The organism is Parafrankia sp. Ea1.12, assembly GCF_900465275.1.
GTDB classification, from domain to species: Bacteria; Actinomycetota; Actinomycetes; order Frankiales; family Frankiaceae; genus Parafrankia; species Parafrankia soli.
In genome coordinates this window covers 1-44075 of the sequence record NZ_UBIZ01000478.1, presented here as the reverse complement: position 1 = coordinate 44075, position 44075 = coordinate 1, and the positions used below count along the sequence as shown (strand labels likewise).

Here is a 44075-nt window from a genome sequence, read left to right as displayed (position 1 = left end):
GAGGAGGCGCCGGTGACCAGAGCTACCTTCTTGGTCATGTCAGTTCCTTTCGCCGTGTCGTGGTGTTGCACTCCGGCCAGGCCGGGGGCGCTGTCCGAGCAGGTACTGGCCGACACCCAATCGGGTCGGGAAGCATCTATCAGACCATCGGTCTCTACTGTAAGAGACCGATGGTCTCCAGTCAAGAGACCGCCGGTCTGTATCGCGTCGTACAGTTCGAGGTCGGCGCCGCAGGCGGTTCCTGTCGGCCGTCGTCAGTGGCGGGACGTGGGTCCCGACTTCGGGCGCGCACCCTCGAGCCGGCTCAACCGTCGCGAGTGAACAGTGGAGCGCGCGCCCCGCGAGTGCGTTGAACGCGCGACCCGACAGGGCGCGACGCAGGGCGAGGAGGGTTCGGCGCCGTAGCCGACGGCATAGCTGCGACGATCTTCGTGCCGCACGCAGGGAGGGGTCCGTGCGATCGGTTGCCGTTGCCCGCCAACGGGAGGTGCGCCTCCGACCGGCAGCCCTCGACCCTCGATCGGACCACCGACCCCCGAAGAGTAAGAGACCGACGGTCTATAGCCAAGAGACCGGCGGTCTCCTAGAATGGGTGGTGTGACAGCTTTCCAACGCGCCAGGAGCGAGGAGCAGCGCACCGTGCGGCGGCAGAGCATCCTCCAGACTGCCGCCACGATGCTCGATGAGATGCCCGTCGCAGCGCTGAGCCTGAACGAGCTGAGCCGCCGCGTCGGACTGGCGAAGTCCAACGTGCTGCGCTACTTCGAGTCGCGTGAGGCCGTGCTCCTCGACCTCCTCGACCACGCCGCCGCCGAACTCCTGGCAGAGATCGACGAGGCACTGCAGTCGAACGTCGACCCATCCGCCCCGCCGCACAGCAGGGCCCAATCCGTGGCCAGCGCACTCGCCACCTCGTTTGCAACTCACCCGATGCTCTGCGAACTGCTCAGCGCACAGGCCGGAGTGCTGGAGCACAACGTCTCCATCGAGGTCGCAACCCGGTACAAGCAGGGTGCACGCGACAGCCTGGTCGGACTTGCCACGCTCCTCCAACGCCTACTCCCCGAGCTCAAGGAAGAACGTTCCGCCCGAGCAGCCAGCATGATCATAATCCTCGTGGGAGCCCTGTGGACCCACAGTCATCCCGCCCCCGCCGTCCTCGCCGCCTACGACGCCGATCCGAGCCTGGCATTCATGCACGTTCCTTTCGCCGAGGCACTTGAACAAACAGTCGCGACCTTCCTGGTCGGCATGCTGATTGAGGGCGCCCACACTCCATAACCGCTGATTCCGAAGGCAGTGTTGCGTTCGGAGGGTCGGTAGCCCGGCGGATGTCTCACCCGAGACCGACAGGGAGGGCCCGTCCCGCGGCGCCCCATGCCCTCGGCGCCACCCCAACGCGGTCCGGGCGTCCGTGTGTGGAGCGGGCTCCACCATCGCAACCGGGCGGCCGACAGGGAGAAGAGCGTGGAGTCGTTGAATGCCGGGGAGGAAGTCATTGTTGCAGGGCTTCCACTTCCACCGATGCTTGCCGCAGTCAGGTGTGAAACGGGGAACTGCGCAGGAGCGCATCAGCGGCGGGACGTGCACCGGTGGCGGCGCGGCGGTGAACGCCTCGTAGGCGGCGCTTTCGCGGGCGAACCGTTCCCGCCACGGCTGTGCCTGGTCGGTGAGTACCTTCAGGACGGCCGGTTGATCCCGATAGGTGCCGGCGAGCAGAATCGCCTTCTCGGTGGCCCTTGACAGCCAGCGTCTGCCGGGGGTGGAAGTCCGGGTAGCAGTGAGCCCGGCTGTTCCCTCCCAGCAATCCGGATCAGCAGATCGCGCAACGTGTTCGGGTGGAGCACGCTGGCGTCGTAGACCACCACCGTGAAGGCCATCGGTCAGTGAGCCTTTCCGCGTGACTTTCGGTCACCACGTGTGATCGTCGCGGGGTGTAGTTGGCGCGGGTGAGGCTGAGGGCCGCGGTAAGGAAACGCGGGACCTCTGTTAGGAAGTCTGGTCCGACCAAAGATCAGCTTCTGAGAGGCCCCGCGTCCACGTGAGTGTCACATATACCGCCGAGTTGCCCCTCGGTGACCACACCGTCGACCGGCTGGAGGCCCTGCTGGCCGCGGAGCGGGCCCGCCGCGGCACCCGGGCGGGCAGGCGGGCGCTGGACTGCCGGGCGCAGGCCGTGCTCGTGCTGCGCTGGTTCGTCGACGGCACCCGGCTGGCCCAGCTCGTCCGCGACAACCAGATCGGCCGGTCGACGGGCTACGACTACCTCCACGAGGGCATCGCGGTGCTGGCCGCGCAGGCCCCCGACCTGCGCAACGTACTGCTGGCGGCGAAGGCCGCCGGCTACGGCCACGTCATCGTGGACGGCACGGTGATCGAGACGGACCGGGTCCGTGCTCCCGGCCCGACCGACGGCGTGGATCTCTGGTGGTCCGCCAAGGTCCACAACCATGGTGGGAACATCCAGGTTGTCTCCGCCCCGGACGACGGCTGGCCGCTGTGGACCTCGAACGTCCGCCCCGGCCGCGAGCACGACACCACCGCGTTGCGCGCCTCCGGCGCCCTGCCCGTCCTCGGGCGGTGGGCCGCAGGCGGTGGCGAGGTCCTCGCCGACCTCGGTTACGAAGGGCTACAGGACCAGGTCGCCGTCCCGTTCAAGAAGCCGAAAGGCGAGGCGCTCCCCGACGACCAGAAGAAGCACAACCGGGTTCACCGCGCCCTGCGCGCCGTCGGTGAACGCGCGAACGCGCTACTCAAGAGCACCTTCCGCACCCTGGGCAACATCAGCCTCGACCCCTGGAAGATCGGCAGGATCGTCGCCGCCGCTCTCGTGATCCTCCACATCGAACACGACCGCACCACCTGACAGCCACCACGGACCGCACGACCTTGTGAATCACACACCGTAACGGACGGTTACACGGAAAGGCTCAGTGCATCCCCAGCTCCTGGGTCAGCCCGGTCAGGTCGTCGGCCGCACCCCCGCGCTCCAGGTCGTCGCGGCTCCGGTACTCGTGGAGGTCACGGAACCTGACCCGCCGATGGGTACCGACCAGACAGAACAGGATCTCGCCGGACTCCAACAGCCTGATCGAATAGGGCCGGGACACGGTCAGGAAGTCAGCCGCCTGCTGTGTGGTCACCTCAGCGGAGTCGGGCATGACGTTGATGCGCTTCCCCTCCGTCAGGTACGACGTCGCGCAGCACGACCTGGAGGCAGTATGACCACCACCCCGGCCCGCATCCGGCTGTCCCGCGTCCCGGGGTGGCGCATGCCGGCGGGCGCCGAGAAGGTCGACCGGACCACCCCGTGGGGTAACCCGTTCGATCACCGTGAGTGTGGCCGGGCCGACGCCATCCGGCGGTACGCCGCATGGCTCGCCGGTGAGGGACCGGACGAGCTGCCCGGGGGCCGGCGCGTGGGGATGGTCTCCCGCTCCTGGGTGCTCGACCACCTGCCCGACCTCGCCGGCCATCAGCTGGCGTGCTGGTGCCCGCTGGACGAGCCGTGTCACGCCGACGTACTCGCTCGCCTCGCCACCGAGAGTGCCGGGGCCTGACAGTCCCCGGTGCGGCTGGGTGTCGGCCGCACCCCTGACCACGCTGGCCGCGAAGATGGAACCCGGTCACAGCCGGCTACCCCACAGCGGGACGCAGATCGGACAGCACCCCGACCTCGATTTCGAGCATCCGGAGCCTGTCCTCGGGAAGCAGCGCGAGGATCGCCTCCACCTGCACCCGCAGGCCGGGATCGGACGTCCACCTCACCGCCGGAGGCTGGCCGGCCGTCGCTGTCGCCCGGCCTCCACGGCTTGCCTGCCGGGCCGCATACCTCGCCGTCCCTCGGTCCCGCACGAACCGCTCAGCCCGATCGTCATCGGACCTTGGAGGATCTTCGACATGAACTGATCATCCGTCAGGCCACCGCGCGCCTCGCGCCCCACCAGGTCCCAGGGGGTCACTTCTCAGGAAACTGCGACACAGGCCCCCGGCGTCATCCACGGTGGCTTCGTGGCCCGCCCGCACACACCACGCACCGTGGGGTTTCCTGCACGACGTGTACGGGGCGCTCGCGGCCGCGCTCGAACCGTCGATCTCCAGGGAGAGCGTGTGATCAAGATCGTGTCCCTCATGAGCCGCAGGCCAGGCCTCACGATGGACGAGTTCATCGCCTACTACGAGGAGAAACACGTTCCCCTGGTGAGCAGGCTGCTGCCCTTCTATTCCGACTACCGGCGCAACTTCGCGGTGGAGGGCACCGAACACCGGACCGGTCACATGGCCCCGGGTCGCGCCACGGAGCGGCTGTTCGACGTCATGACCGAGCTGACCTACGAGAGCGAGGAAATGTACCGGAAGACGGTCGACGCCCTCGCCGGCGAGGAGATCGGGCGGATCATCGCCGAGGACGAGGCCCGTTTCCTCGACCGCTCGTCCATACGCACCTACATCGTCAACGAACGCCGATAGCGACGTTTGGAGCACCCACCACATCCCCGCCGGATCGAGGTTCTTGGTCGTGGTGGGACTCCCCCAGCCAACGACGTCCCCCACAACCGAGAAATACCAGGTAACAGCATTTGCCACTTCTCATGATCCTCGAGACGGGCAGAGGTGCTCTGGTACACCGCCGAGAAAACGCAGGTTAATGCTATGGACGGGAGATCGCGAGTGTGGCTACAACGCCCGCGTGATCGGAAGGCCACAACCCAGAGAGGGTCCGGTCGCGCAGTTTGTTGCCGATTACGGTCGCCCGAACCACCTGAATGTGTCCGGAATCTGAATCTTCGGGACGCATAGAATTGTACAGCACGTAGTCGATGCGCTCGTAAAGAGTTGACGGCACCGTATCAAGGTCTATCTGAGTGGCGGTGAAGCCGCCATCGGGGCCATGGATCGCCGTCCACGCGTCCGTATACCCGTCCTGAGCGAAAAGAGCGTACGGGCCAGTGGGGTCACTGGGCGGTGCGTTCAGATCACCGAGCAGGACCACCGGGTGTGCCGCGGTGGCGAGCTTGGTACGCAGCTCTTCCGCCTGGGCGTTACGGATCTGCGGGCTGTCGGGGTCAAGATGGGTATTGGCGACTCGTACCGTCCGGCCCCGAGCCGTCACGTCGACCGCTGACCAGCCGCGTGGAATCGCGATCGGTCCCGCCGCGGTCGGGATGGTCAACCGAGCCATGTAATCATGCGACTCGGAGTGGCTGACTCGCCACCGGCCGGTGGTGCCGGTTCGCACAAGAATCGCATCGTGATCGGTCAAGCTCACCTGTCGGGTAGGACCGATCGGCGACTGGGCGGTGAAGTTGGTGTTCTTCGCGGCAACCTCGTAGTTCAGGCCCTGTTCCCTGAGCGCCTTGAGCAGGATCGGCAGGTAGTCGACAGTGGTGCGCAGCGGACCGCCGATCGGGCCCTCTTTCCACAGCGCGACCTCCTGCAGGCCGAGCACGTCGGGCCGTTGCCGGGCGAGCAGCCTGGCAATCGCCCGCGCCCGCGCAGGGAAGTCAGCCCACAGCACGTGCCGGTAGGCGATTCTGGTCTGGCGGATCATCTCCGCTAGATTTGGGGCGGCGATGATTGGGGAGAGGTCGGCGCCAAGATACAGGTTGTAGGTGTTGACCTTGAGGTGTTTCGCGGCTGGCCCATCGGCTGGACGGCCGTCGAAGCCGGCCATGGCCGTCCGGATGGGAGTCGTTTCAGCCAGCGCCGGCACAATGAAGGAAAAATTAGCCAGCAGCACCACTACCAGTAGCATGAGGTGCCGCCGCACACGGAGTTCCATATATCCATTCCTTAATTCCGGAAAATGACGCACGGAACAGGATGCGAGCGCAGGGCATCCGCCAGGCGCGGACGGTACCGAAGTCGCGTGAACCACTGAAGCGACGCGCCGTGACGCGAAGAAGAACCGAAAGCAGCTGGATCTGATTGTTCCGCATGAGATTCCGGTAGAAATTTCACAACCCGCCGGAGAAGGCGGTCGTGCTCTGCGCCGACGAGAAAAGCAAGATCCAGTCCCTCGACCGCTCCCTGCCGATGATGCCCGGCATGCCCGAACAGCGCACCCACGACTACCTGCGCCACGGCATCACCAGCCTGTTCGCCGCCTTCGACATCGCCGACGGCACCGTCGTCGGCGAGCTCCACCGTCGCCACCGCGCCATCGAGTTCCGCCGCTTCCTGACCCTCATCGACAAAACCGTGCCGGCCGACCTCTATGTCCACCTGGTCTGCGACAACTACTCCACCCACAACACCGCCGAGATCAGGACCTGGCTGGGCCGTCACCCCCGCTTCCACGTCCACTTCACCCCGACCGGCTCCTCCTGGCTCAACCAGGTCGAACGCTGGTTCGGACTGCTCACCGACAAACGATGTCGAGATCACCGGTGATGTTGGGAGAACCCTGCAGACGGGTACCGACCCCACCGACGATCACATAGCTCGCCTGATGGTCGGCGAGGCGTCGCAGCAGACCGCGAAGACGGAACCCGGTCACGGCCGGCTACCCCACAGCGGGACGCAGATCGGACAGCACCCCGACCTCGGATTCGAGCATCCGGAGCCTGTCCTCGCCCTACCCGTGCCAGCCGCCTCCGACAGAACGCGACACCCACCGGGCGAGAACGAACGCCCCCTACCCGTCCATCGATGGCAGGCGCGGCGACCCAGGACCGCCCCAACGCGGACTCGGCCGACGTGCATCAGCTCTCAGGCGCCGGAGCGGCCGGTGGCCTCCCAGCGCCGGAGCATGTCGGTGAGTTCCCGGCGCATGAAGTCGAAGAAGGCCAGGGACTCCGCCAGCCGTCGGCCGGCGACGCTGTCCGGCCCGGCGACCTCGATGCCCGCCCGGATCTGCTCCTCCCAGCGGGCCAGCGCCACGTCCCGGCTGCGCATGATGTTCAGCCACACGTCGGCGTCGACGCGAAACCGATCCTGCCGTTCACCGGCCGGCCGCTCGCGCACGATGATGCCTGCTCCGGTCAGCATCCGCACCGCGCCGGAGATCGACGCGAGGCTGACGCCGAGGCGTTCGGCGAGCTCCGCGGCGCTCAGGCTCTCCGCCTCGGACGCGTACAAGCAGACGAACACCAGGGCCGGCATCCGCGGCAGACCAGCCTCGCGCAGCACGCCGGCGAACCGCTCGGTGTAGCGGAGCACCGCCTTACCGTCGGGCTCGGCAGGCGTCTTCCTGGTCGGCACAGCAGGACTCCGTCCGCGCTAAGTTTTCAGAAATTTTCAAAAAATTTGATACAACCAGCAGGCAGTGGCCTCGGAACCGGTCACACCCGCCGTCACTCCGCCCGGCACTCCGCCCGTCGCTCTCCGGCCGTCCGATGGAGGATCATCGCAGGTGAGTCGCTACCGACGAGACCTCGCAGCCGCACGCCGTCGGCTCGCCGCCCCACCCGCGCCGCTGCGCACCGTCTCGACACCGCAGGGCGCCGTGGAGTACCTCGATCTCGGCGAGGGAACACCGGTGCTGGTCGTGCACGGCAACAACGGCGGCTGGGACCAGGCGGCGGACTGGTCACGCCGGCGCCTCGGCCCCGGTCACCGCACGATCGCGGTGTCCCGGTACGGCTACCTGGGCTCCGAGCTGCCCCCGGGCGCCACCACCACCGGCCAGGCCGACGCGCTGGCCGCGCTGCTCGACGCCCTGAGCCTCGACCGGGCCCACGTCGTCTCGCTGTCCGCCGGTTCGATGGCCGCGGCGCGGCTGGCCCTCAGCCACCGGGATCGGGTCGAACGACTCGTGCTGGAGTCCCCGGTGCTGCCCGCGGCCAGGCCGCTACGGCTGCCCCCGACGTTCGTCCTGCGGGCGATGCTGCGCTCGGAGCGGCCGACCTGGCTGACCACCGTCCGCCCGTCACTGGTCGCCCGCGCCAGCGGCGTCGGCTGGACGAACCTGGACGCCGACGGCCAGGCCGAACTGGCCGAGATCATGACCACCCTGCTGCCGGTGCACCCCCGCCGCGCCGGCATGATCTTCGACAACGTCGTGACCGCACCCGAGATGCTCGCCGACCAGCTGCCCTGGGAGGAGATCAGCGTCCCGACGCTGGTCGTCACCGCCGAGGACTCCCCGCTCCCCCGGCCCGCCGCCGCGCGGGCTGTCGTCGACCGCCTGCCGCGCGGGAACCTGCTCGTCCTGCCGCGTGGCGGGCATCTCCTGCTGGGGAACATCGGGCCGCTGCGCGCGGCGCTCGCCGCCTTCCTGACGGACATCACGCCCAGGTGAGGAGGGATCACCCGGCGGATTCGGTCACGTCCGCGGCGGTGAGACGTCCGGCGATCTCGTCGGGCTGCCAGACGCCGTGGGCGCCGGGCAGCCCGGCCAGGTAGGCGGCGATCCGCGCCGGCGGCCAGCCGTTGCCCTCCCGCAACCCGGCCGCCAGCATGTCCAGGTAGGCCCCGGAAGGAGCGGTGAGAGCGACGTCGGCCAGCCCCCACGGGGCGGTGAACGTCAGCAACGGCACCGGACCCCAGTGGCCGACGAGCAGCACCGTCTCGTACCGGCCGGGCCCGAGAACAGCCCGGCCGGCGCCGAGCAGAGCGGTCAGGTCGAGGTCGAGGTCGCCGCCGGGTTCCCGGTGCATCTCCTGCGCCGCGATGTCGACGAACTGCTGGCGGCTGAGCAGGTACGCGCGGGCCGCGGCCAGACCGGGCACCGCCGGGTCGTAGAACGCCATCCCACCACCCCAGACCTTCGACTCCAGGGCGAAGTACACCGATCCCGGCAACAGGAGCGGCGCGGTGGCACGCGGCGGACGACGGTCACGGCAACCCGGGTAGACGTGGGTCGTACCCGGCATCGTCCCGCCCGCCAGGTAGTAGGCCAGCCGCGACGACCGCAGGTTCGACCCGTAACTGACGTACCAGACCAGTGGCGTGCCCGCCCGATCCACCGCCACCTCGGCCTCCTCGACCACCGCTCGCCGCCCGGCTGACGTCCACGCCCGTCCCATCCTGGACCGTCGACAGTTCTCACCCCCGTCTCACCCCCGGATCAACGCCCCTGCGGAGACGACGGCAGCCCAGGCTGGCGTTCCTCAGGTGGTGGTAACCCAGGCGGGTGACCAGCTGTACCGGGCTGGCCGGGTAGCGGACCTGGGTGTCGGCGCGGCACACGACGGTCCGGCTCCGACCACCGAGTCCCTGTCCGCCGCGCTCAGCACCGCTCTGAACCCCCGAGACCCGCGCACGCGCGACAGCCCTGGGCTGCACGATTCGCAGCGACGGGGTGACCGTGGCCGCAGCGCTGCTGCTCGACGCGGTCAGCCGAGAAAGGCCTTCCGTGTCCGTGTGAACCCCCCGAAGCAGCCGGCAGGTCTCGCCGCGCGCCCGCCGGGCGTCGTGGACTACCGAGACCGCCACCGCGATACCCTGACGGGCATCAGCTCAGCCCACGCCGTGCGCTCGTGGAGGTCCCTCCTGACCGAGATGATGGCGCCCACGTGGATGCGTGCGGTCGCCGGCTCTCGGCCGCGCACACCGATCAGCGGCCGCGCTCGTCACACGCGCACGAACAAGGCACCTCGCCGGAGTCCGAGCTCGCCGGGGCCGGCGCTTGACCCGGCGACCTGGATCGCCGAGGTTGCCGAGGCACGCGGGCGCGCTGGCAGGGGTCCTGAGGGCCGGCAGGCGGAGTTGACCTACTCTCTCGTGACGCCACGCCGCACCGCATGAGCGTCGTCGACCAGTGCCCGTGCGGCTCCCACCGGGAGTACGCGGAGTGCTGCGAGCCTTTCCATCTCGGGAACCCGGCGCCGACCGCCGAGGCGCTCATGCGATCCCGCTACAGCGCCTTCGCCCGCGGCCTCGCGCCGTACCTGCTGCGCACCTGGCATCCCTCGACGCGCCCCAAGCGCCTGGACCTGGACGCCGGTATGACCTGGCGCGCCCTGCAGATCGTCGACACCGTGAACGGCGGCCCGGGCGACGACACCGGTGTCGTGGAATTCCGCGCGATCGCGCGCTCGGCGGACGGCGAGCGTCGCGTGCAGCACGAGCGCAGCACGTTCACGCGGATCGACGGCCGCTGGCTCTATGTGGATGCCGGGACGGGACCGCTGGTCCGCGACCGGTGATCATGCGGCCGCCTCCAGCCCGGCTTTACAGCCTCGCCAGTGCTGCCCTCGAGCGACACTGGCAGAACAAGGGTGCCGGTCCTTCGGTGCTGCGGCTACGCGATCCTCGCACCCTCCCAGCAGGTCCGAACGGGGGACCGAGGAGAAATGGCGGCGGCGCCGGTCTGATGACGGTCCGCCAGATGCCCGCGACCGCAGCAGGGAGAGCCACCCATGAGACCGCTCCGATACTCGATCAACATCACCCTCGACGGCTGCTGCGACCACCGGGTAGGGATGATCCCGGACGAAGAGTCGCATCGCTACTGGGCCACCAATCTGGGAACGAGCCGATGCCCTTCTCTTCGGCCGGGTGACCTACAAGATGATGGAGGCGGCGTGGCGGCAGCCGGCGACGGGAACGTGGCCTGACTGGATGGCTGACTGGATGGTCCCCTTCGCCCGGACGATCGACGGGGCGAAGAAGTACGTCGTGTCGGGCACCCTGGACCAGGTCGACTGGAACGCGGAGCTCGTGCAGGGTGACCTGGGGAAAGCTGTTCAGCAGCTCAAGCGGGAGCCTGGAAGAGGCCTGTTCGTGGGAGGCGTGACGCTCCCGCTGGCCTTGGCGGATCTGGGATTGATCGATGAGTACGAGTTTGTCGTGCAGCCCATCCTGGCGGGCCACGGGCCGACGTTGTTCGTCGGTCTGAGCGAGCGACTCGAGCTGAAGCTCGTGGGGCGCCAGGAGTTCCGGTCGGGGGCGGTCGCTCTGCGGTACCAGCCCGGTCGAGTCTCGGCTTGAAGGTCGGCTGCCTCTGGGCACGCGGGCCTGGCAACTCCGCCACAACGCCGAGGTCGACACAGGCGTGCCCTCGAACGCCGGGTCCGTGACCACCGTCGTCATGGAGTGTGCAGGTCAGAGACCTGAACGATCTTCTCTGTAAGCGCCGATGACCACGGTGAACTGGCCGTTCATTGCACGTTCTCCGCCGTGCTGAGCAGCGAGGACACCGATCGGACGTGAACGGAAGTGCGCCAGTTCACCGTGGTGTCGTCGATCTTCCATCAGCGTCATCCTCCGAGCCGGAGGGTGGAAGATCGACCCTGAGCGCGGCCGCTCCGAGCTCGTAGTCGTCGCCCTGTTCGACGAGACGCGCCGCCGCCCTCCAGAGGCCGGGTAGCGCAAGCCAGCCCTTGCCGCGACCCGCGGCCCGCGCGGTTCCGCCACGGCCACGCCCGCTTCTCGACCGTGGACGACATCGCGGCATGCCTCAACCAACATCGTCCGTCCACGTGCACCAGGCCAGCCCTCACCTGAGAGGAGACTAGAATTCTGGTCTATGCAGACGCTACCGCTGTCCGACGTGAAGGCCCGGCTGTCCGAGATCGCCGACGAGGTCGATCGGACGCACGAGCGCGTGCACATCACCCGTAACGGCCGCGACTTCGTCGTGTTGATGGCCGCCGAGGATCTGGAGCGCCTGGAGGAGACAATCGCGATCTTGAGCGACCCGCTGACGATGCGTCAGCTCGCCGAGTCGGACGCCGAGCTTGCTCGCGGCGAAGTCGTGACGGCAGAGGAGATCGCCGAGGACATGCGGCGCAAGTTCGGCGCCGCATGACCGACCCCGTCAGCCGCTACGTCCTCCAAATGTCTCCAGCGGCCCGCCGCGCACTCAACGAGAGTCTCCCCCACACCGTGGCCGCAGCGGTCTACGAACTGATCACCGGGCCGCTCCTGGACGCTCCCTACCGGGTCGGGAAACGGCTCATGCCACCGCTCGATGACCGGTTCAGCGCGCGGCGGGGGACCTACCGGGTTATATACCGCATCGACGACAAGGCCATGACCGTCACGGTCGTCGCCATCGACCACCGCCGCGACGTCTACCACCGCTGACCGCCCGAAGAGCACTGGTCAGACGCCGGACCGATCGGCCCGGTAAGCGCCGATGACCACGGTGAACTGGCCGTTCAATACACGTTCTCCGCTGTGCCGAGCTGCGAAGTCACCAATCAGAGGCGAACGGAAGTGCGCCAGTTCACCGTGGTGTTATCGATCTTCCATCCAGGTCGCCATCCGGGCCGAAGGGTGGGCGGTCGACGCGGAACCAGGCTTGCCCCCGACAAGGTGAGCAGCTTGTCGTGCGTGCTCGGCGGCGCACGCCACGTCCTAGACGTCCGCGCCTGGTGGGCGGACCGCGCGGGCGTTCCTGCTCCTCGTGCCGTGCTTCGGCGCGTTCCTGACCGCGATGGCACCTCGCGGTGGAGTCCACGGACGTGAGGGGGACGGCCAGCAGTCAGGCCACCGGTCCCCACGCCGAACGCTCTCCCCTCCGAGGCAAAGGGGAGAGCGTTCGGCGTCTTCGCGTGAGCGCGGCTCGTTATCCGCTCGAGCAACGTTACCGGCGGCTCTACCAGCTGAACCAGTAGAACCAGACGGACAGCGGTGCGACGTTTGCACCTGTCGACGGGAATTTGTTGTGCCAGACCGTGGCCGGACCGAAGGAGTAGTAGTTGCTGACGCCGGCTACCCCGTACTGCGACTGAGCGACCCACGCGACGAGGTCGGGATACGTCGGCAGCCAGCTGATGACGTCGTCGCGGCCGTCACCGTTGAAGTCGCCGGCGCGCGTCCCCGCCCCGGAGACACTCGCCGCGTCGGCAGTGCCGACGAAGCCCGAGCTCACGGCCGCGGCCACGAGGACAGCAGGCCGATCCGTCGGATCCAGCCCCGATTCATGACGCCATCCTTGCTGTCGTAGATCCGCTCACGGTGGAGTCAGCAGCCGGTGGAAGTGGTGGTGGCGGCGGTGCGGGCGTTCGCCGCACGGCCAGTGCGCCGAAACCGATGACAGCGGCGATGCTGTCCGCGATACCGAGCGCAGGGACGTCGCCGATGTTCGCGACCGGGAACGCCAGCGCAGCCAGCCCGATCAGGGACACCGTCCATCGCGGCGCGACACCTCGCAGTGCGATCGCGCACAGGAGGAGCATCAGCGGGAAGCCCAGGCCGAGCGGTTTGATCAGGGTGGCCGCGCCGTCCCGATCGACGAGGGAGACGTCACCGAGAGCGACGTGGATCGTGTCGAAGCCGTAGGCGACGTTGCCGGCGATCCCGATCGAACCGACGGCCAGCAGCACAGCCGTCAACGTGCCGGATGTCCAGGTCGCGACCCGGACCAGGACGAGGGTGTAGGCGGTGGCACCGAGCACGTGGAAGACCCCGCCCGCGGAGTCGGACTCCCAGCCGCGCAGGGCGTAAAGAATGTTGGCTACCAGGTAGAGGACGGGCGCGACGACGAGTGACGCCGTCAGCAGCCGGTCGGCGGATGAGCCGGGAACGGCGTTCACGGGACGCTCCTCGGGGACTGACCGAATCGGACCCGATCACGGTCGCGGTTCGGCCGCGGCGACACATCCAAGCCGACCCGGCGGGATGGCAAGGGTTGTCCCTGTTCCGCACGGCGAGTGCCCGGTGCACCATGTCGCAATGCTTCGGATCCCGCCACGCGTGTCGGGATCGGCGGCCGCCGCCGCTGTGACCACGCTGGTGGCGGGTGGGTTCGCCCTCGGGTTCCGGCTGGACGACCTGCACAACGGCCTGCTCGCCGTCGTCTTCACCGCCGTCGGGCTCTACGTGGTGCGGCAGCGGCCGGTCAACCGCGAGGCCTGGCTGTTCGTCGCCACCGGGGTCGCGCAGGCGGCGATGTTCGCCGCCCGCCAGTACGGCCTGCACTCTCCCGCGTTGCCCGCCGCCTCCTGGATCGGCTGGCTCGGGGTGTGGCCGCTTTCGCTGGTGTTCGTGCTGACCGCGGTGACTCTCATGAGCTTCCCGACCGGGCGGCTGCCCTCGCCGGCCTGGCGGGCGGCCGTCTGCGCGCTGGCCTTGCTGGGCGTGGTACTCGCGGCGATGTCGGCACTGTGGCCGGTCGAGTACGGACGGGTGCCGCTGGCCGCGCCGCATCCGCTGCACGTCCCGGGCGCCGCGACCGCGGCCGCCGTCCACCCCGTCGCGATAGCGATCGGCTACCCGGCGTTCCAGCTCGTCTGGGTGGTGTGCGCGATCGGGCGGCTGGTACGCGCCGACGGCGACGAGTCCCGGCAGCTGCGCTGGTTCGTCCTCGCCGTGGCGGCGACGGGGATGGTGATGGCCGCGGGGCTGATCGGGTGGGGAACACCCGTACCCGGGCTGCTGGCAGTACCGCTGGTGCCGCTGGCTGCGGGGGCGGCGATCCTCAAGTACCGCCTTTACGACGTCGACCCGGTGATCAACGCGACGCTCGTCTGGGGCGCGATGGCGGCGGTGGTGACCCTCGGGTACGCCGTCGTCGTCGTCGCTGTCGGCAGCCTGATCGGCGGTTCCGGCACTCTGCTCGCGCTGCTGGCCACCGCGTTGGTAGCCGTGGCGTTCGAGCCGTTGCGCCACCGCGCCCAGCGGGTGGCGGACCGGGTCGTCTACGGCCGCCGAGCCACCCCGTACGAGGCCCTGTCCCGGCTTTCCGCCCAGCTGACGGGCCCGGCGAGTGGGCTGCTCGACGGGCTGTGCGCCACAGTCGCCGAAGGCACGGGCGCACGGCGGGTGGTGCTGTGGACGGGACCAGCCGACGGGCTGCGCGCCGTGTCGGCGTGGCCGGCGGGATACCCGGACGAGGTCCGGACCCTCGACGAGCTGACCCTCGGCGGGCATGCGGTACCGGTGGCGCACGGGGGCCGAACCGTCGGCACGCTCGCCGTGACCATGGGGGCGCGTGGTGCGCTGACCTCCCAGGAGCGCGGCCTGCTCGCCGACCTGGCAGCCCAGGCGGGTCTTGTCCTCGAGTTGCGCGCGAGCGCCCAGCGGCTGGTCGTCGCGGGCGACGAGGCCCGGCGCCGGTTGGAACGCGACCTGCACGACGGGGCCCAGCAGCGGCTGGTCACCGTCGCGCTGGAACTGGGCGCGCTCGCCAAGGCCGCCGACGGCGCCACCGCGTTCGCCGAGCGGGCCGAGTCCGCCCGCCAACAGCTGCTGGCGGCCACCGCCGAGCTGCGCGAGACCGCGCGCGGGCTGCACCCGGCCGTGCTCACCCAGGACGGACTGGAAGCCGCGCTCGACTTCCTCGCCGACCGGTCGGCCGTTCCGGTACGGCTGCACGTCGCCGTGGACCGCCGGCTGCCACCCGCCGTGGAGGCGACGGCGTACTTCGTCGTCAGCGAGGGCCTCACGAACGCCGCCAAACACGCCCAGGCCCGGATCACGACCGTCACCGCGCGGCTGACCGGGCGCGGGCTGCTGCTCGAGGTCGGCGACGACGGCGTCGGCGGAGCACAGGCCCGCCCGGGATCCGGCCTGGAGGGACTCACCGACCGCCTCGCCGCCCTGGACGCCCGGCTGATCGTCGACAGCGGACCCACCGGAACGCGGCTGCGGACGGTGATCCCGTGCGGGTGATGCTGGCCGACGACGCCATCCTGTTCCGCGAAGGACTGGCCCGCATCCTGACCGAGATGGGCTTCGACGTTACCGGCCGGTGCGGCGACGGGGACACCCTGGTCCGTATGGTGCACGGCGACCCACCCGACGTGGCCGTGCTGGACCTGCGGATGCCACCGGGTTTCGCCGACGAGGGCATCGAGGCGGCGAGAGCCGTCCGAGCCGCAGCACCCTCGGTCGGGCTGATGGTGCTGTCACAGTACGTGGAGGTCCACCACGCTCTGCGGCTGATGACCGACTTCGACGGCGGGGTCGGCTACCTGCTCAAAGACCGTGTCTCCGACCTGCACGTCTTCGGCGCCGAGCTCCGCAAGGTCGCTGCCGGAGGCACCGTGATCGATCCTGACCTGGTGGTCCGCCTCGTCGCACGGCGCCGCGAGGACGACCCGCTGGGCAGGCTCACCGAACGGGAACGGGCGGTACTCGCCCTCATGGCACGCGGACACTCCAACACCGCCATCGCCACCGACCTCTACCTCGCCGTGAAGACGGTCGAGGCGCACGTGACCTCTATCTTCGCCAAACTGGACCTGGCACCGGGCGAGCGCGAACACCGGCGCGTACTCGCGGTCCTGCGCTTCCTACGCGCATGGGCCCCGCGCCAACGGCCAGGGCCATGGGTGCGGGCCTGCTATGTCCACCACTCACGCCAGATCGGGGCGTGCTGGACGGATCGGGACCTGCTCGCCGCGCTCAGGTATTTCGCTTCGGCCACCGGTCTGGAATCGCTGCACGGCCTCGACCGGTGACCCACCGCAGACCACAGCGGCTGGATAGCCTCTCCAGATCGTCGTCCCCGCGGAGAGGCATTCCCGTGTTCGGACCGCCCACCATCGTCATGACCTTCGCCGACGATCCGAGGAGTCCGCACGCCGGTGGGCCGGCGTCCTCAACGCCCCGGTGCACCTCGACGTCGACGGCGACTCCGTCTACGCCTGGCTGAACGTGTCCGGCATCGAGCTCGGATTCCACCAGGCCGACGACGACCGCAACCCACGCGGCGGATCCCCCGTCATCTACTGGTCCGTCACCGACCTCGACGCCGTCCGCGGGCAGCTCCTCGACGCCGGCTGCCGGCACCACCGCGGACCGCTCACCGTCACCGAAGGACGACAAATCTGCCAACTCGTCGACCCCTTCGGAACCATCATCGGCCTCGAAGGACCGTGATAGCGAGCCAGCGGGGAAAGGGCGGGTGCTGGTAGGCCAACCACCCTGCCCCCCTTTGGCCCTGCCTGCTGTCCGATGACCGGCGGATGGGGACCGCGAAGGGTGGCTGGCGTACCGGTGCGGTCGCCGTACATCGACCGCATCCACGTAGTGCAGCCTCAAGACTAGCGCCACGCACGCGCCGCGGGACTGGATCCCGCCGACGGACATATGGTCGACGCGATCCGATCGCGGTCGAACGCAGCGCTATCCACTGGCGCCTTCTTCTGGGTGGACGGGCCGGAGATGGCTGCCGCGAGCCGGGCGAGGTTGTCAGGAGTCGGTTCCGGAACGATGTCGAGATCACCGGTGATGTTGGGGGAACCCTGCAGACGGGCACCGACCCCACCAACGATCACGTAGTTCACCCGATGGTCGGCGAGGCACTGCAGCAGACCGCGAAGATGGAACCCGGTCACAGCCGGCTACCCCACAGCGGGACGCAGGTCGGACAGCACCCCGGCCTCGGCTTCGAGCATCCGGAGCCTGTCCTCAGGAGGCAACGCGAGGATCGCCTCGACCTGCACCCGCAGGCCAGGATCGGACGTCCATGGCCGCCCGACATAGCGGCGTGCACGCGCCATCGCCTCAGCGGCCCGTGCACGGTAGTAGGCGGCACGTTCGCCGTTTGCTCGCTCGCTGCCCGCCGTGGCCGACGTGGCTGGTGAACGGGAAGCGAGGGCATCCGCCGGGATCTCCACCCGGTAAGGATGCCAGCTGCCACCGACAGAACGCAGCGACCGCCAGGCAGGGGTGCCCGCCTCTCCATCAGAGGCGGGTGGCGACAGCACGGGTGACCTCGACGGCGAGGGGACGGAGACGGTCCAGGCGCGCGGCGAGGGCCGGGTGCCGGTCGGCCTCGTCACGGTGGATGCGGATCTCCCGGGCGAGCAGGACCGCCGCGTTGAGCCAGAAGGCGTCCCCGTCGAGGCCGGAGGCGGTCCGGGACTGCAGGTCCGGGTCGTCCACGGCGAGGACCCACAGCAGGGCGTGGTCGTAGCCGGGCAGGTAGAGCCCGGCGTACTCCCAGTCGAGTACCGCTGAGACGGCGTCGTCGTCGAGCAGCATGTTGGCAGGCAGGAGATCCCCGTGGGCGAACTGCCACCGGGCCCGAGCGGTGACGCGCCGGTACAGAGCGAGCAGTGCCATGACGCTGTCAGCGCCGAGCACGCCATGTCCACCGGGGCCGTAACGGAGAATGCGCTGCGGATAGTCGACCACAGGAGTGAAGACCACCGGTGCCGTCCAGTCCGCGAGCGTGTCGGCGGCGTGCAGGAGCGCGTCGGCAGCGGCCGCGGGCAGGGTCGCGTCCAGGTAGCGATGGCGGGCCACCGGTAGGCCGCATATCCGCTCGACGAGCAGCAGCCCAGGGGAGGGTGGCGCCAGCAACACCGGGACACGCACCGGTGGAGGTGCGACGGTGAACACCTCGTAGGCGGCGCGCTCACGGGCGAACCGCCCCCGCCACGGCCGCGTCTGATCGGTGAGTACTTTCAGGACGGCCGGTTGATCCCCGTAGGTGCCGGCCAGCAGAACCGCCTTGCCGGTGTTCGCCACCGTCCGCCGGGGACGAAAGTCCGGATAGCACCGTCGCGCATGCCGCAGCTGATCGGCGTTCAGACCGCTTCTCCCCCACCCTGCCCGCACCTCGGTGTCCGCCATGGGATCCTCCGCGACTCCAGCCCGTCACCCACCCTTGTTCCAGCAGGCACCCCAGCAGTAATCCCCACCGATCCCACCCACAGCCCGAAGATCAGAACTCGGCGTGGTAGCCGACAGCCATCCACCACGCCGACCGCAGTTCACTCCCGCGGCGAGCGCAGTGCCACGAGACCCGGAAGTCCCGAACCAGGAAAACACTGGTCAGGCACCCGACCTGTCGGCCCGGTAGGCGTCGATGACCACGGTGAACTGGCCGTTCACGGTTACGTCGGCGAGGCCGCCCGCGACGGCGCCCACCCCGGGCAGGTCGACGTGCGCGCGGACGCACACGACGAAGCGGGCGCCTGGTTCGAGAGTGGCGGCGCCGTCACCCGGGTTGCCCGCGCCGCAGTCGGCTCCCTGCGGGGCGAACCTGACCTCGGGCGCGCCGTCGATGCCCTGGTCGGTGAAGGCGAGCTGGGCGGCGAGCCGGGCGCGTTCGAGACCCGCGGTCTCGCTCTGCGAGGTCGCGAAGGCGCGCCCGGCCTCCCGGGCAGCCTGCGTCACGCCGAAGGCCGAGCGCTGGACGGCGAACACGGCCAGAAAGAGGTAGACGAACGGGATGAGGAGCACGATCGAGAGCCCGACAAACTCGATCATCGCCGAACCCTGATCGCGGTCGGCACGCCCCGCGACGTTCGTCAGGTCCGCGGCGTGCGCCGGGCCCGCGGCGTGCGTACCGGCGGCGGTCGGTTCGGGCGTCACGGGGTCTCCTTGACCGCGTGGCCGGTCACCGTCACGGTGACGCCGTCGCCGAGTGGGACAAGGCTGAGCGGCACCACGACCGTGCAGGTCACCTGGACCAGGGGGATGTCACCAGGGCCGACCTCGTCCTGCCCCGTGCAGACGGTGTCCGCGCGGCCGGGGAGCGTCTCGGCGATGAGCCGCTGGGCGTAGGTTCCGCCCTCGCTCGCCGGTACCTCCAGGTTGGCGGCGTGGCGCGCGCCCTCGGCGGCGTCCGCGGCCAGGGTGTTGCGCACGTGCAGGACCAGCCCGACCTGGATGACGCCCAGGATGAGCATCAGCAGCAGCGTCCCGACCAGGACGAACTCGACGATCGCGGACCCACTGTCACCGTCACCGGTCACCCGATCCGCGGGGACGTTCGGGACGGCCGGCCCGCCCCAGCGCCACGGGAACCGTGGCGGCCACCTGCGCACAGCCGCGATCGTTCAGTCGCCGGCGATGCCGGTCACCTGTTCGATGGCCGAGGTGAACAGCGTCTGCAGGGCCGGCGTCGCCAGGGTGGCGATCGCGACCACCAGCGCGGCCGTCATGACGGTCACCATCACCCAGCCGGGCACGTCCCCGCGGTCGGCCCCGCGCAGGGCCAGCCGCTCCCGCCGCGCCGCCCAGCGCGACACCGCTCGTGCCGCGACCCAGCCGCCGTCCCGGGCCCTCGCTCCGAACTTTCTCATGGTCCCCTCCCTCATTTCGATCTGATGCCGCTCGATCTGATGCCACAGGTCACTGCGCGATCACCGTGAAGCTGACGAGCGCCGGGTAGAAGGCGAAGATCACCGTCGTCGGCAGGATGAGGAAGACCACCGGGATCATCATCGCGATCTCCTTGCGCCCGCCCGCCTCCAGCAGCTGACGCTTGCCCGCCTCGCGGACGTCCACCGCCTGCGCTCGCAGGACGTCCGCCAGAGGCGTGCCGCGCTCGATCGCGACGGCCATGCCGTCGACGAACCTGGCCAGCGGCGGCAGTGACGTGCGGGTGGCGATGCCCTCCAGGGCCTGCACGAGCGAGGCGCCCGCGTGCGCGTCGGCGAGCGCGAGCCGCAGCTCGGTTCCCAGCTCGCCGTGGGTCAGGCGGCTGACCCGCTCCAGCGCGCCGATCGCGGACTCCCCCGCGGTGACGGCGAGCGCCAGCAGCTCGGCGACGGTGGGGAACTCCATGAGCATGCGGTCCTCGCGCTCGCGGATCGCCCGGGTGAGCCACCAGTCCCGCGCCAGGATCCCGCCGGCGGCGCCGGCGACCACCAGCGCGATCCCGACAAGGGCGGGCGGCCCGACCCCGAACAGCGTGCGCATCGCCAGGACGAGGGCGCCGAGCAGGGCACCGGCGACCGCGCAGATCACCTGCTGCACCCGGAACTCCTCGACGGGGGTGCGCCCACCAGCCTGGACGAGCCGCCGGTTGAGGGCCACCCGGCCGCCGAGGAAACCGTCGAGGCGGCGGGCTGCGTCCTCGACGAACGGTCGGACCAGCGCCTCCACCGCTCCGAGCCCGAACCGCCCCGCCGTGCCTCCCGCCATGATGGGACGTCCGCCCGCCGGGCCGGAGGAATCCGACTCGGAGTGCCCGCCGCGCCGGGCGCCGTCCGCCAGCAGGCGCGACGGGACCGGCGTGTCGCGCAGGTACGGGTCGAGTCGATCGGCCAGCCGCACCTTCCGCGCGGGTGGCGACCGGTAGATCACGATGACGAGACCGACGCCCAGGACGAGCCCGAGCAGCGCGCCCGCGGCCACCGTGCTCACCGAGCCGCCCCCGGCTCCCAGCCCACCCGTCCGTCCGAAGATCCACTCATGGCCGCAGCACCCGCCCCTCCTCGGGCAGGCGCCCGATCCGCTTCATGAGCACGTACGCCAGGACGGAGACCCCGGCGCCACCGAGGAGCACCAGCACCCCGGTGGGGCTGTCGTAGGCCTGGATGTTCTCGCCGCGACTGGCGAGCAGCAGCAGGACGATCCACGGCGCCGCCATCGCGAGGCGGGCGGCGTTGACCGTCCAGGCCTGGCGGGTCTCCAGCTCCGCGCGGGTGCGGGCGTCCTCGCGCAGGAAGGTCGACAGGGTGCGCAGCAGGCGACCGAGGTCGGTGCCGCCGACCTCTCGGGCCATCCGCAGCGACTCGATGATGCGGTCCGCGACGGGATCGGCGAGATCGTCGGCGAGCCGGTCGAGGCAGGTCGAGAACGAGCCGGTCGCGCGGTAGTCCTCGCCGAACCGGGTGAACGCCGGGCGCAGCGGCGCCGGCCCGCGGACGCCGACCGCGGCCAGCCCCTCGGGCAGCGACATGCCGGCGCGCACGGCGCTGGCGAGGTTGTCGACGACGTCCGGCCACAGCTCGCGCAGGTCGTGGATGCGGGCCCGGCGCCGGCGCAGCACGAGCTGGCGCGGCAGCACCGAGGCGAAGGCGGCGAAGGCCACGGCCAGCGAGAACGTGCCGGAGAAGACCAGGATGACCAGGCCGGCCACCAGTCCCAGGGCGGCGCTGATGAGGACGAACTGGTGCGCGGTGACGCCGCGGATCCCGGCCTGGGCCAGTGTCTCGCGCAGGTTGCGGGCCCAGGAGGCCTCGGCGCGCGCGCCACCGGCCCGCGGACGCCCGCTCGCCACGATCAGGAAGAGGCCGAGACCGAACAGCAGGCCGAGGAAGATGCCCATCAGCGCTCGACCGCGATCTGCGCGTACGCCCGCTCGTGCTCGCTGGGAGCGAGCAGCGCCGGCAGGTCGAAGCCGGCGCGCAGGTACCGCTCGGGATGGGGCGGGAACCCGTCGGCGCGTACGAGCATGTTGCCGCGGGTCCGGAAGATCTGGGCGACCTCCACCGTGTCGCCCTCGGTGCGGCCCGGCAGCGCGGCGATCTCGGTGACCCGCCGCCGGCCGTCCGCCTCCTTCGACAGGTGAACGACCAGGTCCACGCTGGAGGCGACGGTGGGGACCACGAAGGAGTGGGTGACGTTCTCGCCGGCCAGCAGCGGCAGGGTGCACAGCTTGGTCACCGCCTCGCGGGCGGAGTTGGCGTGCAGACTACACATTCCGGGCAGGCCGGAGTTGAGGGCGATGAGCAGGTCGAGCGCCTCCTCCTGGCGCACCTCGCCGACCAGGATCCGGTCCGGGCGCATCCGCAGCGCCTCCTTGATGAGCCGGCGCAGCCGGATCTCCCCGGTGCCCTCCAGGTTCGCCTGCCGGGTCTGCATGGCCACCCAGTCGGGCGCGCGCAGCCGGAGCTCGAAGACCTCCTCGACGCTGATCACCCGTTCCCGGGCGGGGATGGCGGAGCCGAGGCAGTTGAGCATGGTCGTCTTCCCGGCCTGGGTGCCGCCGGCGACGATGACGTTGAGGCCGGAGATGACCGACGCCTCCAGGAACATCGCGGCGTTCGGTGTGATCGTCCCCAGGGCGACGAGCTCGTCGAGGCTGCCGGCGGACAGAACGAACTTCCGGATGTTCACCGACCAGTGCACCCGGGTGACGTCCGGGATGACGACGTGCAGGCGGGAGCCATCGGGAAGCATGGCGTCGACGAACGGGGTGGAGAGGTCGACCCGGCGCCCGGACGACTTCAACATGCGTTCCACCAGGTCCTGCACCTGGTCCTGGGTGAGAATCGTGGTGGTCAGCTCGCTGCGCCCGTGCCGCGCGACGAACACCCGGCCCGGCTCGTTGATCCAGATCTCCTCCACGGCCGGATCGTCGAGATGGCGTTGAAGCGGCCCGAAACCGGCGACGGCGTCGTAAACCGAACGAGCGGTCGCATCCCGGTCGACGACGGGTGGGAGATCACTGGTGAGCGCACGTTCCTCGTAGTCGACGAGAACCGCGTCCACAAGTTGACGAATGAGGACGGGTTCCCGCTCCGGGTCGAGGGAACGCCGCCGGATCAGTTCACGGACCTCTCCTTCCACGTGAGAGGTCGCGTCCGGCCAGTTCCCGCGTGCTGCCGCCACGGAGAATCGCCGCTCCTCTTCCATATTCACGCGGCCAGCCCCCCACGCTTCGGACATCAGCTACGAAGCGTAGGAAGCGGGTCACTCGACATCAACCCTTCCAAGCAGGTACGCAAGCAACAACGTTCGCACAACCTCGGACGGCCGTCGGCGCCGGGTCGGACCACTACCAGCCACGCAGCGCGCGAGATCCCACCACCCATCGAGGGGGCAACTACCCTCTGTAACCGATCTTCGGTGTCACTCTCGGCGCTGGTGTCCGCTCCGCGGTGGCCCACCATCCCCTCCCGGCGGGTACCCGCGACCGCCGCGGCCCTGTCCCGATGAATGGATACGGAAATCAGATCGGCGCCGAAACGCCGACCGCGTGCGCCACCATCGATGCGCCGAAGCGGTAACCTGCCGGCGGTCAGAAACCCGTACGTCGCACCACCACACAGGAAACCGACAACGCGCGGTCCGCGCCGACCGGTGGAACTCCCCCACACCACCTTCCAGGTCGCCGACCGCCGCCGACGCCTGCCTCGGGGGTCATTCACGTGCCCGGTCAGCCAACGTCCCGCCCCACCGAACGCCCACCGGGCACAGCTGTTCCATCGTCACCACCCATACCGGCCGCGATGCCGGCCCCCCGACCGACGCCTTCCCGGGACCTGCGATGAACGCCGACCACGACGCGAACCCCGCCGATATGTTCGCAACCGCATGGGACGTCTTCCGGCGAATTGTCGACAACTGCCCGGTCGGGATATTCACCGCAGATGTCTCAGGCCGGCACGTCTTTGTGAACCGGCAGTGGTCCGTGCTGACCGGAGTTTCCCGGGACAAGGCGGTCGGGCGAGGCTGGGAACGAGCCGTGCATCCGGAGGACGTCCGGGCCGTCACCAGCCAGTGGCGCCAGCTGGTCACTGAGGGTGACGAGTTGACGGTTCAGATCCGGCTGCTCCGTCCGGACGGATCCGCCCGGACGGCGATACTGCGCGCTGCGGCCGTCGTCGGTGAGAACGGCCACCGCCGCTTCGCCGGAACCCTCACAGCCGTGCCGGACGACAGCGCCTCCGCTCCCACGGGTATCCCCGCCGACGGTCTGGACGCGGTGGCGTTCGAACGGGGATCCGGGTCGGCGCTCGGCGAGCAGGGCTCCGCGGCGCCGGAGACCGCCGGGATCGACTCGCCGATCGGTGACGACCTCGACGACCTCGGCAGTCTGTGCTCGGAAACCATCGAGCTGCTACGTGACGAACTCGAGCGCTTCGACGTGGTCACCGACGATCTCTGGTACCCATCCGACGGCGTCAGCGACCACGACAGACCGGGCTGGGCGGTGCCCGCACCCCGCCGCCCGCTGTCCGCCGAGTTCGATCCGCCGTTCGTGGACCCGCCGTTCGATCGGCCCTTCCCGGAGCCACCGTTCAAGGACCCGTTCAAAGAGCCGCCGTTCGCGGAGCCGCCGTTCACCGGGCAGCTGCCCGGCCCGGCGCGGGCCCGGTCGACCGGGCCGGGCTCCACCGGTCCGGTGGTGAACGGCGGACGGGACGGCGCCGACCCCGCAGGTGCCGACCCCTCTCGTGCTGACTCGGCCGGCGCTGACGGACAGGGCTTTCCCTCGTACGTTCCCCGTTCGGGGTCGGCCCGGGGCGGCGCCCTGCCGCCCGGAGCCGAATGGCGGGCGGCGGTCAGCCCGCACGGAGCACTGCCGGGGCCACCACCTCCGGTGCCGGGCCGCGCGCCGGAGGCTGGCGGCCGGCCGCCGGGGGCCTTCTGGCGCCCGGTACCCCCGCAGCGGTCGGAGCCCCTGATCACGGGGCCACCCGGAGCCCACCATGCCAGCGGCGACGGTGCGTGCGGGTGCGTGCTCTCCGAGGTCCGGCGGCTCTCCGACGCCTGTCATGAGCGCGAGCGCTGGCTGACCACACTGCTGGCCGAGCTGCCCTCGGCAGTCCTCGTCGCGGACGCGGACGCCCAGGTGGTGGCCGTGAACCAGGCGTACTGCGACCTGTTCGAACTGGCCGAGTCGCCGGTGGACCTGGTCGGCACGGACTGCCGGACGCAGATGCGCCCGATACCGGGCCTGGTGGAGGACCCCGCAGGCTTCGCCAGCCGGCTGGACACCCTCCTGCGTCGGCGCCGTACGACCCGCCGCGAGGCCGTCATGTTCGCCGACGGCAGGGTGTTCGAACGCAGCCACATCCCGCTCGCGGGACCGAACGGCTACCACGGCCACCTGTGGCTGTACGTCGACGTGACCGATCGGCGCATCGTCGAGGCCGAGATCGAGGGTCTCATCTCGGGGCTCTGACCAGCCGCCAACTGACGGGACGAGTGGGCTCGGGCGTCGGGGCCCACTCGTCCGGTGCGTCGGTGCGAACGGCGCCTCAGGCCAGGCCGCTGTGGTGCCGGGCCTGAAGGTCACGCGCCTGACCGACCCAGTCGTCGGTGACGATCCGATCGCCGAACCCGTCCAGCTTCTTCGCCAGCCGGTCGACGTCGGTGTCGCCCATCGTGGCCAGCTGGCGGAACGTCGTGATGCCCAGGACCCGCAGCCGCGACTCGGTCACCGGCCCGACCCCGACGATCTCCTTGAGGTTGTCGGTGGACAGCACGGGCTCGGCCGGGCCTCCCCACGACGCCCCGGAGAGGTGGAACCGGCCCGCCGACTCGGGACCCGCGTTCCATCCGCCGGCGAGCGTGCCCACCGCCGGGCGCCCGGTGACGCCCGCGGAGGCCGCGGCGCCGACCAGCGCCGCGCCGATCAGTTCGAGGTCGTCGTCACGGGACCCCGGGATGACATGGACGAACGGGCCGGCCTCGAAGGCTCCGGGCCCCGTGGAGGTCAGGTGCTCCGCCTCGATCGACTCCCTGGCCCAGGTGAGCTCGACCGAGGATGATGCCGGCTCCTCCTCGGTCGGCTCCACCTCAACCGGCTCGACCTCGACCGGCTCCTGCTCGGTCAGTTCCTGCTCGGTCAGTTCCTGCTCGGCCGGCGCCTCGTGCACCGCGTAGACCTCCTTCGGCTCGTCCGCGACCTGGTCCGTCTCGCTCTCGGCCTGAACGGGCTCGACCGTTGCGATGGCCTCGGGCTCATCAACGGATACCGGGGGGAGCGATGCCGCCGGCCGAGTCTCCTCGGCCTCGGCGATCCGGGCGAGGAGCTTGATCCGCTCTGCCGCCCACTCGGCCTGGTGCCGGTCGAGGCGGGTGCTCATCGTCGCGACCTGCCGCTGCGCCGCCTCCGCGTCGGTGCGGACCATGGCGAGCCGGGAGGAGAACCGGGCCGCGCGCGACTCCGCCTCCTCCAGTTGCTCACGCAGCCTGACCGTCTCCCGGGCAAGGTCGGCGACAGTTGTGACATCACCGTGGTCGGCGAGTGCGGCTGCGTCCGGGGTGACGGGGGCGTCCTCCGGCTGGGCGACGCCGGCGGTGCCCGCGTCGACGGCCGGTGCCGCGTGCAGCGCCGCTTCGATCTCACCGATCCGCGCCTGCGCGATCGCGACCTGGTACTCGGCCGCCGCGACTCGCTGCTCGGACTCGATGGCCTGCTGTTCCGCGGCGGCGAGCCGGGCCGTCAGGCTCGCCTTCTCCGCGGCCCACCGCTCCTCCTGGTCACCCAGGCGCGCCATCAGGTCGGCGAGATCCGCTTGTTCGACCCTGGGCGCCAGCGGCGGCCAGGTGTCGTCGTCGAGAGGCTGCCCGAACCCGGCATTCGTCTCGGTCACAGGGTCGGCTGCAACGAGGTCGGGGTGGCGCGCGCCCCGGTCGCTGTCGACGCCGGGATCACGCGCGGGCGCGCCGCCGGATCGACCGGGGGTGGAGGCCGAGGTGGCGCCCCCTCCTGCCGACTCGCCCCGAGCGGCCCGCGCCCGGGCCGCCCTGGCCGCACGGGCCTGCGCGGCCTGCTGGCGCCGAACCGGCGCGGCGAGGAAGACCCAGGCGAGCGCCGCACCGACGATCATCGCCAGCAGCACGAATACCAGAATCTGCCCAGCGAGATAGAGCACGGTTCACCAGCCTCCTACGTCACGCCACAGATGCACCGAGATCAAGGAACGCACGACGGAACGCCCACGTCGACCCCGGGGAAGCCGCGGAACACGCGACGGACCAGCCGAAACCGGACCATGCACACGCTCCGCAAGACGAGCTATTGGGTGAGCAACCAGCTCAGCAACAACACTATTCGGTGCGTTGATCGATGCCCGCCGCGGGGAGTCATGGGCAACGTGAGGACGACAAGTCACCTCAGACCCGCCGCCTCGTCACCCACTTACGACAACGCCCGACCAACAGATCTCGTCAACTCATCTTCTCTACATCAATCCAACGACAAACATCGCCTCTTGGTTGTTGCCCGATTGTCATCACGCCGACTCCGGCTCGTCCCGCAACGACGTCCTGCGTGGGTGTTAGGCGTGGGTGTTGGGTGTACGCGGGCCCGCGGGCCCGGTCAGAGCAGGTCCGGCAGCTCCTGCGTCGCGAACCAGAGGAGCTCGAACCCCTCCGCGCCGTCGACGACGAAGGCCGCGTCGTCGCTGCCGAGGTCGGCCTCCAGCACGGCCGCGACGGCGGCCCGCACCGCGGCCTGGGCCTCGGCGTCCGACGGGTCGTCGGAGTGAACGGCCCGGACGGCGGCCAGCGGCACCGACTCGAGGACCTCGACCGCGCCTCGATCCAGGTCGTCGCGAACGCGCACCAGCCGCTCGTCGACGTCCGCGGCGAAGACGAAACGCCGCGGCGGCGACTCGGGGTCGGCGTCGAGCAGCCGCAGGCTCGCCCGGGCCGCGTCCTGCAGCGCCGCGAACTCCATCTCCTCGACGTCGGACTGGCTGTACCACTCCCGCACGGCGGGAGTGACCGCGAACGCCATGCCGGGTGGCACCTTCCGCTCGTGCAGCACCGCGCGGGCGGCCGTCAGCGTTGAGGGAAGGTAGACACGCATGTGCCCAGTGTGGCAACCCGCTGTCAGCCGACCAGACCGAGGTCCGCCTTCTGGTCCGCGGCGGTGGTCGCCGCCGCGCGGCCAAGTGCCTCCCGGCCACCGGCGCGACGTCCCGGACCGCTCGCGGTGGCACCGGAGTCACCCGGGCCAGCCGTTGTTCCCGCCGTCGCTGTTCCCGCCGCCCGCGTGGCGCGGATGGGACGGGTGGGGCGCGTGTCGGCGCCGAGCGCGGTTCGCAGGGCGGCGGCCGAGGTTCGCAGCGAGGTCTCGAACACCTCCGCGCGGCGTGTCAGGTCCATGACGTTCCCGCCGATCACTTCTAGATCCTCCGGACCCGGGCACAGCGCTGTCACCCGGGTGCCGGCAGCCTCCAGCAGCTCGATCTCGCGGGCCAGCCGTCGCGTCGCGGCCCGGCGCACCTGCCGCTCCACCCGGGCGATGGCGCCACGCGGGCGGTCACTGTCGAAGGAGCAGGCCGGCGCGAGCACGAGCACCTCGTCCAGTTCCTCCTCGACCAGCAGGTCCAGGGACGCCGGTGATCTGGTGCCGCCGTCCACGAAGCGCCGGCCGGCGATCTTGACCGGCGCGTACCAGCCGGGGATGGCGCACGAGGCCATCACCGAGTCGGGCAGGGCCGCCCGCGGCGCGTCCGGGGAACCGAAGAGCACCCTGCCGCCCGAGTCGAAGTCCATCGCGACGACGCGCAGCCGGGGGGACCGCGGCCAGCCGTTCGCCGCCAACGAGACGGGCTGACGTCCCCGGCCCGCGCCGGGGGGCACCGCGGCCGAGCGCTTGGCGGCCAGCGCGTCCAGCGGATGCTCGATCCGGGCGGCCGTCTCGGTCACGAGATCACCGATCGCGGCGATCTGGCCACGGCCCTGCGGGAGCAGCGCCGCCAGCGCGACCATCGGCGTCGCTTGGCGGGGATGCAGAGCGGTCGTGGTCAGCAGCCGCGGCGAGCCCATCCGCATCCGCGGCCTGGGCGGCAGGGACGCTCCGAGATCGCGGTAGTCCAGCACGGGGTAGCCCGGCTCGAAGATCCCACGCTCGGAATTGACCATCACGTCCGCGCCGACCCCCAGGCCGAGCAGCGCCGCGATGACCGATCCGGCGGATGTCCCGAGTACCAGGTCGTGATCCCGGACGTCGATGGCCTGTTCGGACTCGACGGCCCACAGTGCGCCGATCATCCAGGCTGAGCCGAGCACTCCGCCGGCGCCAAGCACCAGCCCCCTGCGCGAAGCCCGCTTCCTCGGCATTGCGTCACCTCCCGACGCGGTGCACCCGGCCACGCACACGGGTCGTGGTGCGCGTACGACACCGATGTCGCCGCTCCCGCGCGCGGGCCGTCCGCGCCCCATCAGGTACAACCGGGCCGGCCCGGCAGTTGTGCCGGCCCGCAGCCCGCCCCGGCCCGCGTCGACGCGGGGTGCCGTGGCCGGCGCCGCGATGCCTACTCCGGCGGCTCGCTCTCCTCGGGGAAGCTGGTCTCGAGCACTCCCCAGGCCCGCAGCCGCTCGGCGAACTCCTGTGGCGTCGTGTCGTGCAGCAGGGCCAGGGCCCGGACGTCGCCGTCTCGGATCGACAGCACATGCCCGGCGTAGTCGTCGCGCTGGCGCTGAATCTGCGCGACCCATCTGCGTACCAGTGCGGACGAATCGGGCGGCGCCTCGGCGAGCTTCTCCAGATTCAGCACGGTACGGGGCCTGCGTTCCCGCGGCGGCAGCTGATCCTCATTTGGTAGGAGCGCTGACACCGGAACACCGTAGAAACCGGCGAGCTCCGACAACTGATGAACGCTGATCATTCTGTCGCCGCGCTCGTAGGAGCCGACCGCGGCGGTCTTCCACCGACCGCGCGACTTCTGTTCGACGCCCTGCAGCGACAACCCCTGCTGGATCCGGATTGCCCGCAGGCGACCACCCACGGCCTTCGCGTACTCCCGGCTCACCCGACACACCCCCAGCCGTCTCGAACGAGCATCGACGTGCCCCCGTCACCACGCTGAGCTGGGTGGCGACGTTACACGCACACACTAACTTAACGTCCCCGAAAGCAACGGTTCACCATCCGACAGGTCATTGATGCGGATCGCGGCGAGTCCGCCACTCAGGCTGGATACGATTTGCACGATTTGCAGCAGGTCGCTCACCGCTGGACGTGGTTCCCAACCCCCTTATCACCCAATGCCAGGGCTTCGCCACTACTCGCGGGGAACCGTTCGACAATTCGATGCCCCCGAATCGCTCCCCGTAACCGCAGCGGGCGCAGACCGCCGCCGCCGAGGGCCACCGAATGTCACAGCAGCCATAGCTGGACGGACGAAATCCCCCGGACTGGGCCAAATGTCACCTGAGAGATTCGTGATGCCAGTTAGGCACACTCCGGAGGAACGACTTCCGGAGACCGCCCACGGCCGGCGCGTCGGGGCGTGTCGGGACGACACGCGAGGAGCCGGGCGGGGCCGAGTGGGCCGGACCTGAGGCGCGCCGGGCTGGGGCACGCCGGCTTGGGGCACGCCAGGCTGGAGCGGTCAGCGCTGAGCGCGGCGCAGCGCGGAGCGCCGGCGCCGCCCCGAACCGGACACCCCCGCCAGGAGCGCGGCCAGATCCCGCACCGCAAGCCGGGCCGGCGATGCCGGGGCGATGTCGCGCAGGAGCTGACCGGACGCGGCTGCCGCGTCCAGGCCCGCCAGATCGTAGGGGACGAGCGCCACCGGCTCGCGGCCGGTGTGCCGGGCCATCGCCCGCGACACCTCACGACGCGGGTCACCGCCCACCACCGAGCCCCGCAGCTTGTTGACCACGATCAGCGGATCGACGTGCGGAACCACCTCCCGCAGCTCCGACAGCCCACGGACGAAGCGAACCAGCCCGACCGGCTCCGCGGACGCGACGGCGAGCACCGAGTCGGCCGCGCCGAGCACGGCCAGTGTGGCGCCGTTGCGCCGCGGCGCGGCCGTGTCGAACGACAGCTCCTCGTCCGTCTCCAGGCAGAAGCCGCAGTCGACGATCACGAACGACGCGAGCCGGCGCGACAGCGCCAGCACCGTCTCGATGGAGGCGGGACGCAGCTCCGGCCAGCGGGACGGCCGCGAGATACCCGGCAGCACCCGCAGACCGCCGCCGAGATCCCGACACAGCACCGCCAGGCGAGGGACGTCCAGCAGGCCCTGGTTCGCCGAGCGCGCGGCTGCCGCGAGGCCCGGCGCCTCCTCGAGCAGCCCGACGTGCTGGCCGACCGAACCGCCGTACGAATCCGCGTCGATGAGCAGGGTCGGGGTGCCGAGAGCGGCGAGCTCGGCGGCCAGGCCCAGCGCGATCGTCGTGCGCCCCGGCGAGCCCACCGGCCCCCAGACCGCGAGCACCCGGCCCTCACCGGGCTCGCCGGCCTCGGTCTGGTCGGCCGCCGGCACCGCCGGGGCGAGTGGGTCGAAACCCATCAGCGGCTCGCTGAACGCCGCAGGCAGCGCGGGCGGACCGGCGAGGTCGGCCAGCGCGCGCGACGCCTCCACGACCGCACCCGCCACCGCCTCCGCGGTCGCGTCCGCCGGGATCACCGCGACGACGCCGAGCTGGCGCAGCCGGCGGTCGGCGTCCTCGTCCCCCGGCGCGATCAGGCCCACGACGGCCACACCGGACGCCGCCAGCCGCACCAGGGCGTCCCTGTCGAGGCGGCGCAGATCGGCCGACAGCAGGGCGGCCCGGGCGGCCCCGGTCGTCGCGGCGGCAAGCAGATCGGGCAGGTCGACACACCGGCGGACGACCGTCACACCGAGATCACGACGGTCGAACGCCGAGACGAGGCCGGCCTCGACCACCGAGTCGGTGACGGCGGTCAGGATCGGCAGGCTCACCGACCGTACCCCGGAGCGGAGGACGGGCCGCCCGATCCGACCTCGCCGCGGGCGTCCCGCTCCAGCTTCACGACGTCGACCCGCTCGCTCTGCGACGCCGCCACCGCCCGGATGGCGTCATCCACCGGAACCCGCAGGGACAGCGACCGGTCGCCGCTGTTGAGCCTGTCCTGCGCGACGAACTCGACGTCGTGCAGCACCTGGATCTCGACGCCCGCGCCGGCCACGGCCTGCCCCTCCTGCGCGGGCTGCGCCGGGTCGCCGCCTGTCTCGGGCGGCGCGGCGGCTCCCGGCTGGTACACGAAGACGTCCACGTGATCGCCGGGGGACAGGTCGGGGACCCGCCCGGCCTTGACGATCACCGGGACGAGCCTGGTCGCGGCGGCGCCCTCGCCGGCGAAGTCGGCGCCGCTCAGGAGCTCGCCCGAGCTGACCGGACGGGCCAGGGTGGCGCCCAGGAGTTCGCTGCGACGGTCACCGGGGTAGTAGCGGTCCGACGTCGCGCCGTCCAGGTGGGCGGTGGCCGTGGTCAGGTCGCCGTCGACGACGATGTGGCCGGCCGGCAGGTCGGCGGCGGCGACCACCCACTGCCTGGTCCGGTCCGCGGTCGCGAACAGGCGCGCGCCGGCGACGACGGACACCAGCACCAGCAGGACGCCGATCAGCAGCCGCGAGTCGCGCCAGCGGCGGCGCCCGAGCCTGCGCGCCGGGGGTGACGGCGGCACCGGGGGGGTCGGCTCCGGTCGCGCCGGCGCGACGGTCAGCTCGGTCACCGGGCCCTCCTCACTCCTCGCCCGCGGCGATCTTCACCAACGGTCGTCCTCACCGGCGGCGGCATGTGCCGTGCCGGCGACGTCCTATGACGGCCACCGAAGAACACACCCCGGTCGCAGAGCGTACGTGGCCGACGATCCCGAACCCAGTCGAAACGGTGATACAGCATCAAGCCGTCACCGTCGCCGCGTTACGGCCTTTCCCCACATAGGACGCCTGGCTGGGCCCCGGCGATGCGCGGCGGCGGCGACGGGCATAAGGAGGTCGCCCGCCGGCCGCGCGCGTCTGGGCCTGGCGGCCGGTACCGGTTGCCGGTCCCACCGATCGGTATCGCGAGCAGTTATCCACAAGCCGAGGCATTCGAACGCGATGCGAGGCGGGAAGTCTGATACACAGGTAAGACGCGCCGACCGTCACCGGAGAGGAGGCGTTGATGAACGACCGCTTCCTTCAGCTCAGCGACGTGGCAGAGATCCTCAACATCTCTGCCAGCCAGACGTACGCTCTCGTTCGCTCCGGTGAGCTGCCCGCCATCAAGATCGGCGGGCGGGGCCAGTGGCGGGTCGAGCGCAGCGAGCTCGAGGCCTACATCCAACGCGCGTACGAGCAGACCCGCGCCTTCGTGGCCGCCAACCCGATGAGCCGCAACGAGACCCTGCCCGAGGACTGACCACCCCGAACACCCGCACCCGGGCCGGGCGTCTGGACGTCCGGCCGTCGGTCGCCGGGGTTTCAGCCGCGCCGGTCGCCGTGGGCTCAGCCGCGCCGGATGAACGCGAGGCCCTCGAGGGGCACCGTCCAGCCGGAGCGCACCTCGCCGCGGCGGGCGAACTCGCCCAGCGGATGTTCGGCGAGCTCGACGAAGTCCGCGCCAACGCGCAGCAGCGTCCCGGTCAGCTGCCCGCCTCCGAGCAGGGCGACCGCGCAGGCCGCCCGGTCGCGCACCAGGCCGCGCAGCACGTGGCGCAGGTCGAGCCGGGCCGCGAGACGGCCCTCGTGCCCAGGCTGCGCCGACACCGTCGGCAGGCCGCGCACCGCGAGCAGCGACGATCTCGGCACCAGCACCTCCGCCGGGCCGGACTCGGACAGCAGGAGCCAGTCGACCCCGAGCGCGGTGAGCCGCCCGGTGACGGCTGCGGGGCCGGCCGTCGGCCCGCCCCGCAGCAGGCATCTCACCTCGGCGCCCACCGCCGGTCGCAACCGGTCGAGCAGCCGGAGGTAACCGGCCTCCCGCCGCGTCCGGTCAGCGATCTCCGCTTCGAGCTCGGCCGCCTCGACGGCCTCCCACTGCAGCTCAAGATCGGCGAACAGGTCCTCCCAGCGCATCGCGGCGCCAACCTCCATTTCTACAGGTCAACCGTCACGACCCCGATCAGACGAAGCAGGACGGATTGACATACGCCTTTCGGCGGGTTACACAAGCAAACGTAACCAAACGGCCTCTGCCGTAGTTCGGCTCCCTGACCCCGAGCCAATCCGGAGGCCGACATGGCTACCGATAGCAGCCATGCCGCCCATGAGCGATGTACCCCGACACAGCCGGTACATCGCCCATGGCCGGCACCGCTCCCATACCCGGACGGACGGTCACCAAAGATGATCTCAGGGGCGCGGCGGGACGCGGCCGCCAGGGTGGGCAGCGCCGTGCTCGCCCTCGGTGTCGCGGCGGTGCTGATCCTGCTGGGCCCGCGGCTGACGGACCTGCCGTCGAGCCCCGGCGACATCCCCACGTGGTTCGCCGACGAGCCGGAGCTGGCGTTCGCCAACTGCCTCGGCATCATCGCCTGGATCTGCCTGCTGTGGCTGTGCGCCGGAGTGGTGCTCGGCGTCCTGGCCGCGCTGCCGGGCGCGGCCGGCCGGGTGTTCGCCGCGCTCGCCCGCCGGGTCCTGCCCAGCGCGGTGCGCCGGATCGTCGAAATCGGCCTCGGGGTGACCCTCGTGGCCGCGAGCGTCAGCCCCGTTCTCGGCGCCAGCCCGGCTTCGGCCGCCACCGGCCCGCCCGCCGCCACGGCGTCGGCGAGCGTGTCAGCGGACGCTTCGGCGGGCGCCCCGGCTATCGGGCCGACGGGCGGGCCGGCCGCGTCCCAGCGCGGCTGGCCCTACCTGGGCCACCCCGACGCGGCGTCCGGCGCCGGGCGTGGCCTGCCGGACGACGTCCAGGTCGTGCCGATGACCCCGGTCAGCGCGGCCGATCCACCCACCCGTGCGCAGCAGCCGCCGGATCCCGCCACGGCCGCCCCTGACCCCGGCGCCGCGCCCACGGACCGATCGGCCACGGCGACCGCGCGCGGATGGCCCTTCCTCGGCCATCCCGACCGGGCCGAGCACACCGATCAGCCGGGCCAGGCCGGCCAGCCGTCCAGCGCCAGCACGCCACGGCCCACAAACCCGACCCCAGGTGCACCGGCCCCCAGTGCGCCGAGCACCACCGCTCCGACGCCCGCCGCCGCAGCGCCCAGTGCTTCCGCGCCTTCCGGCAACGGCGGGGGTGATCCCCTCGTGCCCTCCGCGCCGCTCGGCACGGGCACGCCGGGCACGGCGCCCGGCGCATCCCCGGGCACTCCCCCGACGAATCCGGGCGCGGCCGCGGAGGTCGTCGTGCTGCGCGGAGACAGCCTGTGGACGATCGTCGCCCGTCACCTCGGGCCTACCGCCACGACCGATCAGATCGCGGCCGAGTGGCCGCGCTGGTGGTCGGCGAACGCCGACGTGATCGGGCCCGACCCGGATCTTCTTCTTCCCGGCCAGCGGCTCCTGCCGCCGCCCAGTCCCTGACCCCGGCTACAGCCACCTGCCCGGCCCAGGTCCCTCGGTGCCTGGGCGATGACGCCCCACCATCCCCCGAAAGGTCCGCCGTGACCGCGACGACCGCCCTGACCCTGCCCCGTCGCCTGCGTCCCCATGTCGCCACAACGCCCCGGTTGATGCCCGTGCGTCCCATCGACCCGCCCTACGACGACGAAACCGTCTCACCCGAGCAGACCGCGCCGGCCGGGCGAGCCCCGGGAACCGACCGGTCCGCGGGTGCCCGGTATTCACGAGTAGCGGCGCCGACCACCACGCCAAACGCCCCGTCGACCGCCATGGGCGCGCCGGTCAGGACGGTGTCCCGCGCCGAACGCGGCGCCGCCCGCCACCTTCTGCCGGACCAACGGACCCTCCCGTGGCCGCGGCCCGCCCGAACGACCCGCACGCCGGCGCGCCAGTCGGCGGACGGTGCCACCGCGGCGGACGGCGCCACCGCCGCCGCGGTGGCACCGCGGCTCGCGGCACGGGCACCGACGGGCCCGGGGACGTCACCGGACCCGCGCCGGACCGCGGCCGTCGTCGTACGAGTGATCGTCGAGGTGTTGTCCGGAGCCCGCCCGGCCGCGCATCTGGCCCCCTGGAGCACGGCCGCCCTGCAGAGCGACTTCCAGCGGACGGCCTCGTCCCTGGCCACCCGCCAGCCTTCTCAGGTGCGCAGCGTGCGGGTCAGCGAGCCGCTGCCCGGGGTCGCGGAGGTCAGCGCCGTGGTCAGCAGGGGTCCCAGGGTGCGGGCGCTCGCGCTGCGGATGGAGCACGCGGCCGGCCGCTGGCAGGTGACGACCCTCCAGCTCGGCTGATTCTCCAGCTCAGCCAACCGGCCAGCTCAGCCAACCGGCCAGAGGCGGGGCGGAGAGCTCCGGCGACGCACCCGCCCCACCTCTGGCTTTCCGGTGGTTCCGTCAGTCGTTGCGGCGGGCCGGATCGCCGTGGCAGCGCTTGTACTTCCGCCCCGAGCCGCAGGGGCAGGGCGCGTTGCGTGCCGGGCGGGCCGTTCCGCCCTCGCCAGCGCCGCGGGACACGCCGCCGCCGGCCGAGCGCGGCCCACCACCGCCGGCACGGGACAGCTCGGACCCGTTGTCGACGGTCGTCACCGTGGACGAGCCGCCGTCGACGGACGGCGCCGTGTAACGCAGTCCGCCGGTCGGGCGGTGCGGTTCGAGGCCCTTGACGAAGACGGGCGGCGGGGACGCCGGCACCGGGGCCGGCGGAGGCTCGGGAGCGGTCCGCGCGGGCTGCGCCGGTGCGGGCGCGGCCGGGGTGACCGGCGGCACCGCGCCGACGGACACGGAGCCGCGCTCGGCCGGGGCGGCCGGCGTGGGCGTCGTGCCGGCCGGGGCCGCGGGCGCTCCTTCGGGCGCGGTGCCGCTCTGGTCGGTGTCCCGCCCCGCTACCTGCACCTCGACGTTGAACAGGAGGCGGACCGACTCCTCCTTGATGCCCTCCATCATCGTCTGGAACATGTCGAAGCCCTCGCGCTGGTACTCCACGACCGGGTCTCGCTGCCCCATCGCCCGCAGGCCGATGCCCTCCTGCAGGTAGTCCATCTCGTAGAGGTGCTCACGCCACTTGCGGTCGAGTACCGCGAGCACCACCCGGCGCTCCAGCTCACGCATGACGGCCTCGCCGTCCGGCTTGTCGCCGAGGTCGGCCTCACGCCGGTCGTAGGCGTCCTGCGCGTCCGCCTGAAGATCCTCGAGCAGAAGGTCGGAGGTCAGCCCCTCGCGGTCGTCGGTGCCCGGTGCGTCGACGCCGACCGGGTAGAGCAGGCCCAGGCCCGACCAGAGGGTTTCGAGGTCCCACTCCTCCGGGTACCCGTCGGCCGTCGCGCCGCGCACATAGCCCTCGACGGTGTCATCAACGAAGTGGCGAACCTGCTCGTGCAGGTCGGCGCCCTCCAGGACCTTGCGGCGCTCCTCGTAGATCACGGTGCGCTGCTTGTTCATGACTTCGTCGTACTTGAGGACGTTCTTGCGGATCTCGAAGTTCTGGCCCTCGACCTGGGTCTGCGCGGAACGGATCGCGCGAGTCACGATCTTGGACTCGATCGGGACGTCGTCCGGGATGTTGAGGCGGTCCATGATGCCCTCGACCGCCGCGGCGTTGAACAACCGCATGAGGTCGTCACCGAGGGAGAGGTAGAACCGGGACTCGCCGCGGTCGCCCTGACGGCCGGCACGGCCGCGCAGCTGGTTGTCGATCCGGCGGGACTCGTGCCGCTCGGTGCCGAGCACATAGAGGCCACCGGCGTTGACGACTTCCTCGTGCTCGGCCTTGACCGACGCACGGGCCTTCTCCAGCGCCTCGGGCCAGGCCGCCTCGTAGTCGTCCGGGGTGTCGATCGGAGACAGGCCGCGCTGGCGAAGCTCCGTCTGGGCGATGAACTCGGGGTTGCCGCCGAGCATGATGTCGGTGCCTCGGCCGGCCATGTTCGTCGCCACGGTGACCGCGCCGCGCCGGCCCGCCTCGCCGATGATCATCGCCTCGCGCTCGTGGTGTTTGGCGTTCAGCACCTCGTGCCGGACACCGCGTTTGGTGAGCTGCTTGGACAGGTACTCCGACTTCTCCACGCTGGTCGTGCCGACCAGGACGGGCTGACCGTTCTCGTGCCGCTCGGCGATGTCCTCCACGACCGCGTCGAACTTCGCGATCTCGGTCTTGTAGACGACGTCGGCCTGGTCCATGCGAGCCATCGGCTTGTTGGTCGGGATCGGCACCACGCCGAGGGCGTAGATCTGGTGGAACTCGGCGGCCTCCGTCATGGCCGTACCGGTCATTCCGGACAGCTTGTCGTAGAGCCGGAAGTAGTTCTGGAGAGTGATCGTCGCCAGGGTCTGGTTCTCCTGCTTGATCTCGACCTTCTCCTTGGCCTCGATCGCCTGGTGCATTCCCTCGCTGTAACGGCGGCCGTGCAGGACGCGACCGGTGAACTCGTCGACAATGAGGACCTCACCGTCGGTGACGATGTAGTCCTTGTCTCGCTTGTAGAGCTCCTTGGCCTTCAGCGCGTTGTTGAGGTAACCGACGAGGGGGGTGTTCACCGACTCGTACAGGTTCTCGATGCCGAGCTGGTCCTCGACCTTCTCCACGCCGACCTCGCTGATCGAGACCGTCCGCTTGCCCTCCTCGACCTCGTAGTCGACGTCCCGCTCGAGCAGGGGGGCGATCCGCGAGAACTCGGTGTACCAGCGGGTCGGGTTGTCGGCCGGGCCGCTGATGATCAGGGGCGTACGTGCCTCGTCGATGAGGATGGAGTCGACCTCGTCCACGACGGCGAAGTGATGGCCGCGCTGGACCAGTTCCTCGGCGCTCCAGGACATGTTGTCGCGCAGATAGTCGAACCCGAACTCGTTGTTCGTGCCGTAGGTGATGTCGCACCGGTACTGCTGGCGGCGCACCGACGGCGGCATCTGGGGATGGATGACACCGACCGTGAGGCCGAGGAAGCGGTGGACACGGCCCATGTTCTCGGCGTCGCGCTGGGCCAGGTAGTCGTTCACCGTGACGATGTGGACGCCGTTGCCGCTCAGGGCGTTCAGGTAGGACGGCAGCGTGGAGACCAGGGTCTTGCCCTCACCGGTCTTCATCTCGGCGATGTTGCCCAGGTGCAGCGCCGCGCCGCCCATGATCTGGACGTCGAAATGGCGCTGGCCGAGCGTGCGCCGCGCCGCCTCGCGCACCGCCGCGAACGCCTCGGGCAGCAACGAGTCGAGGGTTTCCTCTTCGCTGGCCAGGCGCTGGCGGAACTCGTCGGTCATCCCGCGCAGCTCGGCGTCGGTCAGACCGGTGAAGTCGTCCTCGATGAGGTTCACCTGCTCGGCGATCGCCTTGAGCTTGCGCAGAATCCGGCCCTCACCGGCACGCAAGATCTTGTCTAGAACCACGGCGAAACTCCTCCGGCAGGCATGTCGGCGAGGCTCACCGACAACCAAGATGCTAGCCCCTCGATCGCCACCCACGGCCCGTCCTCGGACCGGCGGCGGCGCGCCGGGATCGGGAGCCGCGCACCGCGCCCAGGTCGCCGCGGCGTCTCCCTCCCCCGCGAGTACACAACGACCGAGCGGCGGCGCCCGTGCCCGGCCTGGCAACGCGCGCCGTGGCCCCCGGCCATCGTCGGAAACGTCTCGCGCCCACCACCGAATCGGGTGGCGACGGCGGACCGCGAGCACGCCGCCGCGGCCCGGGGTGCTGGCATCGTGGCGGTATGCGTTCCGACACCGGATCCGGTCCCGGCCCCGTCCCCGGCCCCTGGCTGCCCCCCGCGCGCCGGCCTGGGCCGGGCGCAGAGCGCGCCGTCCAGCGGATTCCGCTCGAGCCCGTCGAGATCACCGCGGGTGCGCTGCACCTACGTCCCTGGAAGGCCTCGGACGTCGACGCCGTGTGCGGGGCCTGTCAGGATCCCGAGATTCCGCGATGGACGCGGGTCCCCGTTCCCTACACGAGAGACCACGCGGAGGACTTCGTCTGCCGGCAGGCGCCGGAGGCGTGGGCGACGGCGACGGGCACGCCGCTGGCCGTCGTCGACGCCACCACCGAAGCGCTCCTGGCATCGGTGGCCCTGCAGGACCTGACCGACGAGGGGGACGCGGAGATCTCCTACTGGTGCGCCGCCGACGCCCGCGGCCAGGGCGTGGCCACCCGGGCGGCGGCGGCGCTGCTGCGTTGGGGGTTCGGCGCCCTTGGGCTGGAACGCGTCGAGTGGCGCGCGGCGGTCGGAAACCACGCCTCCCGCCGGGTGGCGGAGAAGCTCGGGTTCACCCTCGACGGCACGCTGCGCAGCGCGATCGTCCTGGGGGACGGCGTCCGCCACGACTGCTGGATCGGCACCCGGCTCGCCACGGACCCGCCCGTCTGACCGCCGCCCTGCGGCTCGCCAACGGATCCGGCTGACCGCCGCCGCGCGGCTCGGCGGACACCGACCGCGGGCCCGCCGGGCGCGAGGCCGTCAGGTGATCTCGAGCAACTTCTCCCGCACCGCGTACACCACCGCCTCCATCCGGGAGTGGAGCTGGAGCTTCTCCAGGATGTTCCGGATGTGGTTCTTCACCGTGTTCTCGCTGATGTAGAGCTGCTTGGCGATGTCCCGGTTGTTCAGCCCCTTGGCGACCAGGCGGAGGACCTCCATCTCCCGGTCGGTCAGCCGCGGTGTCGGGAGCTGCGGGCGGTCGTCCTTCGTCTTGATCATGGCTGCGAACTCGCTGAGCAGCTTGGAGGCCATGGACGGGCTGATGAGGCTCTGGCCGTTGTAGACCGCCCGAATGTCCGCGGCGACCTCGTCGATCGAGATCTCCTTGAGGAGGTAGCCCATGGCGCCGGCCTTGATGGCGTCAAAGAGGTCGGCTTCCTCGTCACTTATCGTGAGCATCACGATCTTCGCGCTGGGCACCTTCTCCTTGATGGCGCTCGTGGCGTCGATCCCACCGCGCCTGGGCATGCGGACATCCATCAGGACGATGTCCGGCGCCATCTCGGCGGCCATCGTGACCGCCTCCGCCCCGTCGGCGGCCTCACCGACGACCTCGATGTCGACCTCCTGCGCCAGGACCATCTCCAGGCCGCGCCGGAACAGGGCATGGTCGTCAACGATGAGCACCCGGATGGGATTCGCCTCCGATGGCGTACGCAGCGCCTCCTCGGAACGCTGCTCGTCCACCGTCATCTCCGACCTCCCCTGGAACCGCTCCCGCGGGGTTGTGCCCCCGGCGTCGCGACGCCGGGGGCACAACCCGTGGAACGTGCCGTGTGCACCGATGCCGGGAGTCCGACACCCAAGGCAAATGGTCCCACGCCGGCAGGGGGGATCGACCGTCACACGGCGGAAATGACCGCCGCCGTTCGTTCCCGGGCGCCGATCATGCTGTCTCCGGCCGCTCCCTCGAGCCGGATGACGCCGTAGTCGTAGCCGCATCGGCGGTACACGACGCTGGGCAGGCCGCTAGCGGCATCGAGGAAAAGGTAGAAGTCGTGCCCCACGAGCTCCATGTTCGACAGGGCGTCGTCGAGCGTCATGGGCGCGGCCGCGTGGGTCTTCTCGCGTACCACCATCGGCGAGTAGTCGGAATCGTCGCCGTCGCCATCGTCGGCCGTCGACCAGCTCGGCCGCTTCGCGCGGGTCTCGGATCCGACGGCGGCGAGGCCCGCCGCGCCGTCCTCGGCGCCCGGGACCGGCGGGCCGGCGGTGTCCGTCTCCGGCTGGCGGCCGGTCGGGACGGCGGGGATGTCCGGGACGGCACCCGCCCAGCCGGGAACCGGGTGGTTCGCACCCGCGTGGTTGGCGTGGTGGCGGACCCGCCGGTCCGAAGCGCGGCGCAGGCGCTCCGCCAGCTTGGCGGTAGCGCGGTCGAGCGCGGCGTAGGCGTCGGCCGCGGCGGCCTCCGCACGGATCACCGGGCCCCGCGAATACACGGTGAGCTCGACACGGTCGCAGGTGTCCGACAGCCGAGGGTTGTGTTCCTTGGAGAGTTCGACGTCGACCAGCATGACCTTGGAGTCGAGCCGCTCGAGCTTCGCGAGTTTGGCCTGGACATGCCTGCGGAACCGTTCCGGAACCGCGGTGTGCCTGCCCTTGACCACGATGTCCACGCGATCCACCTCCCGTTCACCTGGCCCGGCCGGCCGATCCGTGCGGGATCGACGCGACCGGCGAGTCGGTACCTCGGGCGGCCGTCGATGGCTGACCTCGGCGTGCCGAGGTCACCTCGTGTGCCGCCGTAGGTTGTCAACGTTCCTGGTGCAGTACCTGGTTGCAAATCAGCTGGTGCTGGCTTCTGGCGCTGCCGGACGGCTCCTTCCATGGGCGCGCCTCGCTGTCCGGTGACCACGGCATCGGCGGTGTTTCCACCGACCCGCCTCGCTCGGCTCCTTCCCCTCGCCGGTCGGGTCTATGCCGGAACGGCCCTACCAATATCGGGAGATTCCGGACCGGCATCCTGGGAGCGGCCGGCCGCGCCGTGAAGCCGGTCGGCGCGTTCCGAAGGCCCCGCCTCGCGCGCTCCTCGACCGGGCCGGCAGCCCCGGGACGGCGGCCCGGGACGGGGGGCCGTGCGCCGCGTCCGTCGCGTCGCGACGGTGGGCCGCACGCCGACCTCGTCCAGGACGACGGCACCGCGCCGAGCAGTGACGGTCATTGCCGGCATCAGCTTGTCGCCGTCGGCTCCGGGGGCGGAGCGCTCGCGCCCAGTGTCCCCCTTCCACCGCCCGGACGGCGGGCAATCCCGAAGGATGGCGCGTCGCGCCCGTGCTGGAGCGGTGTGGCGGCCACCGCCGCGCCGGCCGCCGGCGCCCAGCCGCCCGCGCGCAGCGCGCGCACCGCCTCCCGGACAGTCGCACCGGTGGTGACGATGTCGTCCACGACGACCGTGATCTCCCAGGGACGCGGCGAAGGCACGCCGGTGCGCAGCGCGAACGCCCCCGAACGGTTGCGTGACCGTGCCGCCGCCCCGAGGCCGGCCTGGTCGGCTCCGGGCCGCGACACCCGTAGCGCCGCGCTAACCCGCGCCCGGAGCCCGCGGTGGGCGAGGGACCGGGCGGCGACCGCCGCGAGCCGGGCGACGTGGTCGACCCCTCGGCGCCGCCGCGCCGCGGCCGTCGTCGGGACCGGGACGAGAAGTACCGGTGGGGGCCGGCGACCGCCGGGCGCGGCCGCCACCAGCGCGGCCGCCACCGCCCGCGCGAGCGCCTGGCCCAGCACGGCAGCGAGGTCGACCCGCCCACGCTCCTTGTAGGAGAGCAGAAGGACCCGGGCGGCACCGGTGTACGAGGCCGCCGCGAAGGCTGGGGGCATCGCCGGCCGGAGCGCCGGCTGTAACGAGGGACCACGTGGCCGGCCGGGCCGCTGGGAGTGGCTGGCCGGATGGTGGCCTCGCCGCCCCGGGCTGGCCGTGGGACCCGGGGCGGCGAGAACTGGGGGACCCGCCAGGGCCGCCGCGCAACGCGCACAGGCGGCCTCGCCGGGCCGGCCGCAGCCCGCGCAGGCGCGCGGCAGCACGAGATCCGCGAGGATCGTCAGGGCCTCGGCGAGGTGGCGGAAGCGGGTCACCGGACGAGAATGACCGGTGATCGACCGGCTTCGCCATCGCCGGACCCGAGTTGTGGACAGACAGCACCGCACGCGGCGGCTGTGGACGACGCGGGCCGGACCCGGCCAGACCGGCACCCGGCACGGGACACGGGACACGGGACACGGGGCACGGGGCACGGGGCCATGAACTGCCCGCTGCGCCGCACCGGCCACGCCGGCATCAGCGGCACCCGGCGCACATCGACGACGCCCGGCGCATCCGGACCGGCCCGTCTGCCAGACCTGCGCGTCCGCCCGGCACGGCGGTGGCCCGTCGCCGGGCCGGCGGCGGGCGATCGCCCCGCGTCGACAGGGCGCCCGGTCGGGAGGTGTCCGTACTCGGTCTGCAACGATGCGGTCGCCAGGAACGTTGGTCGACACGGGACGGCAACTAGTACAGGGAGACCACGATGACGGACGGAGCCGGTCAGACCCCTCCCGGCACGCCCGGACCGGAACAGCCCGGCTCGTGGGGTGCGCCCTCCCCGGGCCCGCAGCACCCACCCCCCGGT

Annotated in this window: 42 protein-coding genes and 4 pseudogenes; 19 read left to right on the top strand and 27 right to left on the bottom strand. The window is 71.2% G+C overall.

Annotated features, from left to right (window positions below; all coding sequences use genetic code 11):
* Window positions 1–588: 588 nt before the first annotated feature.
* Window positions 589–1281, top strand: coding sequence for a TetR family transcriptional regulator (locus tag FMEAI12_RS28855; protein WP_200835446.1), 693 nt, complete (start codon window positions 589–591; stop codon window positions 1279–1281).
* Between the two features lie 760 nt (window positions 1282–2041).
* Entirely contained in the window at window positions 2042–2866 is an 825-nt protein-coding gene (locus FMEAI12_RS28845) for a transposase family protein (protein WP_112108537.1), read from the top strand.
* A 64-nt stretch (window positions 2867–2930) separates the two neighbouring features.
* Here FMEAI12_RS28845 and FMEAI12_RS28840 read toward each other — a convergent pair whose 3' ends face one another.
* Window positions 2931–3161: an excisionase family DNA-binding protein gene (locus FMEAI12_RS28840; RefSeq protein ID WP_112108536.1), complete on the bottom strand. Its 231-nt coding sequence runs from the start codon at window positions 3159–3161 to the stop codon at window positions 2931–2933.
* A gap of 60 nt (window positions 3162–3221) precedes the next feature.
* On the opposite strand from FMEAI12_RS28840, the gene FMEAI12_RS28835 reads away from it, so the two are divergent.
* Entirely contained in the window at window positions 3222–3560 is a 339-nt protein-coding gene (locus FMEAI12_RS28835; protein ID WP_112108535.1) for a DUF4326 domain-containing protein, read from the top strand.
* Between the two features lie 76 nt (window positions 3561–3636).
* On the opposite strand, the gene FMEAI12_RS39360 is transcribed toward FMEAI12_RS28835, so the two are convergent.
* Window positions 3637–3768 (bottom strand): hypothetical protein, encoded by a 132-nt coding sequence (locus FMEAI12_RS39360; RefSeq protein WP_255565754.1) that lies wholly within the window; start codon window positions 3766–3768, stop codon window positions 3637–3639.
* A gap of 363 nt (window positions 3769–4131) precedes the next feature.
* Here FMEAI12_RS39360 and FMEAI12_RS28825 point away from each other — a divergent pair, with 363 nt between their 5' ends.
* On the top strand, window positions 4132–4470 hold the full coding sequence (locus FMEAI12_RS28825; RefSeq protein WP_160144344.1) for an EthD domain-containing protein: 339 nt from the start codon (window positions 4132–4134) through the stop codon (window positions 4468–4470).
* Window positions 4471–4651: 181 nt separating this feature from the next.
* On the opposite strand, the gene FMEAI12_RS28820 is transcribed toward FMEAI12_RS28825, so the two are convergent.
* A complete protein-coding gene (locus FMEAI12_RS28820) occupies window positions 4652–5782 on the bottom strand; it encodes an endonuclease/exonuclease/phosphatase family protein (protein WP_112108532.1) in 1131 nt (376 codons plus the stop codon).
* Between the two features lie 173 nt (window positions 5783–5955).
* On the opposite strand from FMEAI12_RS28820, the pseudogene FMEAI12_RS28815 reads away from it, so the two are divergent.
* Window positions 5956–6372, top strand: a pseudogene (locus FMEAI12_RS28815) (IS630 family transposase); the annotation flags it as partial.
* A gap of 339 nt (window positions 6373–6711) precedes the next feature.
* Here FMEAI12_RS28815 and FMEAI12_RS28810 read toward each other — a convergent pair.
* Window positions 6712–7203, bottom strand: coding sequence for a GbsR/MarR family transcriptional regulator (locus tag FMEAI12_RS28810; RefSeq protein ID WP_071064623.1), 492 nt, complete (start codon window positions 7201–7203; stop codon window positions 6712–6714).
* Window positions 7204–7354: 151 nt separating this feature from the next.
* On the opposite strand from FMEAI12_RS28810, the gene FMEAI12_RS28805 reads away from it, so the two are divergent.
* Window positions 7355–8242 carry an alpha/beta fold hydrolase gene (locus FMEAI12_RS28805; protein WP_160144343.1) on the top strand — a complete coding sequence of 296 codons (888 nt, stop codon included), beginning with the start codon at window positions 7355–7357 and terminating at the stop codon, window positions 8240–8242.
* 7 nt (window positions 8243–8249) lie between these two features.
* Here the strand turns inward: FMEAI12_RS28805 and FMEAI12_RS28800 are convergent, their stop codons facing one another.
* Entirely contained in the window at window positions 8250–8969 is a 720-nt protein-coding gene (locus tag FMEAI12_RS28800; RefSeq protein ID WP_200835445.1) for a histone deacetylase, read from the bottom strand.
* Between the two features lie 58 nt (window positions 8970–9027).
* Between FMEAI12_RS28800 and FMEAI12_RS40265 the strand changes: the two are divergent.
* The 5 genes and pseudogenes from FMEAI12_RS40265 to FMEAI12_RS28775 form a co-directional block, all read left to right on the top strand.
* Window positions 9028–9310 (top strand): annotated as a pseudogene (locus FMEAI12_RS40265) (glycosyltransferase); the annotation flags it as partial.
* Window positions 9311–9686: 376 nt separating this feature from the next.
* Window positions 9687–10091, top strand: coding sequence for a YchJ family protein (locus FMEAI12_RS28790; RefSeq protein WP_112108530.1), 405 nt, complete (start codon window positions 9687–9689; stop codon window positions 10089–10091).
* A gap of 213 nt (window positions 10092–10304) precedes the next feature.
* Window positions 10305–10875, top strand: a pseudogene (locus FMEAI12_RS28785) (dihydrofolate reductase family protein).
* A 538-nt stretch (window positions 10876–11413) separates the two neighbouring features.
* Window positions 11414–11695 (top strand): type II toxin-antitoxin system Phd/YefM family antitoxin, encoded by a 282-nt coding sequence (locus tag FMEAI12_RS28780; RefSeq protein WP_112108529.1) that lies wholly within the window; start codon window positions 11414–11416, stop codon window positions 11693–11695.
* Window positions 11692–11973 (top strand): type II toxin-antitoxin system RelE/ParE family toxin, encoded by a 282-nt coding sequence (locus FMEAI12_RS28775; protein ID WP_112108528.1) that lies wholly within the window; start codon window positions 11692–11694, stop codon window positions 11971–11973. The genes FMEAI12_RS28780 and FMEAI12_RS28775 overlap by 4 nt, the downstream gene beginning before the upstream one ends.
* A 514-nt stretch (window positions 11974–12487) precedes the next feature.
* Here the strand turns inward: FMEAI12_RS28775 and FMEAI12_RS28770 are convergent.
* Together FMEAI12_RS28770 and FMEAI12_RS28765 are read right to left on the bottom strand one after the other, a co-directional pair.
* Window positions 12488–12763: a hypothetical protein gene (locus tag FMEAI12_RS28770; RefSeq protein WP_131626565.1), complete on the bottom strand. Its 276-nt coding sequence runs from the start codon at window positions 12761–12763 to the stop codon at window positions 12488–12490.
* Window positions 12764–12812: 49 nt separating this feature from the next.
* Window positions 12813–13427, bottom strand: a complete 615-nt coding sequence (locus FMEAI12_RS28765) for a hypothetical protein (RefSeq protein ID WP_112108526.1) — start codon at window positions 13425–13427, stop codon at window positions 12813–12815.
* A gap of 187 nt (window positions 13428–13614) precedes the next feature.
* On the opposite strand from FMEAI12_RS28765, the gene FMEAI12_RS38765 reads away from it, so the two are divergent.
* From FMEAI12_RS38765 to FMEAI12_RS28750, 3 genes and pseudogenes are all read left to right on the top strand, one after another.
* Complete coding sequence (locus FMEAI12_RS38765; RefSeq protein ID WP_160144342.1) at window positions 13615–15504, top strand: histidine kinase; 1890 nt, start codon at window positions 13615–13617, stop codon at window positions 15502–15504.
* A pseudogene (locus FMEAI12_RS28755) lies at window positions 15495–16133 on the top strand (response regulator transcription factor); the annotation flags it as partial. The gene FMEAI12_RS38765 and the pseudogene FMEAI12_RS28755, both read left to right, overlap by 10 nt.
* Before the next feature lie 313 nt (window positions 16134–16446).
* The gene (locus FMEAI12_RS28750) at window positions 16447–16716 is read left to right on the top strand and encodes a VOC family protein (protein WP_235014721.1); all 270 of its coding nucleotides are present in this window, start codon (window positions 16447–16449) and stop codon (window positions 16714–16716) included.
* A gap of 164 nt (window positions 16717–16880) precedes the next feature.
* On the opposite strand, the gene FMEAI12_RS28745 is transcribed toward FMEAI12_RS28750, so the two are convergent.
* The 9 genes from FMEAI12_RS28745 to FMEAI12_RS28705 all read right to left on the bottom strand — a co-directional run bounded on the left by FMEAI12_RS28745 (window position 16881) and on the right by FMEAI12_RS28705 (window position 23133).
* Entirely contained in the window at window positions 16881–17174 is a 294-nt protein-coding gene (locus tag FMEAI12_RS28745) for a hypothetical protein (RefSeq protein WP_235014719.1), read from the bottom strand.
* A gap of 6 nt (window positions 17175–17180) precedes the next feature.
* Window positions 17181–17339: a hypothetical protein gene (locus FMEAI12_RS28740; RefSeq protein WP_235014717.1), complete on the bottom strand. Its 159-nt coding sequence runs from the start codon at window positions 17337–17339 to the stop codon at window positions 17181–17183.
* 184 nt (window positions 17340–17523) lie between these two features.
* Complete coding sequence (locus tag FMEAI12_RS28735; RefSeq protein WP_112108523.1) at window positions 17524–18417, bottom strand: phosphotransferase; 894 nt, start codon at window positions 18415–18417, stop codon at window positions 17524–17526.
* 201 nt (window positions 18418–18618) lie between these two features.
* Complete coding sequence (locus tag FMEAI12_RS28730; RefSeq protein WP_112108541.1) at window positions 18619–19056, bottom strand: hypothetical protein; 438 nt, start codon at window positions 19054–19056, stop codon at window positions 18619–18621.
* 101 nt (window positions 19057–19157) lie between these two features.
* Window positions 19158–19544, bottom strand: coding sequence for a TadE/TadG family type IV pilus assembly protein (locus FMEAI12_RS28725; RefSeq protein WP_165938694.1), 387 nt, complete (start codon window positions 19542–19544; stop codon window positions 19158–19160).
* A gap of 84 nt (window positions 19545–19628) precedes the next feature.
* Window positions 19629–19874, bottom strand: a complete 246-nt coding sequence (locus FMEAI12_RS28720) for a hypothetical protein (RefSeq protein WP_071064611.1) — start codon at window positions 19872–19874, stop codon at window positions 19629–19631.
* Between the two features lie 49 nt (window positions 19875–19923).
* On the bottom strand, window positions 19924–20940 hold the full coding sequence (locus FMEAI12_RS28715; RefSeq protein WP_071064609.1) for a type II secretion system F family protein: 1017 nt from the start codon (window positions 20938–20940) through the stop codon (window positions 19924–19926).
* A gap of 46 nt (window positions 20941–20986) precedes the next feature.
* Window positions 20987–21847, bottom strand: coding sequence for a type II secretion system F family protein (locus FMEAI12_RS28710; RefSeq protein WP_071064603.1), 861 nt, complete (start codon window positions 21845–21847; stop codon window positions 20987–20989).
* Window positions 21847–23133 carry a CpaF family protein gene (locus FMEAI12_RS28705; RefSeq protein WP_112108539.1) on the bottom strand — a complete coding sequence of 429 codons (1287 nt, stop codon included), beginning with the start codon at window positions 23131–23133 and terminating at the stop codon, window positions 21847–21849. Before FMEAI12_RS28705 ends, FMEAI12_RS28710 begins: the two co-directional genes overlap by 1 nt.
* A 658-nt stretch (window positions 23134–23791) precedes the next feature.
* Between FMEAI12_RS28705 and FMEAI12_RS28700 the strand changes: the two genes are divergently transcribed.
* Window positions 23792–25432 carry a PAS domain-containing protein gene (locus tag FMEAI12_RS28700; RefSeq protein ID WP_112108521.1) on the top strand — a complete coding sequence of 547 codons (1641 nt, stop codon included), beginning with the start codon at window positions 23792–23794 and terminating at the stop codon, window positions 25430–25432.
* A gap of 76 nt (window positions 25433–25508) precedes the next feature.
* Here the strand turns inward: FMEAI12_RS28700 and FMEAI12_RS28695 are convergent, their stop codons facing one another.
* The 6 genes from FMEAI12_RS28695 to FMEAI12_RS28670 form a co-directional block, all read right to left on the bottom strand.
* Window positions 25509–27131, bottom strand: a complete 1623-nt coding sequence (locus tag FMEAI12_RS28695; RefSeq protein WP_112108520.1) for a hypothetical protein — start codon at window positions 27129–27131, stop codon at window positions 25509–25511.
* A gap of 446 nt (window positions 27132–27577) precedes the next feature.
* Window positions 27578–28069 carry a hypothetical protein gene (locus FMEAI12_RS28690; protein ID WP_020463276.1) on the bottom strand — a complete coding sequence of 164 codons (492 nt, stop codon included), beginning with the start codon at window positions 28067–28069 and terminating at the stop codon, window positions 27578–27580.
* Window positions 28070–28092: 23 nt separating this feature from the next.
* Window positions 28093–29328, bottom strand: coding sequence for a patatin-like phospholipase family protein (locus FMEAI12_RS28685; protein WP_112108519.1), 1236 nt, complete (start codon window positions 29326–29328; stop codon window positions 28093–28095).
* Between the two features lie 194 nt (window positions 29329–29522).
* Complete coding sequence (locus FMEAI12_RS28680; RefSeq protein WP_020463278.1) at window positions 29523–30020, bottom strand: transcriptional regulator; 498 nt, start codon at window positions 30018–30020, stop codon at window positions 29523–29525.
* A 582-nt stretch (window positions 30021–30602) separates the two neighbouring features.
* A complete protein-coding gene (locus FMEAI12_RS28675) occupies window positions 30603–31925 on the bottom strand; it encodes a chromosome partitioning protein (RefSeq protein ID WP_020463279.1) in 1323 nt (440 codons plus the stop codon).
* Complete coding sequence (locus FMEAI12_RS28670) at window positions 31922–32698, bottom strand: SAF domain-containing protein (protein WP_112108518.1); 777 nt, start codon at window positions 32696–32698, stop codon at window positions 31922–31924. Before FMEAI12_RS28670 ends, FMEAI12_RS28675 begins: the two co-directional genes overlap by 4 nt.
* A gap of 434 nt (window positions 32699–33132) precedes the next feature.
* On the opposite strand from FMEAI12_RS28670, the gene FMEAI12_RS28665 reads away from it, so the two are divergent.
* On the top strand, window positions 33133–33369 hold the full coding sequence (locus FMEAI12_RS28665) for a helix-turn-helix domain-containing protein (RefSeq protein ID WP_020463281.1): 237 nt from the start codon (window positions 33133–33135) through the stop codon (window positions 33367–33369).
* A gap of 86 nt (window positions 33370–33455) precedes the next feature.
* Here the strand turns inward: FMEAI12_RS28665 and FMEAI12_RS28660 are convergent, their stop codons facing one another.
* Window positions 33456–34025 carry a hypothetical protein gene (locus tag FMEAI12_RS28660; RefSeq protein ID WP_112108538.1) on the bottom strand — a complete coding sequence of 190 codons (570 nt, stop codon included), beginning with the start codon at window positions 34023–34025 and terminating at the stop codon, window positions 33456–33458.
* A 270-nt stretch (window positions 34026–34295) separates the two neighbouring features.
* Between FMEAI12_RS28660 and FMEAI12_RS28655 the strand changes: the two genes are divergently transcribed.
* Both FMEAI12_RS28655 and FMEAI12_RS28650 read left to right on the top strand, forming a co-directional pair.
* Window positions 34296–35474 (top strand): LysM peptidoglycan-binding domain-containing protein, encoded by a 1179-nt coding sequence (locus FMEAI12_RS28655; protein WP_112108517.1) that lies wholly within the window; start codon window positions 34296–34298, stop codon window positions 35472–35474.
* An 80-nt stretch (window positions 35475–35554) separates the two neighbouring features.
* On the top strand, window positions 35555–36304 hold the full coding sequence (locus FMEAI12_RS28650) for an Rv3235 family protein (RefSeq protein WP_112108516.1): 750 nt from the start codon (window positions 35555–35557) through the stop codon (window positions 36302–36304).
* A 102-nt stretch (window positions 36305–36406) separates the two neighbouring features.
* Here the strand turns inward: FMEAI12_RS28650 and secA are convergent, their stop codons facing one another.
* A complete protein-coding gene (gene secA, locus FMEAI12_RS28645; RefSeq protein ID WP_112108515.1) occupies window positions 36407–39388 on the bottom strand; it encodes a preprotein translocase subunit SecA in 2982 nt (993 codons plus the stop codon).
* Between the two features lie 320 nt (window positions 39389–39708).
* Here secA and FMEAI12_RS28640 point away from each other — a divergent pair, with 320 nt between their 5' ends.
* A complete protein-coding gene (locus FMEAI12_RS28640) occupies window positions 39709–40359 on the top strand; it encodes a GNAT family N-acetyltransferase (protein ID WP_235014714.1) in 651 nt (216 codons plus the stop codon).
* A 90-nt stretch (window positions 40360–40449) separates the two neighbouring features.
* Here FMEAI12_RS28640 and FMEAI12_RS28635 read toward each other — a convergent pair whose 3' ends face one another.
* The 3 genes from FMEAI12_RS28635 to FMEAI12_RS28625 all read right to left on the bottom strand — a co-directional run bounded on the left by FMEAI12_RS28635 (window position 40450) and on the right by FMEAI12_RS28625 (window position 43542).
* Window positions 40450–41163 (bottom strand): response regulator transcription factor, encoded by a 714-nt coding sequence (locus tag FMEAI12_RS28635; protein WP_018505454.1) that lies wholly within the window; start codon window positions 41161–41163, stop codon window positions 40450–40452.
* 149 nt (window positions 41164–41312) lie between these two features.
* On the bottom strand, window positions 41313–42086 hold the full coding sequence (raiA, locus tag FMEAI12_RS28630; RefSeq protein ID WP_112108514.1) for a ribosome-associated translation inhibitor RaiA: 774 nt from the start codon (window positions 42084–42086) through the stop codon (window positions 41313–41315).
* Window positions 42087–42639: 553 nt separating this feature from the next.
* Window positions 42640–43542, bottom strand: a complete 903-nt coding sequence (locus FMEAI12_RS28625; RefSeq protein WP_112108513.1) for a ComF family protein — start codon at window positions 43540–43542, stop codon at window positions 42640–42642.
* Between the last annotated feature and the right edge of the window lie 533 nt (window positions 43543–44075).

Excerpts from the sequence above, each read along its gene's own strand:
- FMEAI12_RS28855 (WP_200835446.1), top strand. The coding sequence starts at position 589 with ATGGGTGGTGTGACAGCTTTCCAACGCGCCAGGAGCGAGGAGCAGCGC.
- FMEAI12_RS28840 (WP_112108536.1), bottom strand. The coding sequence starts at position 3,161 with ATGCCCGACTCCGCTGAGGTGACCACACAGCAGGCGGCTGACTTCCTG.
- FMEAI12_RS28835 (WP_112108535.1), top strand. The coding sequence starts at position 3,222 with ATGACCACCACCCCGGCCCGCATCCGGCTGTCCCGCGTCCCGGGGTGG.
- FMEAI12_RS28825 (WP_160144344.1), top strand. The coding sequence starts at position 4,132 with ATGAGCCGCAGGCCAGGCCTCACGATGGACGAGTTCATCGCCTACTAC.
- FMEAI12_RS28820 (WP_112108532.1), bottom strand. The coding sequence starts at position 5,782 with ATGGAACTCCGTGTGCGGCGGCACCTCATGCTACTGGTAGTGGTGCTG.
- FMEAI12_RS28800 (WP_200835445.1), bottom strand. The coding sequence starts at position 8,969 with ATGGGACGGGCGTGGACGTCAGCCGGGCGGCGAGCGGTGGTCGAGGAG.
- FMEAI12_RS28790 (WP_112108530.1), top strand. The coding sequence starts at position 9,687 with ATGAGCGTCGTCGACCAGTGCCCGTGCGGCTCCCACCGGGAGTACGCG.
- FMEAI12_RS28780 (WP_112108529.1), top strand. The coding sequence starts at position 11,414 with ATGCAGACGCTACCGCTGTCCGACGTGAAGGCCCGGCTGTCCGAGATC.
- FMEAI12_RS28775 (WP_112108528.1), top strand. The coding sequence starts at position 11,692 with ATGACCGACCCCGTCAGCCGCTACGTCCTCCAAATGTCTCCAGCGGCC.
- FMEAI12_RS28740 (WP_235014717.1), bottom strand. The coding sequence starts at position 17,339 with ATGGCGCGTGCACGCCGCTATGTCGGGCGGCCATGGACGTCCGATCCT.
- FMEAI12_RS28735 (WP_112108523.1), bottom strand. The coding sequence starts at position 18,417 with ATGGCGGACACCGAGGTGCGGGCAGGGTGGGGGAGAAGCGGTCTGAAC.
- FMEAI12_RS28730 (WP_112108541.1), bottom strand. The coding sequence starts at position 19,056 with ATGATCGAGTTTGTCGGGCTCTCGATCGTGCTCCTCATCCCGTTCGTC.
- FMEAI12_RS28720 (WP_071064611.1), bottom strand. The coding sequence starts at position 19,874 with ATGAGAAAGTTCGGAGCGAGGGCCCGGGACGGCGGCTGGGTCGCGGCA.
- FMEAI12_RS28710 (WP_071064603.1), bottom strand. The coding sequence starts at position 21,847 with ATGGGCATCTTCCTCGGCCTGCTGTTCGGTCTCGGCCTCTTCCTGATC.
- FMEAI12_RS28700 (WP_112108521.1), top strand. The coding sequence starts at position 23,792 with ATGAACGCCGACCACGACGCGAACCCCGCCGATATGTTCGCAACCGCA.
- FMEAI12_RS28690 (WP_020463276.1), bottom strand. The coding sequence starts at position 28,069 with ATGCGTGTCTACCTTCCCTCAACGCTGACGGCCGCCCGCGCGGTGCTG.
- FMEAI12_RS28685 (WP_112108519.1), bottom strand. The coding sequence starts at position 29,328 with ATGCCGAGGAAGCGGGCTTCGCGCAGGGGGCTGGTGCTTGGCGCCGGC.
- FMEAI12_RS28665 (WP_020463281.1), top strand. The coding sequence starts at position 33,133 with ATGAACGACCGCTTCCTTCAGCTCAGCGACGTGGCAGAGATCCTCAAC.
- FMEAI12_RS28660 (WP_112108538.1), bottom strand. The coding sequence starts at position 34,025 with ATGCGCTGGGAGGACCTGTTCGCCGATCTTGAGCTGCAGTGGGAGGCC.
- FMEAI12_RS28655 (WP_112108517.1), top strand. The coding sequence starts at position 34,296 with ATGATCTCAGGGGCGCGGCGGGACGCGGCCGCCAGGGTGGGCAGCGCC.
- FMEAI12_RS28640 (WP_235014714.1), top strand. The coding sequence starts at position 39,709 with ATGCGTTCCGACACCGGATCCGGTCCCGGCCCCGTCCCCGGCCCCTGG.
- FMEAI12_RS28635 (WP_018505454.1), bottom strand. The coding sequence starts at position 41,163 with ATGACGGTGGACGAGCAGCGTTCCGAGGAGGCGCTGCGTACGCCATCG.